A 57,671-nucleotide genomic window follows, 5' to 3' on the forward strand; every position below is an offset into this window, starting at 1 on the left:
AAACGAATACCTGCGAGCCGGAGGCAGCGACCTGGATCTGCATGTCGCCGTGGTCGGCCAGGGTGAGGTTGATGGCCGGCTCCAGCCCATCGATCAGCTCGACCTCGATCGGCTGGTCGCGGTAGCGCTCGGCCAGCAGGCCGTGCAATTCGACAGTGGTGTACTGCGTCATGGGATGTCCTGTCCTTCGGTCATGGGGCGATGTGATGCAGCAAGCGTCGTGCAATGGGCGGACATACTACAGACTGTCTGCGACCGGCAGAAAGGGCCGGAAGTCAGCGGGTCAGGCAAGCTGCAGGCGGAAGTAGACCACCCGTTCAGTTGGCTCGAAACCACACGACGCATGCGCGGCCTGGGCATTGCCGTCTTCCAGCTGCGCATCGGAGGCCAGCTCTGCACAGCCCTGATCGCGGGTCCATTCGGCTGCCGCTGCCACCAGCGCACGACCAAGCCCGCGGCCGCGCCAGGCCGGCACCACGTACCACCCTTCCAGAAAGCCCACCGGCGTGCTGTCGGTGCCATTGACGTAGTCGTGGCGCACCGACACCTCGGCAAACCCCAGCGCCGCATCCGCGTCGTCCACTACCACCAGGTGGCTGGTCGCTGATTGCGCCAGCGCGGCCTGCAGGTCGTCGAGGCCATCGTCGGCATCCGGCCACAACGCCAGGCGCAAGGCCAGCAAAGCCTGTGCATCGGCAGCGACCGCCGCGCGCACCCGCCACCCGGCCTGCGCGCTCATGGATACAGCATCCGCTTGGTCCAATGGCTCGCCGCATCGGCCTCGTACCGCCAGCGCTCGTGCAGCCGGAACTTGGCCCCATACCAGAACTCGAACGCTTGCGGCACCACCCGGAAGCCGCCCCAGCCGTCCGGACGTGGCACCTCGCGGCCGTCGAAGGTGGCTTCGACCTTGGCGATCGCCGCATCGAACTCGGCGCGCGAGCCCAGCGTCTGCGATTGCAGCGACGCCCACGCGCCGATCTGGCTCATGCGCGGGCGCGAGGCGAAATACGCATCCGATTCGTCCGCGCCGACCAGCTGCACGCCACCTTCGATACGCACCTGGATGCCGGCTTCGCGCAGGCTGCGCCACAAGAACAGCAGCGCCGCCTGCGGATGGGTCTGCAGGTCGCGGCCCTTCGCGCTGTCCAGATGCGTGTAGAACACGAATCCGCGCGCATCGAAGGCCTTGAGCAGCACGGTGCGCGCGCTCGGCCGCCCATCCACGTTGGCGGTGGCCACGGTCATTGCGCTGGCTTCCAGCTCCGCGCCGTTCTGCGCCTCGGCATACAACGCGGTAAAGGTGGCAAGCGCTTCTGCGTATAGATCGGGCATGACGGTAGGTGGCAGCAGGACAAGCCCCCATTGTGGGCGCATCGCACGCGCTTGTCGCATGGCCCGGCTGTCGCACCCGGCCGCATGCGCATCGTCATCGGCGCAAATTGCGCCAACCGGCCGGCGTGTGCGGGCCGCACCGATGTCGAGACTGCCTCGCGCGCCCGGTACGCGAGTGCGAAGGCGAATGCTACGATCCCTGCGCATGAACCCCGCACCCAATCTCGTGATGATCGGCCCGATGGGCGCCGGAAAAAGCTGCATCGGCCGCCGCCTGGCCGAGCGCTTCGGGCTGGAATTCGTGGATGTGGATCAGGCCATTGTCGAACGCGTGGGCAGCAGCATCCCGGCGATCTTCGAACAGCACGGCGAAGCGCGCTTTCGGCAGCATGAAGCCGAGACCTTGCAGGCGCTGCTGCAACAGGACAACAAACTCATTTCCACCGGTGGCGGCGCGGTGCTGGATCCGCTCAACCGCGCGCGTATCCAAGAGCGCGGGTTTGTGGTCTACCTGCACGTGAGCGTGCCGGCACAACTCACCCGGCTGGCGCGCGACCGCAATCGCCCGCTGCTGCAACGCGCCGACCGCGAGCAGGTGCTGCACGCGATGGCCGCGCATCGCACCCCGCTCTACCGGGAGGTCGCCGACCTCACCCTGGAAACCGACCACTTCTCCCCCGCCGAGGCCACCGCGCAGCTGGTGCTGCGCCTGGCCGCGCAATGGCGCATGTCGAGTACCCCCGCATGACACTTCCCCGTTCCTCGCGCAGCGTCGATGTCGACGGCGCGCAGCCGTACACCATCACCATTGCACCCGGCCTGCTGGCCGATGGCTCCCGCCTGGCCAGCCATGTCCGCGGCCGCCACGTGCTGCTGCTGAGCGACTCGCAAGTGGCCCCTCACTACGCCGCCGGCGTGCGCAGCGCGCTGCTGCAGGCACGCCCGGACCTGCAGCTGGGCGAGTTGGTGATTGCCGCCGGCGAGGCCTCCAAGACATTGGACAACTTCGGCGCGGCGATCACCGCGCTGGCCGAGCTGGGCGCCACCCGCGACGCCTGCGTATTCGCGCTCGGCGGCGGCGTGGTCGGCGATCTGGCCGGCTTCGCTGCCGCCTGCTGGATGCGCGGGGTGGACTGCGTACAACTGCCCACCAGCCTGCTGGCGATGGTGGATTCCTCGGTCGGCGGCAAGACTGCGGTGGATATCCCGCAGGGCAAGAACCTGGTCGGCGCCTTCCATCCGCCGCGCGCGGTGATCGCCGATACCGACACCTTGCGCACCCTGCCCGCCCGCGAACTGCGCGCCGGCCTGGCCGAGGTGATCAAGTACGGCGCCATCCGCGACCCGCTGTTCTTCCAGTGGCTGCACGCCGAGCGCCGCGCCTTGTTGGACGGCGATGCGACGGCATTGGCGCAGGCCATTGCCCGCAGCTGCGAACACAAGGCCGAGATCGTGGCGCGCGACCCGCTGGAAAAGGGCGAGCGCGCCCTGCTCAACCTTGGCCACACCTTCGGTCACGCCATCGAAACCGAGCAAGGCTACGGCGCGCCCGGCAACGACAACCTCAACCATGGCGAAGCGGTGGCGGTGGGCATGGTGCTGGCTGCGCGGCTGTCGGCCGCGCTGGGCATGAGCCAGGCACAGGACACCGATGCGCTGCGCAGCCTGCTGCAGGAGTTCGACCTGCCCACCGACATCCCGCCTGGCCTGTCGCCCGACGCCCTGCTGGGGCGCATGCGCCTGGACAAGAAAAATGTCGCCGGCCGCCTGCGCCTGGTGCTGTGGCGCGGCATCGGCAAGGCCGAAGTGGTACCCGATGTGGACGAGGCGGCGGTGCTGCAGATCCTGGCGGGCTGAGGTGGTGATGGTCAGTTGGACGGAGTTGGTCGGTTGAGCTCGGGTCGAGCGCTGCCGCGCCGGGATGACGTTGCACGATTGCGCTCGAACCTCGCCGGCCGGGCGTGAAGTCCGCCAGCCAGCCAATGCAAGCCCGGATTGCCAGCCAGTAACGCAACACCACGGTTGATGGCCGCCCCTGACGCCCACCGTCCCAGAACGCAAAGACACCGCCCTTGTAGAAGCGCACCTGGGCGCGATGGGTCTCGCCGGTAACCCCCGTCGCGCCCGGGTGCGCTCCTACATCACACCTGCGCCTCGATCGGCCGCCCCCATCCGGCCTGCCGTCTTCTCGGCAGCGCAACTGGTTGACAGTCACCAGCCACACTCATCCGACCGCGCGACGCCCGCCTTTGTAGGAGCGCACCTGGGCGCGATGGGGCATCACCGGTAACCCCCATCGCGCCCGGGTGCGCTCCTACGTAGGGCGTGCGTGTAGATCGACGCGCACCACTCGGCCTGCCACCGCTCTCAACAGTGCAAGTGACCACAGCCACGACACCCACTGATCTGACGACACGCCCTGCGTTCGTAGGAGCGCACCTGGGCGCGATGGGGCATCACCGGTAACCCCCGTCGCGCCCGGGTGCGCTCCTACCAAACGCCTGCACGCTGCTGCGCGGAGAACGCTCAGCGACGGTCGCGTAGGAGCGCGCCAGCGCGCGAGGGCCTTGCCGACAATCCCGCCGCGCCCGAGCCCCCCCTTCACCATCGCATCGGCCTTGCTCGAACAGCCCTGCTGCTGACCGCAGCGCGCCGCACCGACCTCCATGCATCTGCCGCCCACCTACCGGCTAGACCTTCGCTACCGGAGCAGCGCAGCGCGCCCACTGCCCCCAGCCTTCAGCACTGCCCGGCTACAATTGGCCGCATGCGCATCCTCCTGCAACACGATTCCGGCGGCAACGAGCCGCTTCGCTACGTCCAGCTGACCTTGCAACCGGACCTGTTCGGTGGCTGGGAACTGCTGCGCGAGAGCGGCCAGATCGGTGGGCGCACGCAACTGCGACGCGACCAGTACCTGCTGCAGGACGAGGCCGACCGGGCCTTCGAAAAGGCCCGCGACACCCAACTCAAACGCGGCTTCCAACTCATCACCGGCGGCGCCGACGCGCCGCGCTGAGGACACACCTCCCATGCTCAAGAACGATCGCCTGCTGCGCGCCCTCAACCGTCAGCCCGTGGACCGCACCCCCGTGTGGCTGATGCGCCAGGCCGGCCGCTACCTGCCGGAATACCGCGCCACCCGCGCGCGCGCCGGCAGCTTCCTGGGCATGGCCAAGAACCCGGACATCGCCTGCGAAGTGACCTTGCAGCCGCTGCAGCGGTTTCCGCTGGATGCGGCGATCCTGTTCTCCGACATCCTGACCATCCCCGATGCGATGGGCCTGGAGCTGTATTTCGTCGAAGGCGAAGGCCCCAAGTTCCGTCACCCGGTGCGCGATGCCGCCTCCATCCATCGCCTGGGCGTGCCGGACATGGAAACCGAGCTGCGCTACGTGATGGATGCGGTGCGCCTGATCCGCCGCGAGCTGGATGGCGCGGTGCCGCTGATCGGCTTCTCCGGCAGCCCGTGGACGCTGGCCTGCTACATGATCGAAGGCGGCGGCAGCAAGGAATACGCGCGCATCAAGGCGATGGCCTTCAACGCCCCGGAGGTGCTGCACCACCTGCTCGGCACAGTGACCGACGCGGTGATTGCCTACCTGTCGGCGCAACGCGCCGCCGGTGCGCAGGCGCTGCAGGTATTCGACACCTGGGGTGGCGTGTTGTCGCCGGCGATGTACCGCGAATTTTCGTTGCCCTACCTCACCCGCATCGCGCGCGAACTCGAACGCGGCGACGGTGCGCAGCGCACCCCGCTGGTGCTGTTCGGCAAGGGCAACGGCGCCTACGTGAGCGAGCTGGCCGCCAGCGGCGCCGAAGCGGTGGGCGTGGACTGGACCATCGCGCTGGCCGACGCCGCCCAGCGCGCCGGCGGCCGCGTCGCCCTGCAGGGCAACCTGGACCCAGCCACTCTATACGGCTCGCCCGAAGCGATCCGCGCCGAAGTCGGCAAGACCCTGGACAGCTACGCCCAGGGCAACGGCGGCTCGCGCGAAGGCCATGTCTTCAACCTCGGCCACGGCATGTCGCCGGACATGAACCCGGAGCATGTCGGCGTACTGGTGGAAGCGGTGCAGAGCCTGAGCAAGCGCTGATGCAGGCGCGACCGACAGCGCGCGGTCAGCGCTGTCCGTGGCTCGCGCAGACCGATCATTCAAGCAGCCGCAGCTTTTCTTTCAGCCACCGGCAATGATCGGCGGCGCCTGCACGCAGGCCGGCCTTGGACCTTCTGCGGCATGGATGCCGCGCAAGCGCCTACGAGGACATTCTCGCGACGTATCCGACGCCGGTACGCGTGCAAGCACCCGCGTCGCGAGTTGTTGACTGCGTGGCTTCGCCTCGTACCCTCTCCCGCAGGAGCGGTGCTTGAAGCACGGTCTCGGCCCCCGGATACGACATCGCGCTCCCACTCAGGACTGGCACGCGGCAGGCGCGCTCAGCGGCCGAAGCACACGCGCATGTTTTTCTGAGTTCGTGCACACCAGCGCGGGGATAATGCGCCGTCCCTTCGACGGCGCTCACCATGTCTCAGCCCGCTCCCGTCCTGCGCGCCTACGCCACCATCAAGCCGCTGCTGTGGCTGGTGTCGCTGGCGATCTTCATGCAGATGCTGGATGCGACCATCGTCAACACGGCATTGCCGTCGATGGCGCGCAGCCTGCACGAAAGCCCGCTGCAGATGCAGTCGGTGGTCTTCAGCTACGCGCTGGCGGTGGCGATGTTCATCCCGGCATCGGGCTGGATCGCCGATCGCTTCGGGACAAGGCGCACCTTTCTGGCTGCGATCATCGTGTTCACGCTGGGCTCGTTGCTGTGCGCGGCGGCGCAACAGCTGCCGCAGCTGGTCGGCGCGCGCATCGTGCAGGGCATTGGCGGTGCGATGTTGTTGCCGGTGGGTCGGCTGGCGGTGCTCAAGACGGTGGCGCGCGAGGACTTCCTGCGCGCCATGAGCTTTATCGCCATCCCTGCGTTGATCGGCCCGTTGATCGGCCCGACACTGGGCGGCTGGCTGGTGGAAGTGGCGTCCTGGCATTGGGTGTTCCTGATCAACCTGCCGATCGGCATCGTCGGCTTCATCGCCGCGCTGAAGATCATGCCGGACCATTACGGCGATGCACGCAGGCGCTTCGATCTGGTGGGCTATCTGATGCTCGCCTTCGGCATGGTGGCGTTGTCGCTGGCGCTCGATGGCATTTCCGAACTGGGGCTGCGACATGCGTTTGTGATGTTACTGGCGATCGGCGGGCTGGCTGCGCTGGCCGGCTACTGGCTGCATGCGGGCAATACCGGCAACGCGCTGTTTCCGTTGGCGCTGTTCAAGGTGGCGAGTTATCGCATCGGCATCCTGGGCAACCTGTTCGCGCGCGTCGGTAGCGGGTCGATGCCGTTTTTGATTCCGTTGTTGCTGCAGGTGGGCCTGGAGATGAGCCCGATGAACGCCGGGCTGATGATGGTGCCGGTGGCGCTGGCCGGGATGGCCGCAAAACGCGCCGCGGTGAAGCTGGTCGGCCGCTTCGGCTACCGCAACACCTTGATGGTCAATACCGTGCTGGTCGGGCTGGCGATGGCCAGCTTCGCACTGATCGATGTAGGGCAGCCGTTGTGGTTGCGGTTGCTGCAGCTGGCCTGCTTTGGCGGTGTCAATTCGTTGCAATTTACCGTCATGAATACCGTCACCCTGCGCGACCTGGATCGCGATCAGGCCAGTCCGGGCAACAGCCTGTTGTCGATGGTGATGATGTTGGCGACCGGTTTTGGCGCGGCGGCGGCCGGCAGCCTGCTGGCCGCCTTCAACACCCATCTGGGCGATACGCATGGCGCTACGGCGGCACTGCATGCCACCTTCCTGTGCGTGGGTGGCATCACCTTGTCGTCGACGCTGATCTTCTGGCAGCTGGCCGAGACGCGGCCGCACCCGAAAGAAGTGGAGGCGGTGGCCGAATAATCGGCGACATGCCTTCGATCAGGCGCTACGGCATGCATGGCAGCGGCGCCGTCAGTGGCGAACATCGCTAGATGTCCTCGCGCGGGCGGCCCCTGCGCAACGCATCGGCGATGGTGTCGGCCAGCATGTCGCCGGTCAGCGGCTTGCGCAGGAAACTGTCGAAGCCCGCCTCCTTGGCGGTGGGCTCGGCGGCTTCATCGGAACGTGCGGTTACCGCAATCAGCGGCATCTCGTAGCCGAACACGCGCAATTGCCGCGCCAGCGCGAACCCGTCCAGCCCAGGCAGATCCAGGTCCAGCAGCGCCAGGTCGAACGTATTGTCGGCAGCTTCGGTCAATGCGGCCAGACCATGCGGCGCATGCACCACCGAGTGCCCCTGCGCGCGCAGCAGGCCGACGATGACCTCGGCGATGGTCGGGTCGTCCTCCACCAGCAGGATGCGCTGCGGCGCGATGGCCGCGCCGGCACGCGTCACTTCACCGCTGAGCGCAGCGTTGGAGGTGACCCAGCGCAGCGGCAGGTCCACGACAAACCGCGTCCCGGCGCCGAGACGGCTGATCACTTCGATGTGCCCGCCCATCGCCAGGGCCAGTTCCTGGCAGATCGCAAGACCCAGGCCGCTGCCACCGTAGCGCGAGGTGGTCTTGGCGCCATCGCCCTGCTCGAAGCGCTGGAACAGCCGCGCCTTCTGGTCGGCATTGATGCCCGGGCCGGTGTCGGCGACTTCGAAACGCAACCCCTGATACGACCCCAAGGTGGTCAGCTTCAGACCGACCACGCCGCGCTCGGTGAACTTGATCGCATTGCTGAGCAGATTGAGCAGAATCTGGCGGATGCGGGTAGGGTCGCCGCTGGCGGTGATGTCCCCAAGCAGGGCGACTTCCAGGCTGAAACGCAGGCCGCGCTCCTGTGCCAGCGGCGCCATCAGGGCCTCCACCTCGGCCACCAACTGACGCACCGAGAACGGCTGCAGATCCAGCTCGAGGCGCCCGGACTCGATGCGTGCAAGATCCAGCGCGTCGTTGACCAATCGCAGCAGATGCGCGCCCGCGCGCCGGATCGATTCGGTGTAGCTGCGTTGCCTGTGATCGAGCTGGGTCTTGAGCAGCAGCTCGCTCATGCCCATCACGCCGGTCATCGGCGTGCGGACTTCATGTCCCAGCGTGGCCAAAAAGCGGGTCTTGGCCAACGATGCCTGCTCGGCCAACTCCTGCTTGTGCACGGCCAGCTGCCAGGCATTGAAGCGGCGCAGACGACGGCGATAGAGCAAGACCGCCGTGGCGAACAGACACACTGACAGCAGGCCGAGCGCTACCAGCCCCCACGGCGACAGCCACCATGGCGGCAACACCTGAAAACGCAAGGTCTGGCTCGCCGACCAGATGCCGTCTGCGGTGCGCCCCTGTACTTCCAACGTGTAATGTCCCGATGGCAGGCGCGAAAACAGGCGCTCGCCAGTGGCGCCGACATCAATCCAGTCCGGATCGTAACCGCTGAGGCGGAAGCGATAACTGGTGGACTCGGGATTGGTGAACGTGGGCATGCGCGCAACGATATGCAGGTCGCGATCGCCGTCCTGCACCTGTAGTGGCGCCTTGTTGGTGACATCCACTTCGCGTTCACCGCGTCGCAGGCTGACGCGTTCGATCAACAACTGCGGGCGGCGTAAATTCGGACGCATCATGGCCGGGTCGAACACCACGACGCCGTCGGATGTCCCTCCCAGGATCTGCCCCGTGCTGGCCTGCACCAGTGTCGCCACCTGCAGGGGCGAGCTCGGAAGTCCATCATGCACGTCGTACACGCGCACCAGCTTGCTGCCCGGATCGACCCGAATCAGCCCACGGTGACTGGAGACCCAGGCCACACCGCCGGCATCGACCACCAGGCCGGTCGGCGACACCCTTGGAAACTCCTGATCCTTTCCCACCGTATCCAGATGCGTGAGCTGGGTGCCGTCCCAGAGATAACGCCGCAATTCTCCCGCCAATCCAACCCAGACGATGCCGCCATCGCCCTGCCGAAACACATAGGTGGGCAGGGACGGCGCGCCGCGTACCGGAACGAACCGATCGGCCTGCGGGTCCCAGCGCCAGAGACCGGCATTGTTGCTCAGCCAGATCTGTCCATCCGGTCCGACACGCATGTCCAGGACGCTCAGCGCTTTCAGCCCGTGACTGGCATAGTCGATCGTCCTGAGCAGCTTGCCCTCGCTGCTCCACAGTTGCACCCCATACGTCAGCAATGCGACCCAGATGCGACCCTGCGCATCTTCGGCCATCCTGCCCGGTCTGCCCGCGATTTCGGGGTCGGCTGCGGGATCTTCCATGTGCTCGAGCAGCGGCCGACGCCTGACCTCGCGGGTTTGCGGGTCGTATCGAATCAGCGTCCCCTGTACACCAATCCAGACAATCCCCTGCCTGCTTTCAATGATGGTGTCGGGAACGCGTTCCGGATCGACCGGGACCAGATATGGCTTCACTTGGCCGGTGGCTGGATCGAAGTGCTCAAGAGCACCTCGCGTGCCGACCAGCCAGATTCCGCCCGTGATCGAAGGCGCTGTCGCAACCACCGAGGGATTGGCGAGGGACTGCGGGTCATCTGCACGATGCGAGAACAGCGCGAAGGTGTCCCAACGCGGGGGCAGATGCCACAGCCCGCCCTCCAGGCTGGCAAACCACAGCCCTCCTTCGCGGTCCTGGTAGGAAGTGATCCAGTTCCGGTTGACCAGACCGTGCGCTGAAAAACTGTAGACCGGCACTCGTTCGATCGCACCGCCGTCGACGCTCATCCCCAGGCCGGTCTTGGTATCCAGCCAGTAGCGCCCGAGTCGATCGCGCAGCAGAACGCCTTTGACCTTCGGCGTGGCCGTGACGCTGTGCCAGGGGCGCGGCGTGGACCGCCCCACGGTGTTGAACTGAACTGCATTGCCCTCAAAATCGGCAACCCACAGCACCTTGCCGTCGGGCTCCTGGTACAGCCGGTTGACTGCCTGGGATGGCCCCGGGAGCGGCACGCGTTCCATGCGTCGGCCATCCCAGTGCACAAGCCCGCCCCAGGTGCCGATCCACAAGGAACCGTCAGGCGCAACTTCGATACCGACGACGTTGTCGGACGGCAGACTATTGGGATCGTCCGGCCTGGCGGAAAAGTGCTGCATCCGCCCGTCGGGCCGATACCGATACACCCCTTGCTTCGCAGTGCCGATCCAGATCTCGCCGTCTGGCGTCTGTGCCAACGCCCACACCATCATGTCGCGCAGTTCCGGAAAATGCGGATCCTCCAGCCGCTTGAATGTGCGCGTATTCGCTTCCAGATAGCCAACGCCGCCATCCTCGAAGCCCATCCACACCCGGTCCTTGGTATCGACGCAGACGGTCCAGACCACGTTGCTGGCCAGGCCATCTTCCATTCGCCAGATACGATAGTTGCGGCCATCGAATCTGGCCAAGCCGTCATCGCTGGCAAGCCACAGATACCCCTGTCTGTCCTCGGCCAGTTCATTGATCGTGTCGGACGGCAGTCCGTCTGCGATCGTCAGCTGGATGGGTACCGGGGTCGCTGGCGTACGCGCCTTTACGGGAAGCACTGCCAGACACAGGCACACCCAGAGCACAGCGAGCAGCCAATGGGGCAAGCGGGATAGAGAGCGCACCGGATCAGTTTCACGACAAGTCGGCGCATAGTGCGGGCCACGCGCAATACGGGCAAGCCCGAATCTGCGCATACGGCTGCGCATGCACCCCGTCTCCAGGATGCGTGCGGTAGCGTCGTTGCAACACCCGCCCTGTGCCGCAGTGGTCGCGAACAGCGAGCGCAAGACCGACAGTGTGCCGCCAGGGCCTTCGTGCCCTGGCCAAATCATCACGGCCTTGAATGACGGTTCAAACAGACCGTTCCCTGGCGAACGCGCTGCATCGCAGCCAATCAGCGTTCGCTCAGTCAGGGGCATCCGCGCTGCCTGTCAGCGCTTGCTGCGCAACGCCTCGGCGATGGTGTCGGCCAGCATGTCGCCGGTCATCGGCTTGCGCAGGAAGCAGTCGAACCCGGCCTCCTGCGCACCTGGTTCGGCGGCTTCATCCGAACGCGCGGTCACCGCAATCAGCGGCATCTCGTAGCCGAACACGCGCAATTGCCGCGCCAATGCGAACCCGTCCAGCCCGGGCAGATCCAGATCCAGCAATGCCAGGTCGAACGTATTGTCGGCAGCCTCGGTCAATGCGGCCAGACCATGCGGCGCATGCACCACCGAGTGCCCCTGCGCGCGCAGCAGGCCCACGATGACCTCGGCGATGGTCGGGTCGTCCTCCACCAGCAGGATGCGCTGCGGCGCGACCGCAGCACCGGCACGCCCCGCTTCGCCGCCGAGCGTCGCGTTCGAAGCTACCCAGCGCAGCGGCAGATCCACCACGAACCTCGTCCCGGCGCCAAGCCGGCTGATCACCTCGATGTGCCCGCCCATCGCCAGGGCCAGTTCCTGGCAGATCGCCAAGCCCAGACCACTGCCGCCGTAGCGCGAACTGGTCTTGGCGCCATCGCCCTGCTCGAAGCGCTGAAACAGCCGCGCCTTCTGTTCGGCATTGATGCCCGGCCCCGTGTCGGCCACCTCAAACCGCAGGCCCTGATAGGAACCGAGCGTGGTCAACTTCAGGCCAACCACACCGCGCTCGGTGAACTTGATCGCATTGCTGAGCAGATTGAGCAGGATCTGCCGAATGCGGGTCGAATCGCCGCTGGCAGTGATATCGCCAAACAGGCCGATTTCCAGGCTGAAACGCAGGCCGCGCTCCTGAGCCAATGGCGCCATCAGCGCTTCGACCTCGGCCACGAGCTGGCGCACTGAAAATGGCTCCAGATCCAGTTCCAGCCGCCCGGATTCGATGCGCGCCAGATCCAGCGCATCGTTGACCAGCCGCAACAGATGCGCGCCCGCACGACGGATGGAATCGGTATAGCTGCGCTGCTTGGTATCCAGCGAGGTCTTGAGCAGCAACTCGCTCATGCCCAGCACGCCGGTCATCGGCGTGCGTACCTCGTGGCCGAGCGTTGCCAAAAACCGCGTCTTGGCCAGTGACGCCTGCTCGGCGACTTCTTGCTTGTGCACCGCCAACTGCCAGGCATTCAGGCGTCGTAGACGGCGGCGGTACAACAAAATGGCCGCAACGACGACGCACACGCTCAACAGGGCCAGCAGGCCCAAGCCCCACGGCGACAGCCACCATGGCGGCAATACTTGAAAACGTAAGGTCTGGCTCGCTGACCAGATGCCGTCTGCCGTCCTCCCCTGCACTTCCAGCGTGTAATGCCCGGAAGGCAGGCGCGAAAACAGGCGCTCGCCACCGGGCCCGACGTCGATCCAGTCCGGGTCGTAACCGCTTAAACGAAAGCGGTAGCTGGTTGACTCCGAATGCGTGAAGGTCGGCATGCGCGCGACGATATGCAGATCGCGATCGCCGTCCTGCAGTTGTAGCGGCTCCACACCGGTGACATCCAGTCCGCGCTCGCCACGGCGCAGACCTACGCGCTCGATCAGCAGCGGCGGCTGGCGTGTATTCGGACGCATCTGGGTTGGATCGAACAGCACGACACCATCAGGCGTTCCGCCCAGAATCTGCCCGCCAGTTGCGCGTACAAGTGTGTTCTCCTGAAACTGCTGATTGGGAAGTCCGTCATGAACCCCGTAAACCCGCACCATTTTGCTGGCGGGGTCCACTCTGATCAGACCTCGCGCGCTCGATACCCAGGCCACGCCGGCACCGTCCACCACAAGTCCATTAGGCGCCACCATGGGAAACTCTTGTGCCCTGTCGATCGTGTCCAAATGTTTGAGTTGCGTGCCATCCCAGAGGTAGCGCCGCAACTCACCCATCAACCCGATCCAGACAACGCCCGAGTCGGTGAAACGGAACACATAATTCGTTGAAGCAGGTGCACCTCGCACCATGACGAAAGTATCGGCTTTTGGATCCCAGCGCCTTAAACCAGTCGAGCTGGCAAGCCACATTTGCCCATCGGGACCGAGCCTGAGGTCATAGACGTTAGCGGTCTCAAGGCCATGACTTCCGTGCGCTATCTCCCGAATGAGCCGTCCCTCGCCGTCGCGAATCTGCAGTCCGGCATTGGTCAGATAAATCCACAACCGACCCTGCGCATCCAGCGCCAGGCGTTCCGGATTGCCGTAATTCATCGATGCCGACCCGGTAGAAAGCGGCCAGCGCTTCCGTTGTTTGGTGCGCGGATCATAGCGGACCAGCGATTCAGGAAGACCTATCCAAACGTAGCCGCTTCGACTTTCGACCAGGGACGTTGGCCAGCGCAATTCATAGATTGGTTGCAAATGACGTTCCACCACCCCGCTATTTGGATCTAAACGCTCAAGAACGCCACGCGTCCCGGCAATCCACACTCCGCCAGATGCGGAAACTGCCGAAGCCTTTACGAACGGATTGGAAATCGATTGACGATCGTCGGTGTGATAAGACAGTACCGCGAAAGTATTCCAATTAGGAGGCAAATGCCAAAGACCACCATTAAGGCTGGCAAACCATATGCCACCCTCACGATCCTCGTAGGCACTGGACCAACTCGGCTTTATCAGCCCATGGGCAGAAAGGCTGTAGATCGGTACGTTAACGACATCCTTACCATTCGATATCCCTAGACCGGCCATCGTATCCAGCCAATAGCGCCCGGCCCGATCACGCAGTAACACACCTATAACACGTTGATCTTTTTTATTTTCATACCAAGGCTGCGTTACAAATTGCCTTTTTGAATTCAGCCGATATAGCTGGTAATTTCCGTCAGTGACCCAAAGAGTTCCACGCGAATCCAGTCGCATCCCGTTAGAATATTGCATGTTTCCAGGCAGCTTTACACGCTCAAAGTTTTTACCTGTCCAGCGCGCCACGCCTGAGTTGCCTCCAATCCATAACGACCCGTCAGGCGTGACACGCAAGGCGGCGATGTTGTTTCCCGGCAAGCTCTTCGCATCGTCTGCCACAAACGTAAAGCGCTGCATACTGCCGTCCGAGCGCCGCCGATACAGGCCGTTTCTTGAAGTTCCAAACCATAGATCGCCGTCGGGCGTCTGCGCGATCGCCCACACGGTGCTGCGTCTGAGCTCAGGAAACTGTGCGCTCTCCAATGGTTTGAATAGGCGTCGTTTTGCGTCCAGAACACCCACGCCACCATTATCCAAACCGACCCACACCCCGTCGTCTGCATCGACTCCTAGGGCCCAGACAAAATTGTCTGTCAGCCCGTCTTCCATCCGCCAGATGCGGTAACTCCGCCCATCGAACCTGGCCAGACCATCGGCCGTTGCCAGCCACAGGTAGCCGTTTCTATCCTCGGCAAAGTCATTGACCGTGTTGGAAGGAAGTCCGTCGGCCACGGTGAGCTGGATCGGCACAGGAGTCGTCGGCACTGCCGCAGAGGCAAGCACGGGCACCGCTGTGATCAACAGGACCAACCACAGTGCAGCAAGGGTGCGACTGAAATTGGAACAAAAACGCAGACGTGGCATAAAAATTTCACCGCAGGTCGCAGCATAGTGCGGGCCACATCGAGCATGAGCAAGTAGGCATTGCCTCACTCGGAGACGCCCGATGCAGCGCCATCGGCGAGTGCCGCGCACGCACTCGCCACGTCGCGCGCAGCCGCGATCGCTTCCAGCAGCAAATCGGCGGTGACCGGCTTGCGCAGGAATCCGTCGAAGCCGGCACTGCGCGCCAGGCGTTCGGCATCGCCATCGGCGCGTGCGGTGACCGCCAGCAACGGGAAGCCGTGACCAAGCCGGCGCAGCTGCAAGGCAAGTGCAAAGCCGTCCAGGCCCGGCAGATCCAGGTCCAGCAGCGCGATATCGAAGCCGCCATCGACCGCTTCGGACAACGCCGCCAGACCGTGTGCGGCATGCACCACGCGATGGCCGCGCCCGATCAATAGCCCGCTGATCACCTCGGCCACGGTCGGGTCGTCTTCCACCAGCAGGATGCGCAGCGGCGCGCCGGCCGGGGTGCGTGTTTCGCCGGCAGCACTGCGCGGGGCCGATCGGTCGATCGGCAACGGCAGATCCACGGTGAACTGGGTGCCGACACCCAATCGGCTGCGGACACGGATCTGGCCCTTCATCGCCACCGTGAGTTCCTGGCAGATCGCCAGCCCCAACCCGCTGCCGCCATAGCGCGAGCTGGTGCGCGCACCCTCGCCCTGTTCAAAGCGCTGGAACAGACGCTTCTGTTGCTCGGGCCCGATCCCTGGACCGGAATCGCGGACCTTGAAGCGCAGGCAGTCGCCATGCCGACTGACGGTGAGCCCCACTTCACCGCGCTCGACGAACTTGATCGCATTGCCGAGCAGGTTGATCAGGATCTGCCGCACCCGCGTGGCGTCGCCCAACACTGACAGAGTGGCGGGCAGCTGATTGCGGTAATGAAACCGCAGCCCACGCGCCTCGACGATGGGCCGCATGAAATCGGCCAGTTCCTGAGTCAGCTGCGATGGATCGAAGGGCTGCGGCACCAATTCCAGCTTTCCCGCTTCGATCCGTGCCAGATCCAGCGCATCGTTGACCAGCCGCAGCAGATGCGCGCCGGCCTTGCGGATCGCATCGACGTGGCTGCGCTGTTTGGCATCCAGCGGCGTGGCCAGCAGCAGCTCGCTCATGCCCAGCACACCGGTCATTGGCGTGCGCACCTCATGCCCCAGCGTCGCCAGGAAGTGCGACTTGGCAATCGAGGCCTGCTCGGCAAGTTGCTGGCGCTGCTGCGCCAGCACCCACTCCTGCTGTCGGCGCACGCGTCGCCGCCATCCCCATACGCCCAGACAAAGCAGCAGCACGCCCAACAGCACCGCGACCAATTGCGCCGGCGTACTCAGCCACCACGGCGGACGCACCTGCAGGTGCAGGGACGGTGCGGCGATCCAGTCGCCGTCGCCGGTACGCGCCTGCACGTCGATGCGATAGTCGCCTGGCGGCAGCCGCGACATCACGCGTTCGCCGGTGGCGCCCTGCTCCACCCACCCCGCGTCGTAGCCCTCCACACGGTAGCGATAGCGCGCCGAGGCAGGATCGACGAACGACAACAACCGCGCGCTGATGCGCAGATCGCGATCGCGCGCCTGCAGCACGATCGTGCCCTTGTGCGGCAGCGGCTGCGGGTGCTCGGCATCGTTGCGGCGGACCTGCACCGATTCGATCACCAGCCGCGCCACCGGTGCCGGCGCAAAGGCCTGCGCGGGATCGAACAACACGATGCCGCTGGTGGTCAACGCCAGCACCTGCCCGCTCGGGCCGGTGACCGGGGGACGCATCGAGAATTCGCTGTCCGGCAGGCCGTCGCGCTGCCCGAACATGCGCACCTGCGGCTGACCGCGCCGGTAGGCGTACAGGCCACGCGACGTGGTCGCCCACACGGTGTCCGTGCCGCCCAGCGCCAGCCCACGGATCTCGGTGGAGGGCAAGCCCTGTGCATGCCCCACCCGCTCCAGCAGCCGCGCGTGGCTGCCATCCCAGCGGTAGCGCTCGATCGCGCCGTGCCGCCCGGCCCAGAATTCGTGCGGCGTTACGAACGCCAACGCATAGACTTCATGTACCGCGTCGGCGCCGCCGATCACCCTGCGAAAGCGCTCGCCCTGCCACACCCACAGCCCGTCGCCGGCGGCCACCCATGCCGAGCCATCCGGCCGAACCAGCAGTTGCTGCACCATGCCGCCCACCTCGCTGAGGTCGGTACCGAAGCGGAATGTGGCCAGCAGGCGACCATCTGCCGCACGCCGCTGCACGCCGCCTTCGACGATCGACAGCCAGAACTCGCCATCGATGCCCGGCGTCATCAGTTCCACGCGATGGATGTCGGAGGTGCCGAACTGCATCGCCAGCGCGTGTTTTTCGCCGGTCCTTAGTTGATAACGCAACACGCCGTCACTCAGCGCCACCCACAGGCTGCCATCGCCGGCCGGCAGCACCGACTGCACGCTGCGGCCCCCCAGCACATCGCTGTGCAGCACGGGAACGACCTCGCCCTGATCGCCGACGCGATACACCCCTTCGCCGGTCGTCACCAGGAAGCTGTCGCCGTCGGCGGCTGCGTTCATCAGGTACAGACTTTCCAGCGGCTTGCCCTGCGCCTGCAGGATCGTGGAGAAGCGCCGCCAATCCGGCGGCAGATAGGCCAGACCCTGCGAAATCAGCCCCAGCCATAAACCGCCCTGACCGTCCTGCATGACATCGAGCACGCCGCTATGGGCGGTCAGAAAGCCGCTGCCACGATCGCCCTCCATGACGCGCAGTTTGGTCTCGCCCGGCGCAACGCGGAAAAACCCATCGGCCGCACCCACCCAGTAACCGCCATGCACGTCGTGCACCACGGTGCCGGCACGCACGCCGGAGGCTCCTTCCCAGGGTGCGGGCTCGAGCACCCCGGCCGGTGTCACCCGATACAGGCCCTTTCCGCTTCCCACCCACAGCGTGCCATCGGGATCCTTGCTGAGCTTCAACACCATCGCGCCCAGTCTGTCCGGCGCGATGCGCACGAAGCGATCACCGTCGCGCATCACCAGCCCACCTGCGGTCCCGATCCACAACCGGCCGCGTGCATCGGTAAGCATGCTCATGATGGTGTCGCTGGGCAGTCCGTCCGCTGCATCGGGCGTGGCACGGAAGACGGTGATACGGCCATTTTCCTCGCGGCGGCACAGACCACCGCCGCTGCTTCCGATCCATAGCGCACCCTGCGCCTGCGCCAGCGCCCAGACCTGCCCGACGCAGGCGTGCGCAACGTCCGGAAAACTGGTGAATACCGCACGGTCTGCATCGAGCATGCTCAGTGGCGAGTCGTTGACGCCCAGCCACACCCGGTCGCGATCGTCGACCAGCAGCGTTTCCACCTCGTTGCCGGGAATCGAGCGCGCGTTGTGCGGGTCGTGCTGCCACACCTGCAGGCCGATACCGTCGTAGCGCGCCAGGCCGTCGCTGGTCGCCGCCCAGACATAGCCCTGCCGATCCTGCGCCAGTGCCAGCACCATGCGCGAAGGCAGGCCTTCGGCCGGGCCGAACCGACGCATCCGCGGCGTCTCGATCTGGTTTACCGCCGCTGCCTCCACGCCGATCAACAGCGCCATGACGGCAAGCACGAACAGCACTACCTGTTTCATCGTCGTCCTTGTCCCAGCCACCTGCGCGGTCGCGCGCACTCCCCGGCCGGACTGCACTGTACCTGCTACCGCACACTTGCCCCTAGTCGACAGCGCCCTCGCCCCTGTTCCGCAAGTCCGCAGCGTCGGCTAGCACCCGTGCCAGGGCGTTGGCCAGCAGCTCGCCGGTGACCGGCTTGCGCAGGAAACCATTGCAGCCAGCCGCCATCGCCTGCGGCTCGGCATCGGCGTCGGCCCGTGCCGTGACCGCCACGATCGGGAAGCGCACCCCGCGTGCGCGCAGTTGCGCCACCAGTGCAGCACCGTCGAGGCCGGGCAGATCCAGATCGCACAACCCCGCGTCGAAGCTGCGTGTGCTCACCTCGGCCAGGGCGGCCAACCCGTGCAGGACATGGGTGACCTGGTGCCCGCGTGTCTGCAGCAAGCCCACGATCACCTGTGCCACGGTCGGGTCATCTTCGATCAGCAGCAATTGCAGCGGCGCCTGATCCCGGGCAGCGGCCGCGTGTGCCGGAGTGGCTACCGCCGCGGGCAACGTCGCAACCCAACGCAACGGCAACTCCACCACGAAGCACGCGCCCTGCCCCAATTCGCTCTCGACCCTCACCACCCCGCCCATCGCCGCAGCAAGCTCGCGGCAGATCGCCAGGCCCAGCCCACTGCCGCCATGCCGGGCCAGGGTCAGTGCGCCTTCGGCCTGTTCGAAGCGCTGGAACAGGCGCCCACGTTGCTCGGCGCTCATGCCGGGACCGGTATCGCGCACCTCCAACCGAATGCCTTGTGCGGGGCTCTGCGACAACGCCGACACGCGCAATTGCACGCTGCCGCGTTCGGTGAACTTGACCGCATTGAACAGCAGATTTAGCAGAATCTGCTGCACCCGGCTGGCATCGCCATGCAGTGCCGGCGGTAGCGCGTCGTCCAGTTCGCATTCGAAGGCCAGCTGCTTCTGCTCGGCACTGGGACGGACCAGTTCGACCGCCTGCCCGATCAGCAGGCGCAAATCGAAATCGCGATTGTCCAGCGGCAGCTTGCCGGCTTCGATCCGCGCCAGATCCAGCGCATCGTTGACCAAGCGCAGCAAGTGCTTGCCGGCCGACTGGATCGCGCCGGCATAGCCTTGCTGGCGCGCATCCAGCGGTGTCTGCAGCAGCAACTCGCTCATTCCCAGCACACCGGTCATCGGCGTGCGCACCTCGTGCCCCAAGGTCGCCAGAAAACGCGTCTTGGCCAACGACGCCTGCTCGGCCAGCTCGCGCTTGTGCTGGGCCAGCTGCCACTGCGCCCGCATGCGCACGCGATGGCGGTAGGCCGCGGCGAGCAGTGCACTCAGCAGCAGACCGAGCATGCAGGTCAACGCAATACCGAGGTCGCTACGCCACCAGGGCGGCAGCACTGAAAACCGCAACGATTGCACCTGCGATGCATTGCCGAGCGGATCGACACCCTGCATTTCAAGCACATAATCGTCCGGCGGCAACGAGGAGAATTCGCGCATGCCCGCAGCGCCATGCTCCACCCAATCGGTGTCGAAGCCTTTCAATCGCGTGCGGTAGCGGTTGGCCATCGGGTCGATGAAAGACAGCAGGCGCATATTGACGCGCAACTGGCGATCGCTCGGCACCAGCGCAAAGCCACCGCCGATCGGCAATGCGCGACGTCGGTCGCCCTGCTGGACGCTCACCGCTTCCAACCGCATCTGCGGGGTAAACGAGGGAACATCCGGCGCATTGGTGTCGATCATCAAGGTGAATCCATCGGCGGTCCCGCCCACCAGCACACCGTTGTTGGACATCAGCAGACAGCTGCGACTGAACTCCTGGCTGGTCAAGCCGTCGCGCGCACTGAAACTGCGGATCTTGGCAGGCGTTGTCCGCGGGTCGATGCGCCACAGGCCACGTGCGCCGGACATCCACACACGACCAAGCGCGTCCAGCTCGAAGCCGTAGGCATCCATGGCGGGAAATCCTTCGGCAGCGCGAATGCGGCTTACCCGTTTCCAGACGCCATTACGTTGCGCCCAGTGCTCGATGCTACCGGGGCGGTAAAGCCAGATGCGATTGCGATCCTTGACCACAAAGCGCTGGATGAAGTCGACATCCAGCCCCGGCACCAGCATGAATCGATGCGTTTCGGCATGCCAGGCATACACGCCACCGGTAGCGCTGATCCACACGCGCCCATCCGGCCCCATGTTGATCTGGTAGTACGGCAATTCCTTCAGGCCATGCAGATCGTTCGAGGAGATCGTCTCCAGAACGCGCCCACTGACGAGGTCGCGTCGCTGGATCACTTGCTCGAACGCTGCCCACACGGTGCCATCGCCAGGCTCCCCGATCCAGAGCGCCGCCTCGGCGGGTCCATCCCCGATGAAATGCGTCAGCTCACCGGTCGCCAGATCCAGGCGCGACAGTGCATGCTGATTGTTACCGAGCCAGAGCTGCCCGCGACGGTCTTCCAGCGCAGAGGTGACTTCCATCTCACGCAGATCCGGATGCTGGACTCCGGTCTGCACCAAGGCGCCTGACGAGGTGTCGTAGCGCAACAACCTGCCACTGCCATCGAACTGCCACAGGCCGCCAGAGCGATTGGCCGGCGCAAGACTGCAGGAGATGCCTTTGCCCTGATCGTTCACCTGCCTGAAGGCTGCGGTCCGACGCCAGTCTTCGCGCAGGTAGGCGAGCCCACGTCCATGCAGGGGCACCCAGATTCCTCCGTGCGGACTTCGCCAGATCGTGGTGACATGCCGATTGGAAACCAATGGTTGGTCACCGTTGTTGACCGGCGCCGGTGGATGACCGGCACGGGTGTGCCATAGCCCCTGCTCGGTGCCAAGCCAGAATTCGCCATCTCCGGCATCGGCCACCGTCCAGACCCGATTTCCTGTCGCAAACATCGAGGCCCACGCGGGTGTATGCCACCCCCCGGAGGAATCCATGTAGCGCAAGCCGGTATCCGAGGAGGTCCATAGCCGTTGCCCTACCCACTGCAGCGCATTGATACCGCTGGCGTCGCCATCCGGTCGCACGCGATGCAGGGCCAGCCCGTCGTAGTACGCCAAACCGCCGAGCGTCCCGATCCACATGCGCTCCCGGTCGTCCAGGGCCAGGGCGTAGACCGGATTGGGGTCTAGCGGATCCTCCATCCTGGACAGATCCAGTGAGCTGAAATTCCCCTTGGCGTCCAGGCGCAAGACATTGCCGGTCGACATGCCGAGCCAGATCTCATCGCCCCGGCCGGCAATGGCATAGATATCTCCCGACCCCAGCGCGGGAACGTCGTCGGGCAGATATGCGGTGAATTTGCTGCGATCGGCGCTCAGCATCGCCAGCCCGGCGCCCGCCAGCGCCAGCCAGATGCGATCCTGGTCGTCGATATACATCGCCTGCAAGGCATTGCTGCGCAGCGAGTAGCGATCGGTCGGGTCGTTACGCCATACCTTGAACTCGGCACCGTCATACCGAACCAGGCCATCGGTGGTGGTCATCCACAGATAGCCCGCACGATCCTGTGCGATTGCGGTAATCATGGTCGAGGGCAGCCCTTCGGCCGCGCCCACGATGCGAAAGCGCGGGATCGCGGGCACCTCGGCCAGGGCCGGCACTGCCATCAGCGCAACCAGCAACCCCAGTAACAGACCACGCATGCGGGAATCCTTTCCACGTCCAGCCGGCATGCTCGCAATGGATCGTTGCAAGCGCAAGCCGCGCGCGCGGCACCGGGATGTGTCTAGAATCCGCCCATGACGCCCTTCGCCCGCCTGCTGCTGCTTCCCGCCCTGGCACTGACAAGCCTGGCCGCCTCCGCCGCACCGGTGCGCTATGCGCTGGATCCGGTGCACACCCGTGTGCTGTTCGCGATCGAACATGCCGGCTTTTCCAAGGCCCTGGGCACCGTGTCGGGCAGTAGCGGCACGCTGGTGTTCGACCCGGACGACTGGGCGTCCGCACGACTGGACGTGACGGTGCCGCTGCACCGCGCCGACCTGGGCGATGCCAAGTGGAACCAGGCCACCCTGGCACGCAACCTACTCGACGCCGAGCGTTTTCCCGACGCGCATTTCGTCTCCACGCGCGTGGAGGCCAGCGGCGAGAACCACGCCAAGGTCACCGGCAACCTGACCCTGCACGGCGTCACCCGCCCGGTGACCCTGGACGTCACCCTGAACGCGCTCAAGCGCCACCCGCTGCCGCCGTTTCGCCGCACTGCCGGGTTCTCGGCCACCGCCACGCTGAGCCGGGCGGAGTTCGGGATCGATGCATGGAAATCGATGATCGGCGACACCGTGGAACTGCGCATCGAAGCCGAAGCCGTGCGCGAAGGCCGTGCCGACGACGACACAGCGCCGCCGCAAGCCGAACCCACCAGCCCTGACGCAGCTGCCAGCCCGGAATCGCGAACATGACCCTGAAGAACATCGAGCGCTGGGGCGGTGTCAGCCAGGCCCTGCATTGGCTGATCGCCTTGCTGATTCTGGTGCTGGGCATCGTCGGCCTGACCATGGGCGAACTGCCCAAGACACCGAAATACTTCTGGGTCTACACCGCGCACAAATCGGTGGGGCTGACCGTGCTGGCGCTAGTGATCGCGCGGCTGGGTTGGCGCCTTTACGCCGGCGCGCCGCCACCGGTGGCCGGCACGCCGCGCTGGCAGGAGCGCATTGCCGGGCTCACCCACTGGCTGCTGTACGCCATGATCTTCGCCATGCCGCTGTCGGGCTGGTTGTACGACTCCAGCAGCGGCCTGCGCCCGTTCCGCTGGTTCGGCCTGTTCGCAGTGCCCAAGCTCAGTGGCCCGGACGAGCAGCTACGTGCCACCTCCCACGCCATCCACGAGTGGGGCTTCTGGTTGTTGATCGCCGTGGTGCTGGCACATGCCGGCGCGGCGCTGTATCACCACATTTTCCAGCGTGATGCCACATTGGCGCGGATGTTGCCGCGCGGCTGGCTGTCCTCCAAACCCTAAGGATTCCCCATGTCGTCCAAGTTGTTCGCCTCTCCCCTGCTGGTCGCCGCGTCGCTGGTCGCCACCTTCGCCACCGCGCCGGTGCTGGCCGCCGACTACGTCCAGGCCCCCGGCTCGACCCTGGTGTTTGCCAGCAAGTACGACGGCGAAGTGTTCACAGGCAAGTTCCCCGGCTTCGATACCACGCTGAGTTTCGATCCGGCCAATCTGGCCGCAGCCAAGCTCGATGTGCGCATTCCGCTGGCCAGCGCGATCAGCGGCAACAACGATCGCGATTCGACCTTGCAAGGCCCGGACTTTTTCAACGTCGCCAAGTTTGCCACCGCACGCTATCGCGCCGACAAATTCCGTGCGCTCGGCGGTAATCAATACGCGGCCGACGGCACCCTGGAACTGCGCGGCGTCAGCAAGCCGGTCACGCTGACCTTCACCTGGACGCCGGGCGCGCAGCCCGTCTTAGCAGGCAAGGCGGTGGTAAAGCGGCTTGACTTCGGCGTGGGCGGCGGCGACTGGGCCGACACCAAGACCATCCCCAACGAAACCGCGATCAGCACCAAGGTCGTGTTGAAGGCGAAGTAAGGCCACAGGCCGCAACCGGACGCGGCCACTGAGCGGCGGACTACCTCGTCGGGTCCGCCGCTTTTTTATGCCTGGTGATTGAATGACACCGCGCGACAGCTAGACTCGGCACTCGCCCAAAAGACGCCGACGATGCGCACACACGGCACGTTGACCCGCTGGAATGCCGATCGTGGCTTCGGCTTCATCACGCCTGCCCAGCCAGGCGATGACCTGTTCGTGCATGTTTCCGCGTTCCCACGCGGCCTCGAGGCGCCGCGCATCGGCGAAGTGATCTCCTTCGAAACCGAGCATGGTCCGGATGGTCGTCCGCGCGCGGTGCGCGTCGTGCGTGCCGGTGCGCACGCGCCCAGGCATGACGCCCCCGCGCGACGCAACACGGCACGCACGACGCCGGCAAAAGGACAACTCGGGCTTGGCAAGGTCTTGCTCATGATGCTGGTGCTCGGTGGCGGGGCGTTCGCCTACCAGCAGCGCGATTACCTGATCGATGCGTTTACTCCGGCACCGGCACCCGAGCAGACGTCGCCGCAGGAGCAGCACGTAGCGGCCGCTCCTGCATCTGCTCCCACCTCGCAATACAGCTGTGGCGGGCGCACGCATTGCTCACAGATGACCTCCTGCGAAGATGCCACGTACGTGTTGCAGCATTGCCCAAATACGGCAATGGACGGTGATCACGATGGAGTGCCCTGCGAGCAGCAGTGGTGCCATTGAATCAATGCGGCCGACACCTTGAACGGGCGGCCGACAAGAATAATTTGTCAGCCGCACCTTGTTGGATGTGGTCAAAAGCACAGGTCAAACGCTTAGTGAGTCGAGGGCGCGATGCCCTCACCGCACCAGACAGTTGCTGGCTGCTTTACTAAAACCCTGCACACCGACCATCTTGACTGGTCCTTGCCCGCTCACCGTCGCGGGACCTTATGCGGCATGGATGCCGCGTAAGGGCTTAAAGGGACGTACTTGCAGCGTGTACCGCGATGGTGGGTGGGCAAGGCAGCAAACTCCCGGCGTCGCGGGCGCGGTGCCCTCACCGCTCGCGGGACACGCCGTAAACCCGTCCATGGGGGCTCGGTGGCGGCATCCATGCCGCCAACGGTCCCGCAAGCGGCGAGGACACCGCACCAGACAGATTGCTGGCCGCTTTACTGAAAATCCTGCACACCGACTCTCTCGACGGGCCCTTGCCCGCCCACCGTCGCGGGACCTTACGCGGCATGGATGCCGCGTAAGAGCTTACAGGGACGTACTTGCAGCGTGTCCCGCGATGGTGGGCGGGCAAGGGCCCTGCAGCCAAGTGACAGATCGGCCGCCCTGCAGCGTCGGCCCAGATCATCCACTTCGCACCAGACCGGCGCGAAGTCGTTTTCAGCCACCCTGAATCCAAATCTGGCGGGTACCGAGTCCGCACACGACGCATCATCGCGTGCCGGCATTCAACCACTCGCGCAAACGCCGGCTGTCGAACGGCCAGTCCAGCTCGCGCCCATCCGCATCGCGCAGCACCGGCACGCGCTCCCCGTAAGCGGCCTCAAGCGCCGCATCGTCGTCGATGAAGACACTACTGAACTCGCCCGCGCGCGCCTGCGCCAACACCTCCACCGCCTGGTCGCAGAGGTGGCACTCGTCGCGCTGATAAAGAGTCAAGGCCATTGGAAGGTCCCATGCTGCGCTGCAGCCATGCTGCAATCGCCGACCGACTAGAATAGCCGCCTTTACGCTCACCTCTCCGGCAAGCATGGCTGTCAGCACGTTCGACCTGTTCAAGATCGGCATCGGTCCGAGTTCCTCCCACACCGTGGGGCCGATGCGCGCCGCAGAACGCTTCGTGCATCGCTGGCTGCTCGATGCCGGTCGCCTGCAGGACGTGGTGCGCATCCGCGCCGAAGTCTTTGGCTCGCTGGCCCTGACCGGCCGCGGCCATGGCACCGACAAGGCCGTGCTGCTCGGGCTGGAAGGCCACCGCCCCAACCTGATCGACCCGGACATCATCCCCGCCACGCTGGAGCGCATCCGCTCCAGCAAGCGCATCGCCCTGATGGGGCAGCACGAAATCGGCTTCGACGAGAAGCGCGACCTGCCGATGAACAAGCGGCAGAAGCTGCCTTACCACACCAACGGCATGCGCTTCACCGCGTACACCGCCGACGATAGCGTGATTGCCACGCGCGATTACTACTCCGTGGGCGGCGGTTTTGTGGTCAACCAGGACGACGCCGCCGACGACCGCATCGTGGCCGACGAGACACCGCTGCCGTATCCGTTCCTCAGTGGCGACGAACTGCTGGCGCAATGCGCGCGCAGCGGCCTGAGCATCGCCGCGCTGATGTTCGAAAACGAAAGGAGCTGGCGCAGCGAAGACGAGATTCGCAGCGGCCTGCGCGAACTGTGGGCAGCCATGCAGTCCTGCGTGGAGCGCGGTATCCGCCAGGAAGGCACCTTGCCGGGTGGCCTGAACGTGTCGCGTCGCGCACCGGCGCTGTACCGCGAACTGTCGTCCAAACCGGAAGCGGCCATGCGCGACCCGCTGACCACGCTGGACTGGGTCAATCTCTACGCGCTCGCCGTCAACGAAGAGAACGCGGCCGGTGGCCGCGTGGTCACCGCGCCCACCAACGGCGCGGCCGGCATCATCCCGGCGGTGCTGCATTACTTCGACCGCTTCTGCCCCGGCGCATCCGAACAGCGCATCTTCGATTTCCTGCTCACCGCTGCGGCCATCGGCATTCTCTACAAGGAGAACGCCTCCATTTCCGGTGCCGAAGTCGGCTGCCAGGGCGAAGTGGGCGTGGCCTGCTCGATGGCCGCCGGCGGCCTGGTCGCCGCGCTGGGCGGCAACCCGGGCCAGATCGAAAATGCTGCGGAAATCGGCATGGAACACAACCTGGGCCTGACCTGCGACCCGATCGGCGGGCTGGTGCAGATCCCATGCATCGAACGCAATGCGATGGGTGCAGTGAAAGCCATCAACGCCAGCCGCATGGCCATGCGCGGCGACGGCAAGCACAAGGTCTCGCTGGACAAGGTCATCAAGACCATGCGCGACACCGGCCGCGACATGCAGGACAAATACAAGGAAACCAGCCGCGGCGGCCTGGCGGTGAACGTCATCGAGTGCTGAGTCTGCCGGTGGCATGATGCGATCAGAACGCATCGCACCACGCCAGGTTGATCCAGCAATTGGTGCCACTGCAGCAGCGCCTAACCGGCCTGTGCCTGCGGCAGAAAACAAGCCCGCATCGCCATGCCATTCCGCAGAAGCCCCCCCTTCTCCCGCCTGCGGGAGAAGGTGCACGAAGGGCGGATGAGGGCAAGTCGGCCCACCACACCCCCTCGCCGCGGCACTGCCCGGATCCACGCCTCCACCACGGTGCGTCCTGTAGCCTTTCGGCACGGACCCCGGATGGAGAACACGATGCGACATCTCGCCTGTGCACTCGCACTGACCCTGGCCTGCGGCCCGCTGATGGCCCAACAGGCCAGCTACGGCCCGCGTCTTGAAGGCTTTGATTACCCCTACCCGGTCAAGACGTACGCGTTCACCTCGCAGCAGCAGCCGCTGGAAATGGCGTACCTGGATGTCGCACCCACCGGCAAGCCGAACGGACGCACCGCCGTGCTGCTGCATGGCAAGAATTTCTGCGCGGCCACCTGGGAATCCAGCATCGCGGCCCTGAGCAAGGCCGGCTACCGCGTGATCGCGCCGGACCAGGTGGGCTTCTGCAAATCCAGCAAACCGGCCGCCTATCAGTTCTCGTTCGCGCAGCTGGCCGACAACACCCACGCATTGCTGAAAACACTGGGGATCGACCGCGCAGTGGTCGTCGGCCACTCGATGGGCGGCATGCTCGCGATCCGCTACGCACTGATGCACCCGCAAGCCACCGAACACCTCGCCCTGGTCGACCCGATTGGTCTGGAAGACTGGAAGGCCGAAGGCATTCCATGGCGCAGCGTGGATGTCTGGTACGACAACGAGCTCAAGAGCAGTTTCGAGCGCATCAAAAAATATCAGATGGACGTGTACTACGCCGGTCAATGGAAGCCCGAATTCGAACGCTGGGCGCGCATGCAGGCCGGCATGTCGCTGGGCAACGGCAAGCAGGCCGTCGCCTGGAATCAGGCGCTGACTTACGACATGGTGTTCAACCAACCGGTCGTGTATGAGCTGCCCAAGCTGACGGTACCGACCACGCTGTTCATCGGCCTCAAGGACCGCACAGCGATCGGCAAGGACACCGCACCGCCGCAGGTCAAGGCGCGAGTCGGCGACTACACCAAGCTGGGCAAGCAGGCAGCTGCGGCCATTCCGAAGGCGACCCTGATCGAATTTGCCGACCTGGGGCACTCGCCGCAGGTACAGGACCCCGCGCGTTTCAATGCCGCACTGCTGAAGGCCATCGCGCAGTAATTGCAACAGCGCACGGCAATCGGCTGCCGTGCGTTACTTCCCCTGCCAACGCAGCCCGGGCACTGCCGGTTGCGGCCATCACGCAGCGTTTGAAGACGACCACGGCAGGCAACCGCAGCACAGGCCGCAGCCATCCAAGACGACCGCACCAATCAGCGCTAAGCCCGCGACAGAACCAACGCTTCTGCCGCGCAACGCAAACATCAACCCGCCACGATCCGCAGCACATCGTCCAGCAACGCGGCTGCCGTGACCTCCGCACCTGCACCCGGGCCCTGGATCAACAACGGCTGCTCGCGGTAACGGTCGCTGCTGATCGCGACACGGTTGTCGGTTCCGGCGCCGCCAGCCAAGGGATGCTCCAGCGCCAGCTCGCGCAGTCCCACGCTTGCGCCATGCGCGTCCACCCGGCCTACAAAACGCAGACACCGCCCCGCTGCGCGTGCCTGCTGCCAGCGCGCGCTTACGACCGCATCCAGTTCGTCCAGGCGTGCATCCAGTTGGCCGATCGGCACGCTGGTGAGCCCGGCAGGCACCAGCGACTCCACGTGTACCTGTTCGGCCTCCAGTTGCCATCCGGCCGCACGCGCCAGGATCAGCAGCTTGCGCCGCACATCCTCGCCGGACAGGTCGATCCGCGGATCCGGCTCGGTATAACCCGACGCCACCGCTTCGCGCACGCAGTGCGAAAACGCGCCGCTGCCGTCATAGCGATGAAACAGCCAGGCCAACGATCCCGACAGCACACCCTCGATCGAATGGATATGGTCGCCGCCTGCCACCAAGGCGCGCACGCTGCTCAGCACCGGCAACCCGGCGCCGACGGTGGCGCTGTCGCCATAATGCGCGCCAGTGGCATGGCGGGCGGCAAGCAGCGCCTGCGCACGCGACAACGCCGTGCCCTGGCCCAGCTTGTTGGCGGTCACCACATGCACGCCGCGGCCCAACCACTCCACGTGCCAATCGGCCACCACATCGCTGGCCGTGGCATCCACCAGCACATCGCCAGCACGCAACGCGACGGTTTCGGCCCAAGGCTGCAGCACGGCCTGCCCACGCGGCGCAGCGTTGGCCTGCAGCAATGCCTGCTCCGCGCTCACGCCGCAATCCTGGGCGATGCGCGAATTGGCCAACCAGTCGAAGCGCGGCAACTGCAACTGACGCTCCTGCAGCGCGGTGTAGCGCGCCACGAACGCGCGCCCTACCGTCCCGGTTCCCAGCAAGGCCAGCCGTGGTGTCGGCGTCACTGCTGCAACCGAAGCCCGGCGCGAAACAGGCAGCACAGTGCTCACGCGTCGACCTGCTTGCGATTGGTGGCGGTCAGGGTCGCTTCGGCACGCGCCAGACCGGCGCGCAGGTCGATCAGCAAGTCTTCGGCCGATTCGATCCCGATCGACAACCGCAGCAACCCGTCGGAAATCCCGGCCGCCGCACGTGCTTCGGCGGTCATTGCCGCATGCGTCATCGAGGCCGGATGCGCAATCAGGCTTTCCACGCCACCCAGCGACTCGGCCAGGGTGAAGTAGCGCAGCCCATCGACGAAGGCGCGTACCGCCGCTTCGCCACCGTTCAACTCGAAACTCATCATCGCGCCGAAGCCCTTCTGCTGACGCGCCGCCAGGGCATGGCCCGGATGCGTCGCCAGCCCGGGGAAATACACCTGATTGACCGCCGCGTGCCCGTCCAGCAGCGCAGCGATCGCGTCGGCATTTTCCTGGTGCACGCGCAGGCGCGCATCCAGCGTGCGCAGGCCGCGCAAGGTCAGGAAGGCATCGAACGGCGAACCGGTCAGGCCCAGCGCATTGGCCCACCACACCAGCTGCTGGTGCAGCTCGGCATCGCGCGCCACCACCGCACCACCCACCACATCGCTGTGGCCGTTGATGTATTTGGTGGTCGAATGCAGCACCAGGTCCGCACCGAATTCCAATGGCTTCTGCAGTGCCGGCGACAGGAAGGTGTTGTCCACCACGGTCAACGCACCCACCTTCTTCGCCGCTTCGATGACAAAGCGCAGATCGGTGATGCGCAGCAGCGGGTTGGATGGGGTTTCGATCAGCACCAGCTTGGGCGACTGCGCCAATGCATCGGCCAGCGAACGCGGGTCGGTGAGGTCGGCGGTGATCAGCGCGAAGTGGCCCTTCCTGGCCAGCGCATTGAACAGGCGCCAGCTGCCGCCGTACGCATCGTGCGGCACCACCAGCGTATCGCCGGGCTGCAACACCGCGTTGAGCACCAGGTTGATCGCGCCCATGCCGGTGGAGGTGATGACGCCGCCGGCGCCGCCTTCCAGTTCGGCCAGGGCCTCGCCGAGCAGATCGCGGGTAGGATTGCCGCTGCGGGTGTAGTCGTATTGGCGCTTGTTGCCGAACCCGTCGAAGGAGAAGTTCGACGACAGCACGATCGGCGGGGTCACCGCGCCGTAGGCGGTATCGCGGTCGATGCCTGCGCGCACGGCGGCAGTGGCGGCGGTACAAGGGGCGTCGGCGGGGTCACGATAGCTCATGCGATTTCTCCGGTAATGCGAAGGGCAGTAGTGAGGATCGCGTCGATGCGATCGATTTCTTTCAGGAAAGCGTCGTGGCCGTACGGCGAACGCAACACACGCAGGCTGCCGCGCGGGCCCAAGCCTTCGACCAGGCTGACCATGTCGGCCAGCGGCACCAGGCGATCGCCCTCCACCGCCACCACGACGGTGGGCACGCTGACCTGCGCCGGGTCGATGCGATGCAGGTCGATGGATTCGGACAGGCGCAAGTACGCGGTGACCGGCGTGCGGGCCACGTATTGCGCGCCGGCGGCATCCAGATAGTCTTCGGCGGCAACGCGCACGCGGCCATTGATCACTTCCGGCGGCGCATCGAAGCGCTCGCTGAATTCTTCCGGTGTGCGATAGCTGAGCATGGCGAATTGCCGCGCCAGCGCCAACCCGTGATTTTCCGCGCACTGCAGCTGGCCCAGCGCCACCGCACGGCGCTGCAGTGCGCGCCACGCGGCGGCATACGGATGCGCGCGATGCGCCCCGCTCACCGCAATCAAGGTGCCGACGCGGCCGGCATGACGGGTGGCGAATTGCAGCCCGACCAGCGCGCCATACGAGTAGCCGACAAAACCGTGCAGGCGCGCGATTCCCAGCGCGTCGAGCAGCGCGGCGATGGCATCTGCCTGGTCGGCGGTGTCGATCGGCGCATCCAGCGTGCCGTCGGCGCCGAGGAAGTCGAAGGCCAACAGACGACGCGATGACGGGTCCAACGCGCGGCCCGCACCGACCAGGCCATCCACCCAGCCCTTCTCGGGGAACACAGCACTGGCCGCCAGGTGCCGATGGGCCGAGATGCCGCCGGCGACGAACACCACCGGCGCATTGGCAGCGCCGATCAATTCGTAGCGCAGGCGCACCTCGCGCATGCCGGCATGGCGCATCGGCAACGACACGGCGATGTCGCCGCGCAACGCGATCACGCCGTCGATGTCGGCGGCAGGAGTGTCTAGGTCATCAGTGGTCGTTGGCGATGCTGTGGTCACGAGGCTCATGGCGATATCCGGGGTGGATCGGCCATCGAGCTTCGCGGGAGCTCGCGTTCGACGTGCGCAAGGCACGATTCGAACCATCTTTCGGCGGACGCGAAGGTCCCCGCAGGATTTGGCACCAAACGCGGGCGCTTGCGCGCTCCGCTGGCTGCCCCGGCATCAAAGGGCCTGTCCCTCCGCCGGTCTCGATGGTGACGCTAAGATGCCACCGCACTTTTGCGATGTCAATCGCTTCATGCGGATGGAGAGATATATTTTCATCCGATACCACCGGACACTGTGATGCACCGCATACTTGCGGCTCCGTTCGCTCAAGCCAATCGCGTGCATCACCGCGTCTTCCGCTCTCTTTCGCCCGTAATGCTTCCGGTGTTGGTCGCCGCCCTGCTGGCAGGTGCGCCGCCCGCCGCTGCGCAACAACGCTGGCATTGGAACGGCGGCGCGGCACCGTCTTCGTCGCGCACCCTATCGACGCCAGTCGCCTCTGCTACAACAGGCACCAGCCCGGCCCTGCAACTGGAATGGCAGGCACCGGTCTATCTGGCATGGGTGACCAACCCGCTGTCCGGGCCTGCGCAGGTCCGGCTGAGCGCTCCACCCAACGAGGATTACCGCGCCGTGCCGCAACTGCCGCTCACGGTGCTGATGGCTGCGCACGAGCGTCGCCTGCTGGCACGACTGTACCCGGCCAGCAACCAGCGCACCCTGGGTGGGCTGGGACTCAAGCTCGACATCGTGCCTGGCGATCCGCACGCGCAGCCGCAGCCGGCGGGCTATCAGTTGCCGTTCCGCGATGCGCCGGTGCAGGTGGATCAGGGCTTCGGCGGCCAGTTCAGCCATGCCGATCTGCCCAACTGGTATTCGGTGGACTTCGCCCTCCCCCAGGGCACGCCGGTGCTGGCCGCGCGCGGGGGCGTAGTCATGGAGATACGCAAAGACGTCGCTGAAAGCAGCGCCCACGACCCTGGCGCGGGCGGCGGCAACCTGGTGCGGGTGCTGCACGCCGACGGCAGCATGGCGCTGTACGCCCATCTGGCCCCGAACGGCGTGGCAGTGCACGCCGGCCAGCGGCTCGGCGCCGGCGAACGGCTCGGCGCCTCGGGCAATACCGGCTACAGCACCGCCGCGCACCTGCATTTCTCGGTGCAGCGCAACGCCGATCTGCAACTGGTGTCGGTGCCGTTCCGGATGTGGGGCCCGCAGGGCGAGCTGCACTTCCCCTCGCCGGCCCCTTAGCACTGACGTCCCGGCGCCCCGATGCCACCTGGCCGCCGGTCCGCAAAGGCCCGTTGCGCCGAAGCCGCTATAATCGTCGGCTTCCTCAGTTTCCGCAGGCGTCCGACCGGGCGCGCACCGCCCATGTCCGAAGTCTCCAACGAAGCCGCGCGCCGCCGCACCTTCGCCATCATTTCCCACCCCGACGCCGGCAAGACCACGCTGACCGAGAAGCTGCTGCTGTTCGGCGGTGCGATCCAGATGGCCGGCTCGGTGAAGGGCCGCAAGGCCGCCCGTCACGCCACCTCGGACTGGATGGCGCTGGAAAAGGAACGCGGCATCTCGGTCACCTCCTCGGTGATGCAGTTCCCGTACGAGGGCAAGATCGTCAACCTGCTCGACACTCCCGGCCACGCCGACTTCGGCGAGGACACCTATCGCGTGCTGACCGCAGTGGACTCGGCGCTGATGGTGATCGACGTGGCCAAGGGCGTGGAGGAACGCACCATCAAGCTGATGGAAGTCTGCCGCCTGCGCGACACCCCCATCATGACCTTCATCAACAAGCTCGATCGCGAAGGCAAGAACCCGATCGATCTGCTGGATGAAGTCGAAACCGTGCTGGGCATCCAGTGCGCGCCGGTGACCTGGCCGATCGGCATGGGCCAGCGCCTGAAGGGCGTGGTGCACCTGATCACCGGCGAGGTGCACCTGTACGAACAGGGCCGCAACTTCACCCGCCAGGATTCGACCATCTTCCCGTCCCTGGAGGCGCCCGGCCTGGCCGAAAAGATCGGCGAGCAGATGCTGGCCGAGCTGCGCGACGAACTGGAACTGGTGCAAGGCGCCAGCAATCCGTTTGACCTGCAGGCCTACCGCGCCGGCCAGCAGACACCGGTGTTTTTCGGCTCGGGCGTCAACAACTTCGGCGTGCAGCCGCTGCTGGACTTCTTCATCGAGCACGCACCGCCGCCGCAGGCGCGCGACACCACCGGACGCCGCGTCGAGGCGACCGAAGCAAAGCTCAGCGGCTTCGTGTTCAAGATCCAGGCCAACATGGACCCGCAGCATCGCGACCGCGTGGCCTTCATGCGCGTGTGCTCGGGCAAGTTCGCCGCCGGCATGAAAGCGCTGCACGTGCGCAGCGGCAAGGAACTCAAACTCGCCAACGCACTGACCTTCATGGCCAGCGACCGCGAAATCGCCGCCGAAGCGTGGCCGGGCGATGTCATCGGCATCCACAACCACGGCACCATTTCCATCGGCGACACCTTCACCGAAGGCGAATCGCTGTCTTTCACCGGCATCCCCAACTTCGCGCCGGAACTGTTCCGCCGCGCACGCCTGCGCGACCCGCTCAAGCTCAAGCAGCTGCAGAAGGGCCTGGCGCAGCTGTCCGAGGAAGGCGCCACGCAGTTCTTCCGCCCGTTGATGAGCAACGATCTGATCCTGGGCGCGGTGGGCGTGCTGCAGTTCGACGTGGTGGCCTACCGGCTCAAGGACGAATACGGCGTGGATGCGATCTTCGAACCGGTGAGCGTCACCACCGCGCGCTGGGTGCATTGCGACAACGCCAAGAAGCTGGAGGAATTCCGCGAGAAGAACGCCGGCAACCTGGGCGTGGATGCGGCCGGTCAGCTCGTTTATCTCGCACCGACGCGCGTCAACCTGCAGCTGGCGCAGGAACGTGCGCCGGATGTGCGCTTCTCGGCAACGCGCGAACACGCGCACGCCAAGGCCATCGACTGACATAGACCAGGATCGCTGAGGAAGCGCTACGGCTGGCGATGCGATTTGCGTGCAGTTACGGTACCTTTTTGGCATGAACGCAGACGCCTCCCCCTCGACCGACCTGCGCGACGAAATCGCCAGCGCCGTGACCCACGGCCTGGGTGCCATCGCCGCCCTGGCAGGCGGTTCGGTGCTGATCACACTGGCCGCCATCTATGGCGATGGCTGGCAATTGGCCACCTCCATCGTGTTCAGTGCCACGCTGGTGTTGCTCTACGTCGCCTCCACGCTATTCCACGCAATACCGCATCCGGGCGCCAAAGCGCGCCTGCAGGTGCTGGATCATTGCGCGATCTATCTGTTGATCGCCGGCACCTATACGCCCTTTACGCTGATCAATTTGCGTGGCACCTGGGGCTGGGGATTGTTCGCCGCCATCTGGACGATCGCCGCCGCCGGGGTGCTCTTCAAACTGTTCTTCACCGGCCGCTTTCGCTTGCTGTCGACGGTTCTCTACCTGGCCATGGGCTGGCTGATCATCGTGGCCATCAAGCCTCTGCTGGTTGCGGTGGACACGTGGTCACTGTGCTGGCTGCTCGCTGGCGGGCTTTTCTATACCTTGGGCACCTACTTCTATCAGCGCGACACACAACGCTACTTCCACGCGATCTGGCACCTGTTCGTGCTCGCCGGTAGCGCCTGCCACTTCGTTGCGGTGGTCGAACAGGTCATGTGATCGAATGGTGCCGGCCCGTTCGCACGCCGTGCACAAGTCATCGCCAACCATGCGCACGTGAACAACGTGACCCATGCTGCCGATTCCCACGCCTCCCGTACGCTGCGCCGTCGACGCTGGCTGATCGGGCTTGGCGGTGTTGCCGCCGTCCTGGCGATCTTCGTGTTGCTGTTCGACTGGAACTGGCTACGCGGCCCGGTCGAACGCATCGTCAGCGCCAAGACCGGCCGCGAGTTCCGGCTGGGACATCTGGATGTGGGCCTGGGCCGCACCACCACGGTTCGCGGCGAGCGGCTGCAGCTGGCGAATGCCGCGTGGTCCAAGCGTGGTGCGATGGCAGAAATGAACGCCGCCGAGATCGACGTCGAACTATGGCCCCTGCTGCGCGGCAAGGTACGGCTGCCGGAAATCCGCCTCGATCAGCCCACCGTCCTGCTGGAGGCCGGCAACGACACGCACCCGGGCAACTGGGTGTTCGACGATCAGGATGGCAATGGCAGCATGCCGCGGCTGGGCCGGTTGCTGGTGACCAAGGGACGGCTGCGCTACATCGACGACGACGCGCGTTCGGATATCGATGTGGCCATCAATAGTCTGGCGCCTGCGCGCAGCGATCAACGTGCAGCACCAATCGGCATCGACGGAAAGGGCCGCTGGAAGGCTTACCCGTTCACGCTGAAAGGCAATACTGCCTCGCCGCTGGAACTGAGCCAGAGCGAGCACCCGTTCCGCATCGATCTGCGCGGCAGCGCCGGCGCCACCCGCACGCACGTGCGCGGCACCTTGACCAACCCGTTCCAGTTCCAGGTGTTCGATCTGCAAATGGCGCTCAGCGGCCAGGACATGCAGGACCTGTATCCGCTGACCGGCGTGGCCATGCCGTCGACGCCGCCATACAAGCTAGATGGTCATTTGCGCCGCAACGGCCAGCTCTGGCGCTACGAGAAGTTCACCGGCACCGCCGGCGACAGCGATCTGTCCGGCACGGCCGAGGTGGACCTGCGCAACAAACGCCCGTTGCTGCGCGCCGACCTGGCATCCAGGCGGCTGGATTTCGACGACCTGGCCGGTTTTGTCGGTGCACCGCCCAAAACAGGCGGCGACGAATCGGCCAACGCACAACAGAAGAAACAGGCAGCGCAACTTGCCGCCAGCGCGCGGATCCTGCCGACCACGCCCTACGACCTGACCAAACTGCGCGCGATGGATGCACAGGTGCGCTGGCGCGCGCAGCGCATCAATGCGCCGTCGTGGCCACTGGACGACATGGATGCGTCGCTGACGTTGAAGGACGGTCTGCTGCAGCTGGACCCGCTGAATTTTGGCGTGGCCGGTGGCGACATCCGCTCGACCATCCGCATGGACGCGCGCAACCCCGTCATCGTCACGCAGCTGAAGGCAGGCATTCGCGGTATCCGGCTGGATCGGCTGTTTCCGGATGCCGCGCTCGCCAAGCAGGCTTCAGGCGCAATCGGCGGCGCGCTGGATCTGCGTGGCCGCGGCAATTCAATCGCCGCCATGCTCGGCAGCGCGGACGGCTCGATCGGCGTCGGCATGGGCCGCGGTCATGTCGGCAACCTGATCATGGAACTGGCCGGCCTGGACATCGCCGAATCGCTGAAATACCTGTTCACCGCCGACCGGCAGATTCCGGTGCGTTGCATGTTCGGGGATTTCGCCGTCAAGGACGGACTCATGCAATCGCGCGCCCTGGCCTTCGACAGCACCGACACCATCATCGTCGGCGAGGGCAACATCAGCCTGAAGGACGAAACCCTGGATCTGCTGCTGCGCCCGCGCCCGAAGGACCGCAGCATCCTCAGCCTGCGCTCGCCGCTGCGCGTGGGCGGAACCTTCAAGGATCCGTCGTTTCATCCCGACTACAAGGCGCTCGGCCTGCGTGGCGCAATCGCGATCGGCCTGGGCATGATCGCCCCGCCCGCCGCCCTGCTGGCCACCTTCGAACCGGGGCCGGGCAAGGACAGCAACTGCGGCGGCAAGTACGCCAAATAACTGCTCGCGCCGCCCTCAGCTGGCGATATAGCGCTGCAGTTGATCGATGTCGCGCTGCTGCATCTCGATCACCGCCTTGACCAGGTCGCCGATCGAGATCACGCCCTGCACGCGGCCGCCTTCGACCACCGGCAGATGCCGGAAGCGGCCATCGGTCATCAACTGCATGCAGCGCTCCACGGTCTCCGACGGCGACACCGTCACCACCTGCGTACTCATGATCTCCGCCACGCTGGTGGTGGCCGACGAGCGATCGTGCAACACCACCTTGCGCGCGTAATCGCGTTCGGACACGATGCCGACGAGCCGCTCCCCGTCCATCACCAACACCGCACCGATGCCCTTTTCGGCCATCAGCCGAATCGCCTCGATCACTGCGGCATCGGCGGCAACCGCGAACACCTCAACCTGTTTGGTCCCCAACAGCTGTCGTACGGTCTGCATGGCCCGCTCCGCGCTTGGTCTGGTCGTCGCAGACTACTCCCACCGCGCCGCGGTGGGTATCGACCAGGTACAGCGGGCGCTGCTTGGCCTCGTCGTACAACCGGCCCAGGTATTCGCCGATCAACCCCAATGCAATCAACTGGATACCGCCCAGAAACAGGATCACCGACATCATGGTCGGCCAGCCGGCCACCGGGTCGCCGATCAGCGCCGCCTTGACCACCACCCAGGCCCCGAACAGAAATGCCACCAGCGCGGTCATCAGCCCCAGGTAGGTCGCCGCGCGCAGCGGCACCGTGGAAAAACTGGTGATGCCGTCGAGCGCGAAATTCCATAGCCGCCAGACCGTGAACTTGCTGTTCCCGGACAAGCGCGGCTCGCGTCGGTACGGCAATGCCACCTGACGGAATCCCACCCAGCCGAACAAGCCCTTCATGAAGCGGTGCCGTTCGCGCAACTGCTGCAGGGCCTGCACCACACGTGGCGAAAGCAGCCGGAAATCGCCGGTATCGGCCGGGATCGGCGTGCGCGACAAACGCCCAATGACGCGATAGAACGCGTGTGCGGCGCCGCGCTTGAGCCAGCCCTCGCCCTCGCGAAAGATGCGCGTCCCGAAGATATTGTCGTAGCCGGCGCGCCAGAGAGCGACGAATTCGGGAATCAGTTCCGGCGGATCCTGCCCGTCTGCGTCGAGCAGCACCACCGCGCCCGGCAGCACATGATCCAGGCCCGCGGATACCGCCACTTCCTTGCCGAAATTACGCGATAGCCGAAGCGCGCTGACCTGCGCATCTTCCTGCGCAAGTGCCTGCAGGACGTTCCAGGTGTCGTCGGTGCTGCCGTCATCGACATACAACACACGCGTCTGCAAGCCATGCAAGCCCGCCAGCACCGCACACAGGCGCGGATGTAGCAGCGGAATGCTGGTTTCTTCGTTGAAGGCCGCGATCACGACCGTGAGGCGTTCGGTGACGGCCGGCAGTTGGGCGGCGTCGATGGTCCTCACCTCACTGCGCCTGCAGATACGCAGCGCCGCCCAGCTGGCGCGCCTGCCGCTGGATCCAGGCTGTGCGTCGCTGCACGTAGGCGCCAGGCCGGCGCGCATCGTAGCGGCGCGGAGAAGGCAATACCGCGGCCAGACGCGCCGACTCGGTGGGCGACAGGCCTGCCGCATCCTTGCCCCAGAACTGGCGCGCCGCCGCCTGCGCGCCATAGACCCCGTCGCCGAATTCGGCCACGTTGAGGTACATCTCCAGAATGCGCTGCTTGGGCCACAACAGCTCGATCAACACGGTGTACCAGGCCTCCAGGCCCTTGCGCACCCAGCTGCGCCCCTGCCAGAGAAAGACATTCTTGGCGACCTGCTGACTGATCGTGCTGGCCCCGCGCACGCGCCCGCCACGCGCATTGTGATCGCGTGCCTTCTCGATCGCCTGCAGATCGAAGCCGTGGTGCGTCGGAAACTGCTGATCCTCGGCAGCGACCACAGAAATCGGCAGGCTGGCGGCGATCTGATCGTAATCGCGCCACTGCTGATGCAGGGAAAAGCTCCCATCCCCCTCGCCCCAGGCCTCCAGGTAGCGCCCGACCATCATGCTGCTGATCGGCGGGTCGACCACCCGCAGCACCAGCACCTGCAGCACGCTCGCCGCAGCAAACAGCAGCGGCGCCGCCAGGATCCAGCGCAGCCAGCGCCTCCGCCGCGGTGGTGTCACCTGCTTGCCATCCAATGCATCCGTCCCCATTAGTTCGCTTCGACCTTCAATCACGATGCCTGCCGCATTATCCGGCAACCAGCGTCCCTTACGTCCGATGTCTCCATGACCGATCACGACCAGCTTTCCCGTTTCCTGCTGCCTGCCGCCGGCGTGCGTGGCGTCCATGTGCGTCTGACCAAGGCCTGGCACGATGTCCAGGGCGCGGCCGAGTACCCGCCTGCCGCGCGCCAGCTGCTGGGCGAAGCGGCAGTGGCGGCTGCCCTGTTCACCGGCCACACCAAGGTCGACGGGCGCCTGTCGGTGCAGCTGCGCGGTAACGACACCCTGCGCACACTGTTTGCCGAATGCACCGCTGCGGGGACCTTGCGCGGCATCGTGCAACTGGCCGAGGGTGCCGACGCGCCCACCGACCTGCGCGAGCTGGGCGAGGCCGCGCTGCTGGCGATCACCATCGAAAACCCCGGCCTGGACCCCCGCGAACCGCAGCGCTACCAGAGCTTGGTGGGCATGCAGGCCCCGGATCTGGCCGAAGCCTTCGAAACCTATTTCCAACAGTCCGAGCAGTTGCCGACCCGCCTGCTGCTGGCCGCCGGCCCGGATCAGGCCGCCGGCCTGCTGCTGCAGAAACTGCCTGGCGATGAAGGCGACAACGACGGCTGGACCCGCATCGGCGCCCTGTTCGACACCCTCGGCGCGCCCGAGCTGTTGTCGGTGGCCGGCGAAGACCTGTTGCACCGCCTGTTCCACGAAGAAGACCCGCAGTTGCTGGGCGGCAAACCGCTGAGCTTCGGCTGCTCCTGCTCTCGCGAGCGGGTTGCGTCGATGCTGGAATCGCTGGGTGAGGAAGAGGCGCGCGCAGCCGCCGAGGAGACCGGCGAAGTGGAGGTCCGCTGCGAGTTCTGTGGCCGCGAGTATCACTTTGCGTTGACCGAGTTGACCGTACTTTTCAGCAAGGCGCAGCCCTCTCAGCAGGCGCCGGAACGGTTGCAATAGATAGCATTGGCGGTGCGTTGTGGGGAACGCGACCACTTGTTAAATAATCATAAACGCCCTAGCATTCCCATTGCCCGCTCTCGGGAACTTAACAACTGCCCCTGGGTCTGAACTCTGGTATGCGACACCTTCTGCGCCTTCCGCTCGCTTTGCTGGTTGCCCTTGCGGCAGCCACGGGTGTGCATGCGCAGTCGACGTCCCAGCAGTTGCGCGAGAGCACCATCCTGCCGGTGTGGAACAAGGGCAGCGGCAAGGTGGAGGCCTTTCTGTATCTGGAACCCACCGGCGAGCAGAAGGCCGGCGCGCGTTGGCACTTCGGCCGCAATTCGCTGGATGCCGCGTTCGGCCTCACCTCTGGAGATTCGCTGGGCCTGCTCTGCAATAGCAGCCGCGGCACCAACATCAGCGGTCTCGCCAGTCACTGCCTGCTCGCCGGCATTGGCGACGATGAAGAAGACAGCGCCGCCGCATCGCGCCGGGTTTCCGGAACGCTGGGCTTCAATCGCGCCGGGGGCCGTGTAGGCGTCACCGCCGGCACCGGTCGCGACACCCTGCCGGCCTGGCTGATCGGCGCCGGCAAGGCACCACTGACCCGCGTCGAGCAGAACGATCTGACCGTGTTCGGCCAGAAGAACATCGGTCGCGAAGGCTTTGTTTCGATCGGTGGCACTTACGCCCGTGCGCGCCTGGTCCCGCTGGCCGACGTCTCTCCGGCCATCGCCGACCAGTGGGACAGCAAGACCCTGAGCGTCGGCGGCGGCTACGGCGCCTTTAGCGCCAATGTCATCGGCCGGGTCGTCGATGTTCCCGGCCAGCCGGAAAAATGGGAAGGCCTGGGCCTGGGCCTGACCTGGCGCACCCCGTGGAGCGGACAGTTGACGGTCGGCGCGGAGAACGTCATCTCGCGCGGCAAGAACCCGTTTGCGCCGAATAACGAGAGCAACAGTGACGGCACCATCCCTTATGTTAGGTATGAGCAAGACCTGTAAGCCACTGACCCGAAACGAATTTCAAGAACGCCACCGATCACACAATCGGTGGCGTTTTTCGTTCAGGAACCCCCGAAACGGCACTTTTTCACGACTTCCTTCTTTTTCGTTAACGGGACTTTAATTCCTGGCGCAACGCATATACCATCGGTTCACCCTGACGTTTTGGATCCGCTTCTTCGGAACCGCCGACAGGCAAACAACCCTTGGCAGTACCCAAGATCACTTGGAGAGAGAGCTAATGAATTGCAAGTCCAACAAGCTGCGCGATGCAGTTGTCCTCGCGCTTGTCGTGGGTGTGGCCGGTACCGGTACCGCCATCGCTCAGGAAGCAGGCACCACCAACCTCGACAAGATCGAAGTGACCGGTTCGCGCATCAAGCGCGCCGACGTGGAAACATCGCAGCCGGTCTTCAGCATGAGCCGTCAGCAGATCGAATCGCAGGGTCTGACCTCGATCGGCGACGTGATCCAGAACATCAGCTCGGGTGGTTCGGCGCTTAACAGCAACGTCAACAATGGCGGCAACGGCGAGACGCGCGTCAACCTGCGCAACCTCGGCTCCAACCGCACCCTGGTGCTGGTCAATGGTCGTCGCTGGGTCGGCGGTACGGGCCTGGGCGGCGCAGTCGACCTCAACACGATTCCGACTGCCGCCGTCGAGCGCATCGAAGTCCTGAAGGACGGCGCCTCCACGATCTACGGCTCCGACGCCATCTCCGGCGTGGTCAACATCATTCTGCGCCAGAACTTCGATGGCGCCGAAGCAAATGCGTACTTCGGTCAGTACGACAAGGGCGACGGCAGCCGCGAGTCCTACGACTTCACCATCGGCTCGACCGGCGACCGTTGGCACGCCACCTTGGGCGTCGGCTACGTCAAGGAAGAGCCGGTGTGGGCGGGCGATCGTGAGATCTCCGCAGTGCCGGTCTTCGGAGCCGTTGCCGGCACCGGCAACAGCACCACGATTCCAGGTGGCCGTTTCGGCATCTTCGGACAGACCGGAACCAACCCAACCACCGGCGCCCCTACATTCGGCGCAACGCGCTTCAATGGAACGCCCGGGTTCTCCATCACCAATAATGGTGGTACGACCTCGCGCAACTACACGGCTGCCGATAGCTACAACTTCGCACCCGCTAACTACCTGGTGACCCCGCAGGAGCGTAAGTCGGTATTCGCGGACGCCGGCCTGTCGATCACCGACAACGTGCGTTTCAAGACCACGGTGACCTACAACGAGCGTGAGTCGAGCCAGATCCTCGCACCGATGCCGGTCGTGCTGGGTCGCTCCGCGCCCGGCACCAACGGCGCAGACATTGTCATCTCTGCCAGCAACATCTATAACAACACCGGCCGCGACATCGATTACATCCAGTACCGCGCCGAAGAGACCGGCGGCCGTATTTTCACTCAGAACGTCAAGACGTTCGGCTTCAGTGGCGCATTCGAAGGCGACTTCGAAGTTGGTCAGCGCTTCTTCAACTGGGAAGCCGGTATGTTCTACGGCAAGAACGACCAGACCGACCGCACCACTGGCCTGTTCAACATCTCCGCATTGCGCAACGCACTTGGGCCGTCGTTCGTCGACGCAAGTGGCGTCGCACGTTGCGGCACCGCTGCCAGCACCATCGACGGCTGCGTTCCGATGAACATGCTGAGCGGCCCGGGTTCGTTGACTCCGGAAATGCTGGGCTATGCCGGCTTCAATGCGCATGACCTGTACGGTTATGAGCAGAAGACCTACTTCGGCAATATCGGCGGCGAATTGTTCGATCTGCAGGGGGGCGCGTTTGCATTCTCCTTCGGCGCCGAACACCGCGAAGAGTCGGGCTTTGACGATCCGGACGCACTGATCAACTCTGGCGACACCACCGGCAACGCGCGTACCGCCACCAACGGCGGCTACAAGCTGGACGAAGCCTACCTCGAACTCGCCGTGCCGCTGCTGGCCGACCTGCCGGGCGCACAGTTGCTCGACTTCAGCCTGGCGACGCGTTATTCGGATTACAGCAACTTCGGCGATACCACCAACAGCAAGTTCGGTTTCCGCTGGAAGCCGATCACCGACCTGATGATTCGTGGTAACTGGTCGCAGGGCTTCCGTGCACCGTCGATCAACGAACTGTTCCAGGGCGTGAGCGACACCTTCGAAGACGTGCGCGATCCGTGCGCAGGCTCCTTCAGCGATGGCTCGGTCAACGGGACCCGCCCGGGCTCGTGCGGCGCAGTGCCGGCGTACGCTCAGGCTAACCCGCAGGTGCGTACCGCCACTGGTGGCAATCCGAACCTGCAGCCGGAAACGTCCACGTCCAAGACGTTGGGCTTCGTCTACAGCCCAGGCTGGGTGACCGGTCTGGATATCTCGCTCGACTGGTGGAACATCGAGATCGAAGACGCGATCGACACGCAGACCGTGCAGGAGACCCTGGACAGCTGCTATCTCGCAGGGATCGCCAATGCCTGCTCGCTGATTCAGCGCGAGCCGACCGGCGAAGTCTCCAACCTGCTGGCCGTGCCCAACAACATCGCCAGGATCGAAGCCGAAGGCTACGACCTGACCGTGGGCTACCGCCTGCCGGATACCGCATGGGGCAGCTTCAGCGTGGTGTGGGATTCGACCTACATGAGCAAGTTCGTGGTCGAAAAGCCGCTGCAGGATCCGGAAACCCGCGTTGGTCTGTACCGTGGCGGTTCGGCACGTGACAACAACTGGCGTATCCGCTCCAACCTGATGCTCAACTGGGAATTGGGCGATATCGGCGGCTCGGCCTCGATGCGTTACTACAGCTCGCAGGTTGAGAACTGCACCGGCGCCAATGTGGCGACCCCGGCAAACGTTGCACTGCTGTGCTCGGATCCGAATCGCGTGACCAGCGCTGGCGCCGCTCCCCGCAACCATGTTCCGAGCGTGACCTACACCGATCTGGCCGCTTACTGGAAGGCTCCGTGGAATGCTCGTGTCACCGTTGGCGTGAACAACGCTTTCGACCGCGATCCGCCGCAAGCTGCGACCGCGTTTGCCAATAGCTTCGACTCGCAGTACGAAATTCCGGGTCGTTTCTATTACATGCGCTACACCCAGAAGTTCTGATAGGCAGTTCGGTTAAACCGTAAAACCGTAAACAAAAAGCCGCGATTCGAAAGAATCGCGGCTTTTTTAGTGGCGGTTGCTTTTATTGACTATCGTCTTGATACGTCTGGCGATAGTGCGGCTCTAGCCAGGAATCAGCGTTTGGATCACATGCTCGACGTAGGACTCGAAGTCTTCGCGGGCCTGCTTGGGTTGTTGCAGCTGCAGCGAGAGCTGCAGGAAACCGACATAGGCCGCGTAGGCCAGGCGCGCGCGGTGCTGGGCGTCGGTACGGGACAGGCCGGCCTGGCGGAACGAGGCGATCAGGTAATCGAGGCGGCGCTGCGAGACGCGGTCGATGACCGGGCGCACCGCCGGATGGTCGAGTGCCTTGAGCAACTCGCTGTAGATCACGTGCGGCGTGACTTCGTGGGCGACCAGTTGGAACAGCGCGCGCAGGCGTGCGCTGGGGTCGGGAACGTCTTCCAGGCTGCCGAACACTTCCTTCTGTTCGAAGATTTCCCAGCGCTCCAGGGCCGCCTGCAACAGCGCGTCGCGCGAGGGGAAATGCCAGTAGAAGCTTCCCTTGGTAACGCCTAGCCGACGCGCCAACGGCTCGACGGCGACGGCTCCCACACCCTGTTCGGCGATCAGGTCCAGCGCGGCCTGCGCCCAGTCGTCCGCGCTGAGGCGGTTGCCGCGACCGGAACTGGCACGGGGTGTGGTCGGGCTGGATTCGGTAGTGTCGTTCATGGCGCGATTTAACCATACGCCTGAGTCAGTTGCAGTATGTATCACAAAAATGACAGACAACTGCCACGATTCAACGGCTTAACCATCCATACCAGAGAGTATTGACAGCGGGCCGGCAGCCTCCATACCATTAGGTATGGTCACCTCTCCTTCTACGCTTGCCCCTCTTGCGGCCATGTCGCGCATCAGCGCTGGCGATGTGGAGTTGGCTGTGTCGGTACGGGGCCAGCAGCACGCACCAACCGTGGTGCTGGCGCATGGGTTTGGGCAGACGCGGCACGCCTGGGAAGCGACGGCAACCGCGCTGGCGCAGGCCGGCTACCGCGCACTTTCCTACGATGCGCGCGGCCACGGCGACTCGAGCGTCAATGCGGTCGACCTGCCCTATTCGCCAACACAGTTCACCGACGACCTGATCGTGTTGGCAGGCGAGCAGCCGCAGCCGCCGGTGCTGGTGGCGGCCTCGATGGGCGGCCTGTTCGGGCTGCTTGCCGAGGCGCGTTGGCCGGGGCTGTTTCGCGCGATCGTGCTGGTCGACATCACGCCGCGATGGGATACCACGGGCGTTGAGCGCATCCTGCGCTTCATGACCGCGCATCCGGATGGATTCGCTTCGCTGGATGCGGCCGCCGATGCGATCGCCGCGCATCTGCCGCATCGCCCGCGCAAGACTGCACATCAATTGCAGGCATTGCTGCGTCAGCGCGCAGACGGCTGTTGGCACTGGCACTGGGACCCGCGCCTGGTCGACGAACTGGCTGGTCAGGATGCGCAACTGCAGCAGCACGCCCTGGTGGAAGCCGCAGCGCAGGTGCGCTGCCCGATGCTGTTGATCAGCGGCGGGCGCAGCGATCTGGTCACCCCGGACAACATCAGCGAATTCCTGTCGATCGCCCCGCACGCGCAGCACGTGCAGCTGGCCGACGCCACGCACATGCTGGCCGGCGACGACAACACCACCTTTACCGCCACCGTGTTGCATTATCTGGACGCACTGCCCTCGGTTGGCACCATTGCAGCGTCCAACATCACCGAGCATGTCACTGGAGCAAGACCATGAGCATCGTTGCACCGTTCCTCCTCGTCATCCTGGCGGCGGGCATCGCTGCCTATCACCGCATGCGCCTTGCCACCTGGGTTGCGATCAGCGCCTGTGTGCTGGTGGCCTGCTGGCTGCTGGATGCCAATCTCACCGCGACCATCGTCGCTGCGGTACTGGTGGTGCTGGTCTCCGCGCCGGTGCTGCTGCCATTCCTGCGCAAGCCACTGCTGACCACGCCGCTGATGGCGTTCTTCCGCAAGGTGCTCCCGCCGCTGTCGCAGACCGAGCGCATTGCGCTGGAAACCGGCTCGGTCGGCTTCGAGGGCGAGCTGTTCACCGGCGACCCGGATTGGCAGAAGCTGCTCAACTATCCCAAGCCGCAGTTGACCGCCGAAGAGCAGGCGTTTCTGGATGGGCCGGTGGAAGAACTGTGCAAGATGGTCAACGACTGGGAAATCACCCACGTCCACGCCGACCTTCCGCCGGAGCTGTGGGACTTCATCAAGAAGAACAAGTTCTTCGGCATGATCATTCCCAAGCAGTACGGCGGCCTAGGCTTCAGCGCGCTGGCGCACCACAAGGTGATCCAGAAGCTGTCCTCGATTTCCAGCGTGGTCAGCTCCACCGTCGGTGTGCCGAACTCGCTCGGACCGGGTGAGCTGCTGCTGCATTACGGCACCCCGGAACAGAAGGACTATTACCTGCCGCGTCTGGCGGTGGGTGCCGAGGTGCCGTGCTTCGGCCTGACCGGCCCGTTCGCCGGCTCGGATGCGACCTCGATCCCGGACTACGGCATCGTCTGCAAGGGCGAGTGGAACGGCGCCAACGTGCTCGGCGTCAAGCTCACCTTCGACAAGCGTTACATCACCCTTGCACCGGTGGCCTCGTTGATCGGCCTGGCGTTCCGCGCCTACGATCCGGATGGCCTGATCGGCGACAAGAAGGACATCGGCATCACCCTGGCGCTGCTGCCGCGCGAAACCCCCGGCGTGGAAATCGGCCGTCGCCACTTCCCGTTGAACTCGCCGTTCCAGAACGGCCCGATCCATGGCGAAGAAGTGTTCATCCCGCTGAGCCAGCTGATCGGCGGCGTGGAGATGGTGGGCAAGGGCTGGAACATGCTCAACGAGTGTCTGGCGGTGGGGCGTTCGATCACCCTGCCCTCCACCGCCAGCGGTGGCGGCAAGTACGCAGCGGTGGTCACCGGCGCGTATGCGCGCATCCGCAAGCAGTTCGGCCTGTCGGTCGGTCGCTTCGAGGGCGTGGAAGAGGCGCTGGCGCGCATTGGAGGCAAGGCGTATGCGATCAGTGCGCTGGCACAGGCCACTGCCGCAGCGGTCGACCGTGGCGACGTGCCGTCGGTGCCGTCGGCGATTGCCAAGTACCACTGCACCACCATGGGCCGCGAAGTGGTCAGCGACATGATGGACGTGATCGGCGGCAAGGGCATCATCCTGGGGCCGCGCAACTTCGCCGGCCGCGCCTGGCAGGCCGCGCCGATCGGCGTGACCGTGGAAGGCGCCAACATCATGACCCGCAGCCTGCTGATCTTCGGCCAGGGCGCGATCCTGTGCCATCCGTGGGTGATGAAGGAAATGAAGGCGGCGCAGGATCCGGATACGCGCCGCGGCCTGGAAGAGTTCGACCAGAGCCTGTTCGGACATATCCGCTTCGGCATTTCCAATGCCGTGCGTTCGTTCTGGTTCGGCCTGACCGGTGCGCGCATCGGCGCAGCGCCAGGCGATGCATACACGCGTCGCTTCTTCCGCAAGCTGGATCGCTACTCGGCCAACCTGGCTTTGATGGCCGATGTGTCGATGCTGATGCTGGGCGGCAAGTTGAAGTTCAAGGAATCGTTGTCGGGTCGACTGGGCGATGTGCTGAGCCATATCTACATGACCAGCGCGATGCTCAAGCGCTACCACGACGAAGGCGCACCGGCCACCGACCAGCCGCTGCTGGCCTGGGCGTTCCACGACAGCGTCCACAAGATCGAAACCGCGCTGTCGGCAGCGCTGCGCAACTTCCCGATCCGCCCGGTAGGCTGGCTGATGTGGGTTTTGATCTTCCCGCTGGGCCGTCGCGCCGAAGCGCCGGGCGATCGCCTGGGCCATCGCGTGGCATCGATCCTGATGGCGCCCAACGAAGCGCGCGACCGTCTGGCTCAGGGCGTATTCCTGACCCCGTGCGCCAACAATCCGGGCGGACGTATCGCCAGCTATCTGACCAAGGCGGTGATGGCCGAGCCGGTGGAGCGCAAGTTCCTCAAGGCGCTCAAGACCAAGGGCATCGAGGCGCTGGATTTTCCGGCGCAGTTGGACGAAGCGGTGGCCGAGGGCGTGCTCACCCTGGACGAGCGCAAGCTGCTGGAAGAGCTGCGCGAGATCATGATGGACACCATCACCGTGGACGACTTCGATCCGCATGAGCTGCGTGCGGCCAGCTTCTACGACAAGCCGCAGGCTCAGCAGCCGCGCGAAGCGGCGTAAGACTCCGGTCGAGGTGATGTGCTAAGACGGCGGGCTTGCAGCCCGCCGTCGTCGTTTGTGGAGCCTGGTATCGTGGAGACCGACCATCTAGCGACTGCGCTGTTTTCCGGCGTCGTCCTCGACCCGTTCACAGCCACTGCACTTAGGCACGCTGTAGGAGCGGGCTTGCCCGCGATGAGGCGTTGCCGGTAACGCCTCATCGCGGGCAAGCCCGCTCCTACGGGAAGCGAACAGGCCGTCTTAGCGCGGCAGCCACACCAGGCCGAGTGCGATCAACGCGGGCAAGGCCTGCACGAAGAAGATGCGGCGGTTGACGCTGTAGGCGCCGTAGCAGCCCGCCACCACCACGCACCCAAGGAAGAAGCTCAGCACATCGACCCGTGCTGCCAGCGCGCCCCAGAGCAGGCCTGCGGCCAGAAAGCCGTTGTAGAGGCCCTGGTTGGCCGCCAGCACGCGGGTGGCCTGTGCCTTCTCCAGTGTGTTGCGGAAGGTCTTCAGACCCAATGGGTGCGTCCACAGCGCCATCTCCAGCACCAGAATGTAGACATGCAGCAGACCGACAAGGATGCCGGCGATGATCGCGAACAGGGACATGGCGAGAAAGGCATGTGGAGGTGGCGGCAAGCATAGCCGCGATGCGGCGCCATCTGCCTGGCAAGACACACAGCGTGCGACCGGTGCATCGCGACGCGCTGGCGTCACCGGCGCAGCACTGGACGATGCAGGGTGAGCGGCGGCGCATGCGGGCCGTCATCCACGGGCCGCCGATGGCGCGCATCGCATCGGGATGGATGCCGCGTGCAAGCGACATCACGCAGCAGCGATTGGCCGCAGGCGCTGTGTGCGTCATCGCTGCATGGATCTCCAGCGCGCAGCCACCACGCACCCGCACAGCAAGGGCGCTAGCGGCCCTGCGACTCCGCTGCCTGCGCTTCCGCCACACCGTCGCGCTCTGCAGGCAGCTTGCGTGCTTCGCGCAGCAGGCCGAACGTGCCCAGCGTCATGCCCGCTGCCGCCAATAGCCCGACCCCGAACACCGCAGTGGACCCCAGGCCCGACACCAGCTTGTGGATCCACACAAAGCTCAGGTCGCCGCCGCGATAAACCACCGTATCGATCGCCGCACCGGCCTTGTAGCGCCATTCGCGACTGACCCGCGTGTACAGGGTTTCGCGCGCCGGTTTGGCCAGTGCGAACTCGCTCGAGCGCGTGATCACCTGCACGATGGCGATCATCAGCGGCAACGGCGAGGCCGCCAGCACCGCATACCCCAAGGTGATGGCGACCCCTGGAATCAGCAATGCCGGTGCAATGCCGAAGCGCGACAGCAGCGCACGTGTCACCAGCAATTGCAGCAGCAGGGCGAGCGCGTTGACCGCCAGGTCGATGCTGGCGTAATACGCGGTGCTGGCCGCCGCATCGGTATACAGCCTGCGCACCAGCGCCGCCTGCTCGTTGTAGAGCAAGGTGCCCACGCCCACGCCGAACAAGGTCATCAGCGCCAGCCAACGCAGCAACGGCTCGCGCACGATCAGCTTGAGGCCGCCGAGCACGTCGCCACCGATCGGTACTTCGCCGGAGTCCAGTTGGCGCTCCTGCTCGCGCGCCACCGCCCACAAGCGCAGGCGCAGCACGCACACCACGCAGACCGTCAGGAACCCGGCCGACACCAGCATCAGATGCGCAATGCCGATGCGCTCGACCAGGGTGCGGGTGAGGATCGGCCCGAGAAACGCGCCCAGGGTGCCGGCCGCGCCGATATAGCCGTAGTAGTTGCGCGCTTCGGCATTGCTGAAGACATCGGCCATGAAGCTCCAAAATACGGCCACGGCAAACAGGTTGAAGACCGTGAGCCACAAAAAGAACGCCATCCCGCGCCCTGGCACGCCGGTGTCGAACAGCACGTAGAACAGCAGCAGGGTCGCAATGAAGAAACCGTAGACCGCCGGCAGGAACACGCGCCGCGGATAGCGGCTGACCAGCGCGCCATACACCGGCTGCAGCAGCAGCATGATCAGAAAGGTGCAGGTAAACAGCACCTGCAAGGTGAAATCCTTGAGCGGCATGCCGTGCGCGGTGAAGAAGCCGATCATGCCGGCCGGAAACAGCGCGGCCACATCCGACGATGCACCCATCGCCTCGCGCACCGGACGCAGCACGTAATAGCCGCTGAGCAGGCAGAAGAAATACAGGAACGACCACGCCAGCGGTGGCGAACTGCGCAGCGCAGCGCCCAGACGGCCAACCGCCGAGCGCGGTGCAGAGGGACTGGTCATGGCGTCAATATCGCCCGTGCGAACGAGCCCGACAGCAAGAACATGGCAGCGGCAGCACCTGGCGAAGGAGCGCGCAAGTTAGCCGATGCGGCGCAGCACCACCAGCGGCGGAGGCAGGACGCTGCGACGCGCGCGTGGGGCCGCCCGGCACGGCGCTTGCAACCCACTTCGCATGCACCGTCAGAGCGTGCACCTTCGGAGCGTCGCCACGGCCGTGACCGGCCCGATTTCTGAACCCAAATCGTCAATAGGATCAATATGATGCCCATTCATCTTCCGGCAGTTTGTGCTATTGCGAAGCGCGGCGCTAGAATCGCTCCAAGCAGTGGACCAGGCGGGACAACCATGACAGTAATGCGCAGGCGCCGACGGTTCCGTCCGTTGGCCATCGGGCTGCTCGGGGCGTTATTGCCTCTGGCCCTTTCTTCCACGGCACAGACGCCCGCGCCCACCGCTTCTGCGCTGCAGCCGGCGACCATTGCGCAGTCGCCCACCGCCCCGCTTCCGTATCGCAGTGCGTTGCCGGCCAGCAGCGTGTTGGCGCCGGCCGCCGGCTTCGACGTGGCGGCATTCGAATCGATGGCCGATCAGTTGACCTACGGCAACCGCGTACCCGGCATGGCGATGGCGATCGTGCAGGGCGGCAAGGTGCTCAGCGCGCGTGGCTATGGCGTCACCGACGTCAATCACCCGCAACCGGTCGATGCGCATACCGTCTTCCGCCTGGCGTCGCTGTCCAAGGCCTTTGCCGGCACCATGGCCGGCCTGCTGGTCAACGATGGCGTGTTGCGCTGGGACAGCAAGGTGGTCGACTACGTGCCCGGCTTCCAGCTGAGCGACAACCTGGCCACCCGCCAGCTCACCGTCGCCGAGGTGCTCAGCCACCGCGTCGGCCTGACCCGCAATGCCTACGACCGCGATATCGAATCCAACGTCGACTACTACTCGCTGAGCCACAAGCTGGCTGCCGCGCCGCTGCGGTGTGCGCCGGGCGACTGCTACGCGTATCAGAACGTCGCCTTCAGCCTGGTTGGCGATGTGGTCTTTGCCGCCTCCGGCAGTTTCTACGAGCAGTCGGTGGAGCGCCGCATCTTCAAGCCGCTCGGCATGAACGATGCCAGCATGGGTCTGGCCGGCATCCAGGCCAGCCCGCATTGGGCGCGCCCGCACGTGCGTAGCCGCAACGGTTGGGTGTCGCTGACGCCCAAGCCTACCTACTACCGTCTCGCTCCTGCGGCCGGCGTCAATGCCAGCGCCAGCGACATGGCGCAGTGGCTGCTCGCCCATACCGGCCATCGCACCGACGTGTTGCCTGCGCCGCTGCTGGCGACCTTGCATGCGCCGTTGATCTCCACGCCAGGCGAAATGCGTTCGGGCTGGCGCCATGAGCGCGTGGACGCGGCCAGCTACGCGCTGGGCTGGCGCGTGTTCGACTACGCAGGCCATCAAGTGATCTTCCATGCAGGTGCGGTGCAGGGCTACCGTGGCCTGGTCGCGTTGCTGCCCGAACGCGACGTCGGCATCGCCATCATGTGGAACGGCGAAAGCGGCCTGCCTTCCGGCATGCTGCCGACCATCCTGGATCGCGCACTCGGCTTGCCGGCCAAGCGTTGGCTGGATATCGATGTGGACGGCGATTTCGGCAGCGAGAACATGCTGGCGGAGAAGGCCGACCCGGCTGGCAAGGGTGCATCGTCCGGCAAGTCTGTGGCGTCGCCGCGTTGAGTTGAAGCCTCGGAACCGACGCGGTGCATGCATGACCACAGGCGGCCTTGGCCGCCTGTGTCGTTTCTGGCTGTCGGGACATGCAGGTGGATGCGTGCGTGGCGATAGCCAGGTGCCGCCGAACAGAGCGCCTAGTGCAAGCGCTACAAGCTCATCCGTCACCCGGGGAGGACGGCGGGACTTCGCTCGTCGTCATTGCGACGACAGGGGCGGCTGCAGGGACCGGACAGCAGATCGATGCGAGATGCGTGCGCTGTACCGCGGCCGCTGCCGGTTTCATCGCTGGACCGACGACAGCCTACGCGTCGCCACGACGCATCGAAGCCACTCGCCTGGCAGTTGCTTGGTCGGAATGCAGGTACGGGCAGTGCGAGCGCGACGACCGGTCGTTGCATCCGGGAGAGCGGTGGTTCGAGCAATCACACCGCCGGGCGACGACGGGAAGATCCTGCATGAGTTCTGCCAGCGGCACCGCTATCGGCACAGTCTGGAATCATCGCCGCCTCTAAGGCGGTGAGCGGGTGAGCGGCGCGTCCGACGCACAGGACCCATCGATTCGCCGCAACATCCCTTTAAGCCATCGCCGGCCTGGCACTGCTGTTGTCGCTGCCAGCACGGCGCCAGACCCACAGCGCGCCGTCTCGCAGGCGACGTCGCCTCAAGGGCGGCTGGCAGTCGCGTGCTGCATCGGGCCTGGCCACGGTACGGTGTCGCCCAATAAAAAAGCTCCCTCCCCGCTGGGCGTCGGGGAGAGAGCTCGATGTTTACGGCGATCGGGTGTTACAAATCAGATCAGCGGTGCCGGAGTTGCGGGCAGCGCGACCGGAGCGGCCTTCTTCTTGCGAGCGGCCGGCTTCTTCTTGGCGACCTTCTTCACAGCAGGCTTCTTGGTGGCGGACTTTTTGGTCGCCTTCTTCGCTACTGCCTTTTTGGCGACTTTCTTGGCGGTCTTCTTGACGGCCTTTTTGGCGGCAGTCTTCTTGGTCGCCTTCTTCGCGGTCTTCTTCACTGCCTTCTTGGCGGCAGTCTTCTTGGTTGCCTTCTTGGCAGTCTTCTTCACTGCCTTCTTGGCGGTCGCCTTCTTTGCAGTCTTCTTGACGGCCTTCTTGGCAGCAGTCTTCTTCACTGCCTTCTTGGCGGTTGCCTTCTTAGCGACCTTCTTGGTCGCCTTCTTGGCAGCGGTCTTCTTCACTGCCTTTTTGGCGGTGGGTTTCTTTTTCGCAGCTTTTTTAGTGGCCATGTAATTGGCTCCTCGTCAGTGAACTATGGAGTTGAAACGCCCAGTTGAACCAAACCCCGCGCCGGCATGCCGTCGTCGGGTACCGTCCGCAGGTAATGCGCGACGGGACGGATACAGAAACACCCGCATCGAACGGCGACACGGGTGCGTGGTCGAAACGACAACTGCTTTTCTTGAGAGAAGCGGACCCGACTCCACCTTTGAGCGTGCTTCGGTGGACGTCTTGAACAAGCGTGTCGGCTCGATGTCGATTCTGCTCACTCTCTTTCGCAGCAATGTCTGCTGGGCGAAACCTAATCACGCTTTTTTTTACTGTCAACACTCTTTTGCAATTTTTTTTCAGCAGACCATCGCCACCTTCGCCATCGAGGTCCGGCAAGTACACCGCGCGCAGCCCGCCGCGCGGGCTCGCAGCACGCGCCCACGCCACAGCGCCTTCAAAAAAGCGCTTCTTTTCCGCTGTTTTTCTCAACCGCTCCAAATCTGCAAGCCATCGCCGACGGCAACGCTGCGGCGACACGCTGCACGTTGCGGCATCGTCCGCCGCCTGTCCGCCAGCTGAAAATTTTTTATCCGGCAACTCCACTTCCGGCGTCGCACAAGCAGAAATGCGCAAACTTATTGCGCTGTTCGATCGCCATGCACGCGCGCTTGCGCATCGCCGGCAGCATGTCGCACGACATCGATCCGTCGTCGGCGCGCGTTGCACGCGTCGATTTTTTTCACCGAGCACACGCCGGATCCTCACGAACGACTCACGTCAGAAATCCGACGCGCCGGCATGCAGGTGGTGGTGCGTCGATACGTCGGGCATGGATGCCACCGCACGCATCGCATCAAGTCATCACCAACCGCCTTGCGGGCATCCGGTCGTCAGCGCATGCAGGCGACCGTGCAATCGCCCATCCGATCACGCTCGCGTGCGCACATCACAACCGCGTCGGCGGCAGCGCACCCAAAAAAATGGCCGCTCTGCGAGCGGCCATCGGTGTGCAGCAAGGACGACGGACTCAGTGGTCGTCGTCTTCCAGCAGCTCGGCGTAGTCGTCCGGCGACAGCAGGTCGTTGAGCTCTTCCTTGTCGTCGAGTTCGACCACGAAGATCCAGCCTTCGCCGTAGGCGTCTTCGTTGATGGTCTCAGGCTTGTCGCTCAGCGCGCTGTTGACCTCGACGACGGTGCCGCTGACCGGGCTGTAGACGTCGGAAGCGGCCTTGACCGACTCCACCACCGCCGCGCCGTTGCCGGCCTGCACGGTATCGCCGACGCCGGGCAGTTCGACGTAGACCAGGTCGCCCAGCAAGCCCTGCGCGTGGTCGGAGATACCGACGGTTACGCGGCCGCTGCTTTCGACGCGGGCCCACTCGTGGGATTTGAGGAACTTGAGGTCGCCAGGGATCTCGCTCATGGGTGTGCTCCGGGGAAACTGGGGTTGGGGACAGGTGGTTAGTTTAGACCGCGCGACAAGGCAGGTGCACGCGCGTCGGCAGGGCCAGGTTGCATGCGGTAGCAGGATGCCGGCCGACTGCGGCCGGCATCAGCCGACTCATTGGCCAAGGACGCCGGGCTGCGCCTGACCATCGCGCACGAACGGAAACTTCACCGCGCGCAACGGTACCTGCTTGCCGCGGATGTCCACGCGCAGATCGTCGATGCTGCCGGCCGGCACGCGTGCGAATGCGATCGCCTTGCCCAGCGTGGGCGAGAACGTGCCGGACAGAATCTCGCCCTGGCCGGCAGCGGTGAGCACGCTCTGGCCGTGGCGCAGCACTCCCTTCTCATCCATCACCACGCCGATCATCTGCCGCGGTGCGCCTTGCGCCTTTTGCGCTTCGAGCACGGCGCGGCCGATGAAGTCGCGGCCTTCGTCGAGCGCGATGGTCCAGGCCAGCGCGGCTTCGTACGGGCTCACTGCATCGTCCATGTCCTGCCCGTAAAGATTCATGCCCGCTTCCAGACGCAGCGTGTCACGCGCGCCCAGACCGGCCGGCTTGACGCCCTGTGCGAGCAACGCATTCCAGAATGCGACTGCCGCGTCCTGCAGCAACACGATTTCAAAACCGTCTTCGCCGGTGTAACCGGTGCGCGCAAGAAACAGATCGATGCCATCGCGCGAGCGCGTCTGCAAGGCAGCGAAACGGCCGAGCTTGCTCGCTGCCGTGGCGTCGGCCGGATCGAGCAGATCGATGACCTTGGCGCGCGCATTGGGGCCCTGCACTGCGATCATCGCAAAGTCGCCGCGCTCTTGAACGCGCACCTCGAAGCGTGCGGCCTGTTCGCCGATCCACTGCAGATCCTTTTCGCGGGTGGCGGCGTTGACCACCAGACGGAAGAAGTCTTCAGCCATGAAATAGACGATGAGGTCGTCGATCACCCCGCCCTGCGGATTGAGCATGCAGGTGTACAGCGCCTTGCCCGACACCTTGAGCTTGTCCACCGAGTTGGCGAGCAGATAGCGCAGGAATTCGCGCACGCGTGCGCCGTGCAGGTCGACCACGGTCATGTGGCTGACATCGAACATGCCGGCATCGCGACGCACCTGATGGTGTTCGTCCAGCTGCGAGCCGTAGTGGATCGGCATGTCCCAACCGCCGAAGTCGACCATCTTGGCGCCGAGCGCACGATGGGTGTCGTTGAGGATGGTCTTCTGGGTCATGGGCGCCGGTCCAAGGGAAAGATGCCCATTATCGCTGCCCTGCCGTCGTTGCGGGTAACCGTGTCTGCGCGCAGGCGCGGCGATCACCGAACGACGCAGGCCGGCAAACGCACGCCGCGCTGCAGCAATGGGCGACCGGGTGGCACGCCCTGTCCCGGCGATCAGCTGCTGGATTGCACCAGCAAGGTCATGCCATCGACGCCGACGATGCGCACCGGTGCGCCGGCGGGCAGGTCCGGACCGCTGACCACCCAGAACGCATCGTCGACCTTGGCACGACCTCGGCCATGGTGGATGGCTTGATCGAGCAGCACGCGGCGGCCGATCAATTGCTCGGCACGCTTGTTGAGCAGGGGGCGATCGCTCTGCCGCCCCTTGCCGCGAAACCAGGTGCGATAGACCTGCACCGACACGAAGCTGAGCACCACGAACGCCACGATCTGCCCCAGCAGCGACATGCCCGGCAACGCAAGCACGAGGGCGCAGACGGCGGCGGCGGCGATCCCCATCCACAGCAGGAACGCCCCCGGCACCAGGGTCTCTGCAGCGATCAACAGCAGCGCCAGCACTCCCCAGATCACAACGTCCCAGCGCATGGCTCAGCCTCCGGCGCGCGGCGGCATCGGCGGCACGCGCACGGTTGGTGCGTCGG

General features: G+C 65.1%; 44 protein-coding genes, 1 pseudogene and 1 riboswitch (2 of these 46 only partly in view). Of the genes and pseudogenes, 22 read left to right on the top strand and 23 right to left on the bottom strand.

All coding sequences use genetic code 11. From position 1 onward, the window contains the following. The 3 genes from FHY19_RS03125 to pdxH all read right to left on the bottom strand — a co-directional run. Window positions 1-172 carry the 5' end (the start) of a YjfI family protein gene (locus FHY19_RS03125; RefSeq protein WP_006449074.1) on the bottom strand. It extends 245 nt beyond the left edge of the window, so the window shows 172 of its 417 coding nt (coding positions 1-172); its start codon is at window positions 170-172; its stop codon lies beyond the left edge, outside the window. Window positions 173-283: 111 nt separating this feature from the next. Then, a complete protein-coding gene (gene aac(6'), locus FHY19_RS03130; protein WP_259161484.1) occupies window positions 284-739 on the bottom strand; it encodes an aminoglycoside 6'-N-acetyltransferase in 456 nt (151 codons plus the stop codon). Continuing rightward, window positions 736-1,335: a pyridoxamine 5'-phosphate oxidase gene (pdxH, locus tag FHY19_RS03135; RefSeq protein ID WP_259151932.1), complete on the bottom strand. Its 600-nt coding sequence runs from the start codon at window positions 1,333-1,335 to the stop codon at window positions 736-738. Before pdxH ends, aac(6') begins: the two co-directional genes overlap by 4 nt. Before the next feature lie 205 nt (window positions 1,336-1,540). Here pdxH and FHY19_RS03140 point away from each other — a divergent pair, with 205 nt between their 5' ends. The 5 genes from FHY19_RS03140 to mdtD all read left to right on the top strand — a co-directional run bounded on the left by FHY19_RS03140 (window position 1,541) and on the right by mdtD (window position 7,282). Beyond that, entirely contained in the window at window positions 1,541-2,083 is a 543-nt protein-coding gene (locus tag FHY19_RS03140) for a shikimate kinase (RefSeq protein WP_259161487.1), read from the top strand. Beyond that, the gene (aroB, locus tag FHY19_RS03145) at window positions 2,080-3,192 is read left to right on the top strand and encodes a 3-dehydroquinate synthase (RefSeq protein ID WP_259161495.1); all 1,113 of its coding nucleotides are present in this window, start codon (window positions 2,080-2,082) and stop codon (window positions 3,190-3,192) included. The genes FHY19_RS03140 and aroB overlap by 4 nt, the downstream gene beginning before the upstream one ends. Before the next feature lie 910 nt (window positions 3,193-4,102). Continuing rightward, complete coding sequence (locus tag FHY19_RS03150) at window positions 4,103-4,354, top strand: WGR domain-containing protein (protein ID WP_039414382.1); 252 nt, start codon at window positions 4,103-4,105, stop codon at window positions 4,352-4,354. A gap of 13 nt (window positions 4,355-4,367) precedes the next feature. Then, window positions 4,368-5,432: a uroporphyrinogen decarboxylase gene (gene hemE / locus FHY19_RS03155; protein WP_259151940.1), complete on the top strand. Its 1,065-nt coding sequence runs from the start codon at window positions 4,368-4,370 to the stop codon at window positions 5,430-5,432. A 428-nt stretch (window positions 5,433-5,860) separates the two neighbouring features. Further along, window positions 5,861-7,282, top strand: coding sequence for a multidrug transporter subunit MdtD (gene mdtD, locus FHY19_RS03160; RefSeq protein ID WP_259161504.1), 1,422 nt, complete (start codon window positions 5,861-5,863; stop codon window positions 7,280-7,282). A gap of 67 nt (window positions 7,283-7,349) precedes the next feature. Here the strand turns inward: mdtD and FHY19_RS03165 are convergent, their stop codons facing one another. From FHY19_RS03165 to FHY19_RS03180, 4 genes are all read right to left on the bottom strand, one after another. Beyond that, entirely contained in the window at window positions 7,350-10,898 is a 3,549-nt protein-coding gene (locus FHY19_RS03165; protein ID WP_259163891.1) for a two-component regulator propeller domain-containing protein, read from the bottom strand. 348 nt (window positions 10,899-11,246) lie between these two features. Next, window positions 11,247-14,810, bottom strand: a complete 3,564-nt coding sequence (locus tag FHY19_RS03170) for a two-component regulator propeller domain-containing protein (protein ID WP_259161525.1) — start codon at window positions 14,808-14,810, stop codon at window positions 11,247-11,249. 65 nt (window positions 14,811-14,875) lie between these two features. Continuing rightward, the gene (locus FHY19_RS03175) at window positions 14,876-18,439 is read right to left on the bottom strand and encodes an ATP-binding protein (protein WP_259161534.1); all 3,564 of its coding nucleotides are present in this window, start codon (window positions 18,437-18,439) and stop codon (window positions 14,876-14,878) included. An 82-nt stretch (window positions 18,440-18,521) separates the two neighbouring features. Further along, a complete protein-coding gene (locus FHY19_RS03180) occupies window positions 18,522-22,085 on the bottom strand; it encodes a hybrid sensor histidine kinase/response regulator (RefSeq protein WP_259161544.1) in 3,564 nt (1,187 codons plus the stop codon). A gap of 96 nt (window positions 22,086-22,181) precedes the next feature. On the opposite strand from FHY19_RS03180, the gene FHY19_RS03185 reads away from it, so the two are divergent. The 4 genes from FHY19_RS03185 (at window position 22,182) to FHY19_RS03200 (ending at window position 24,700) form a co-directional block, all read left to right on the top strand. After that, entirely contained in the window at window positions 22,182-22,844 is a 663-nt protein-coding gene (locus FHY19_RS03185) for a YceI family protein (RefSeq protein ID WP_259161547.1), read from the top strand. Further along, window positions 22,841-23,404 carry a cytochrome b gene (locus FHY19_RS03190; protein ID WP_259151948.1) on the top strand — a complete coding sequence of 188 codons (564 nt, stop codon included), beginning with the start codon at window positions 22,841-22,843 and terminating at the stop codon, window positions 23,402-23,404. Before FHY19_RS03185 ends, FHY19_RS03190 begins: the two co-directional genes overlap by 4 nt. Window positions 23,405-23,413: 9 nt before the next feature. Continuing rightward, window positions 23,414-23,983 (top strand): YceI family protein, encoded by a 570-nt coding sequence (locus FHY19_RS03195; RefSeq protein ID WP_259151949.1) that lies wholly within the window; start codon window positions 23,414-23,416, stop codon window positions 23,981-23,983. Window positions 23,984-24,115: 132 nt separating this feature from the next. Next, window positions 24,116-24,700, top strand: a complete 585-nt coding sequence (locus FHY19_RS03200) for a cold shock domain-containing protein (protein WP_259161556.1) — start codon at window positions 24,116-24,118, stop codon at window positions 24,698-24,700. Between the two features lie 316 nt (window positions 24,701-25,016). Here the strand turns inward: FHY19_RS03200 and FHY19_RS22360 are convergent. Both FHY19_RS22360 and FHY19_RS03205 read right to left on the bottom strand, forming a co-directional pair. Beyond that, window positions 25,017-25,242, bottom strand: a pseudogene (locus FHY19_RS22360) (hypothetical protein). Between the two features lie 163 nt (window positions 25,243-25,405). Next, complete coding sequence (locus FHY19_RS03205) at window positions 25,406-25,639, bottom strand: glutaredoxin family protein (protein WP_259151951.1); 234 nt, start codon at window positions 25,637-25,639, stop codon at window positions 25,406-25,408. A gap of 85 nt (window positions 25,640-25,724) precedes the next feature. Here FHY19_RS03205 and FHY19_RS03210 point away from each other — a divergent pair, with 85 nt between their 5' ends. Next, window positions 25,725-27,107 carry an L-serine ammonia-lyase gene (locus FHY19_RS03210; protein ID WP_259161562.1) on the top strand — a complete coding sequence of 461 codons (1,383 nt, stop codon included), beginning with the start codon at window positions 25,725-25,727 and terminating at the stop codon, window positions 27,105-27,107. Between the two features lie 294 nt (window positions 27,108-27,401). Further along, window positions 27,402-28,397: an alpha/beta hydrolase gene (locus tag FHY19_RS03215; protein WP_259161563.1), complete on the top strand. Its 996-nt coding sequence runs from the start codon at window positions 27,402-27,404 to the stop codon at window positions 28,395-28,397. 203 nt (window positions 28,398-28,600) lie between these two features. On the opposite strand, the gene FHY19_RS03220 is transcribed toward FHY19_RS03215, so the two are convergent. From FHY19_RS03220 to FHY19_RS03230, 3 genes are read right to left on the bottom strand one after another with little or no spacing between them, the layout of a single operon-like run. Next, a complete protein-coding gene (locus FHY19_RS03220; RefSeq protein ID WP_259161565.1) occupies window positions 28,601-29,689 on the bottom strand; it encodes a homoserine dehydrogenase in 1,089 nt (362 codons plus the stop codon). Continuing rightward, window positions 29,686-30,903, bottom strand: a complete 1,218-nt coding sequence (locus tag FHY19_RS03225; protein ID WP_259161567.1) for an O-succinylhomoserine (thiol)-lyase — start codon at window positions 30,901-30,903, stop codon at window positions 29,686-29,688. Before FHY19_RS03225 ends, FHY19_RS03220 begins: the two co-directional genes overlap by 4 nt. Next, window positions 30,900-31,931 carry a homoserine O-succinyltransferase gene (locus FHY19_RS03230; RefSeq protein WP_259151955.1) on the bottom strand — a complete coding sequence of 344 codons (1,032 nt, stop codon included), beginning with the start codon at window positions 31,929-31,931 and terminating at the stop codon, window positions 30,900-30,902. Before FHY19_RS03230 ends, FHY19_RS03225 begins: the two co-directional genes overlap by 4 nt. 71 nt (window positions 31,932-32,002) lie before the next feature. Then, window positions 32,003-32,123: riboswitch (SAM riboswitch) on the bottom strand. A gap of 165 nt (window positions 32,124-32,288) precedes the next feature. Here FHY19_RS03230 and FHY19_RS03235 point away from each other — a divergent pair. The 4 genes from FHY19_RS03235 to FHY19_RS03250 all read left to right on the top strand — a co-directional run bounded on the left by FHY19_RS03235 (window position 32,289) and on the right by FHY19_RS03250 (window position 37,623). Then, a complete protein-coding gene (locus tag FHY19_RS03235) occupies window positions 32,289-33,164 on the top strand; it encodes a M23 family metallopeptidase (RefSeq protein ID WP_259163893.1) in 876 nt (291 codons plus the stop codon). Between the two features lie 123 nt (window positions 33,165-33,287). After that, on the top strand, window positions 33,288-34,892 hold the full coding sequence (locus FHY19_RS03240; RefSeq protein ID WP_259161574.1) for a peptide chain release factor 3: 1,605 nt from the start codon (window positions 33,288-33,290) through the stop codon (window positions 34,890-34,892). Between the two features lie 73 nt (window positions 34,893-34,965). Then, window positions 34,966-35,610: a hemolysin III family protein gene (locus tag FHY19_RS03245; protein ID WP_259151960.1), complete on the top strand. Its 645-nt coding sequence runs from the start codon at window positions 34,966-34,968 to the stop codon at window positions 35,608-35,610. A 66-nt stretch (window positions 35,611-35,676) separates the two neighbouring features. Next, a complete protein-coding gene (locus tag FHY19_RS03250) occupies window positions 35,677-37,623 on the top strand; it encodes an AsmA family protein (protein WP_259163894.1) in 1,947 nt (648 codons plus the stop codon). A 15-nt stretch (window positions 37,624-37,638) separates the two neighbouring features. Here FHY19_RS03250 and FHY19_RS03255 read toward each other — a convergent pair whose 3' ends face one another. The 3 genes from FHY19_RS03255 to mtgA are packed head-to-tail and all read right to left on the bottom strand — an operon-like array spanning window position 37,639 to window position 39,812. Next, window positions 37,639-38,067 carry a CBS domain-containing protein gene (locus FHY19_RS03255; protein ID WP_259161576.1) on the bottom strand — a complete coding sequence of 143 codons (429 nt, stop codon included), beginning with the start codon at window positions 38,065-38,067 and terminating at the stop codon, window positions 37,639-37,641. Beyond that, window positions 38,027-39,073 carry a glycosyltransferase family 2 protein gene (locus FHY19_RS03260; protein ID WP_259161577.1) on the bottom strand — a complete coding sequence of 349 codons (1,047 nt, stop codon included), beginning with the start codon at window positions 39,071-39,073 and terminating at the stop codon, window positions 38,027-38,029. The genes FHY19_RS03255 and FHY19_RS03260 overlap by 41 nt, the downstream gene beginning before the upstream one ends. Window position 39,074: 1 nt before the next feature. Beyond that, on the bottom strand, window positions 39,075-39,812 hold the full coding sequence (gene mtgA, locus FHY19_RS03265) for a monofunctional biosynthetic peptidoglycan transglycosylase (RefSeq protein WP_259161583.1): 738 nt from the start codon (window positions 39,810-39,812) through the stop codon (window positions 39,075-39,077). Window positions 39,813-39,887: 75 nt separating this feature from the next. Between mtgA and FHY19_RS03270 the strand changes: the two genes are divergently transcribed. The 3 genes from FHY19_RS03270 to FHY19_RS03280 all read left to right on the top strand — a co-directional run bounded on the left by FHY19_RS03270 (window position 39,888) and on the right by FHY19_RS03280 (window position 44,861). Continuing rightward, on the top strand, window positions 39,888-40,778 hold the full coding sequence (locus FHY19_RS03270; protein WP_259151965.1) for an Hsp33 family molecular chaperone HslO: 891 nt from the start codon (window positions 39,888-39,890) through the stop codon (window positions 40,776-40,778). Window positions 40,779-40,930: 152 nt separating this feature from the next. After that, window positions 40,931-41,767 (top strand): hypothetical protein, encoded by an 837-nt coding sequence (locus FHY19_RS03275; RefSeq protein ID WP_259152506.1) that lies wholly within the window; start codon window positions 40,931-40,933, stop codon window positions 41,765-41,767. Window positions 41,768-42,008: 241 nt separating this feature from the next. Further along, complete coding sequence (locus FHY19_RS03280; RefSeq protein ID WP_259161588.1) at window positions 42,009-44,861, top strand: TonB-dependent receptor; 2,853 nt, start codon at window positions 42,009-42,011, stop codon at window positions 44,859-44,861. Between the two features lie 123 nt (window positions 44,862-44,984). On the opposite strand, the gene FHY19_RS03285 is transcribed toward FHY19_RS03280, so the two are convergent. Then, complete coding sequence (locus FHY19_RS03285; RefSeq protein WP_259161590.1) at window positions 44,985-45,593, bottom strand: TetR/AcrR family transcriptional regulator; 609 nt, start codon at window positions 45,591-45,593, stop codon at window positions 44,985-44,987. A gap of 136 nt (window positions 45,594-45,729) precedes the next feature. Here FHY19_RS03285 and FHY19_RS03290 point away from each other — a divergent pair, with 136 nt between their 5' ends. Together FHY19_RS03290 and FHY19_RS03295 are read left to right on the top strand one after the other, a co-directional pair. After that, window positions 45,730-46,653: an alpha/beta hydrolase gene (locus FHY19_RS03290; RefSeq protein WP_259161591.1), complete on the top strand. Its 924-nt coding sequence runs from the start codon at window positions 45,730-45,732 to the stop codon at window positions 46,651-46,653. Then, window positions 46,650-49,124: an acyl-CoA dehydrogenase gene (locus FHY19_RS03295; protein ID WP_259161593.1), complete on the top strand. Its 2,475-nt coding sequence runs from the start codon at window positions 46,650-46,652 to the stop codon at window positions 49,122-49,124. Before FHY19_RS03290 ends, FHY19_RS03295 begins: the two co-directional genes overlap by 4 nt. Window positions 49,125-49,364: 240 nt before the next feature. Here FHY19_RS03295 and FHY19_RS03300 read toward each other — a convergent pair whose 3' ends face one another. Both FHY19_RS03300 and FHY19_RS03305 read right to left on the bottom strand, forming a co-directional pair. After that, a complete protein-coding gene (locus tag FHY19_RS03300; RefSeq protein WP_259161595.1) occupies window positions 49,365-49,718 on the bottom strand; it encodes a DUF1304 domain-containing protein in 354 nt (117 codons plus the stop codon). Window positions 49,719-50,026: 308 nt separating this feature from the next. Beyond that, entirely contained in the window at window positions 50,027-51,400 is a 1,374-nt protein-coding gene (locus FHY19_RS03305; RefSeq protein WP_259161601.1) for an MFS transporter, read from the bottom strand. 381 nt (window positions 51,401-51,781) lie between these two features. Here FHY19_RS03305 and FHY19_RS03310 point away from each other — a divergent pair, with 381 nt between their 5' ends. Beyond that, window positions 51,782-53,125: a serine hydrolase domain-containing protein gene (locus tag FHY19_RS03310; protein WP_259152507.1), complete on the top strand. Its 1,344-nt coding sequence runs from the start codon at window positions 51,782-51,784 to the stop codon at window positions 53,123-53,125. Between the two features lie 787 nt (window positions 53,126-53,912). On the opposite strand, the gene FHY19_RS03315 is transcribed toward FHY19_RS03310, so the two are convergent. Then, window positions 53,913-54,365, bottom strand: coding sequence for a hypothetical protein (locus FHY19_RS03315; RefSeq protein ID WP_259151974.1), 453 nt, complete (start codon window positions 54,363-54,365; stop codon window positions 53,913-53,915). A 223-nt stretch (window positions 54,366-54,588) separates the two neighbouring features. Between FHY19_RS03315 and FHY19_RS03320 the strand changes: the two genes are divergently transcribed. Further along, entirely contained in the window at window positions 54,589-54,927 is a 339-nt protein-coding gene (locus tag FHY19_RS03320) for a hypothetical protein (protein WP_259161609.1), read from the top strand. A 448-nt stretch (window positions 54,928-55,375) separates the two neighbouring features. Here FHY19_RS03320 and gcvH read toward each other — a convergent pair whose 3' ends face one another. The 4 genes from gcvH to FHY19_RS03340 form a co-directional block, all read right to left on the bottom strand. Next, complete coding sequence (gcvH, locus tag FHY19_RS03325; protein ID WP_046964845.1) at window positions 55,376-55,771, bottom strand: glycine cleavage system protein GcvH; 396 nt, start codon at window positions 55,769-55,771, stop codon at window positions 55,376-55,378. A gap of 138 nt (window positions 55,772-55,909) precedes the next feature. Continuing rightward, window positions 55,910-57,019 (bottom strand): glycine cleavage system aminomethyltransferase GcvT, encoded by a 1,110-nt coding sequence (gcvT, locus tag FHY19_RS03330; RefSeq protein WP_259161615.1) that lies wholly within the window; start codon window positions 57,017-57,019, stop codon window positions 55,910-55,912. Between the two features lie 161 nt (window positions 57,020-57,180). Continuing rightward, window positions 57,181-57,615 (bottom strand): NfeD family protein, encoded by a 435-nt coding sequence (locus FHY19_RS03335; RefSeq protein ID WP_259151977.1) that lies wholly within the window; start codon window positions 57,613-57,615, stop codon window positions 57,181-57,183. A gap of 3 nt (window positions 57,616-57,618) precedes the next feature. Beyond that, on the bottom strand, window positions 57,619-57,671 hold the end of the coding sequence (locus FHY19_RS03340; protein WP_259151979.1) for an SPFH domain-containing protein. 913 nt of this gene lie beyond the right edge of the window; only the last 53 of its 966 coding nucleotides appear in the window; the start codon falls outside the window, past its right edge — the gene reads right to left on this strand; it ends in the stop codon at window positions 57,619-57,621.

Source organism: Xanthomonas sp. 4461, from assembly GCF_024806475.1.
Taxonomy (GTDB): Bacteria; Pseudomonadota; Gammaproteobacteria; order Xanthomonadales; family Xanthomonadaceae; genus Xanthomonas; species Xanthomonas arboricola_F.

Excerpts from the sequence above, each read along its gene's own strand:
- pdxH (WP_259151932.1), bottom strand. The coding sequence starts at position 1,335 with ATGCCCGATCTATACGCAGAAGCGCTTGCCACCTTTACCGCGTTGTAT.
- FHY19_RS03140 (WP_259161487.1), top strand. The coding sequence starts at position 1,541 with ATGAACCCCGCACCCAATCTCGTGATGATCGGCCCGATGGGCGCCGGA.
- aroB (WP_259161495.1), top strand. The coding sequence starts at position 2,080 with ATGACACTTCCCCGTTCCTCGCGCAGCGTCGATGTCGACGGCGCGCAG.
- FHY19_RS03150 (WP_039414382.1), top strand. The coding sequence starts at position 4,103 with ATGCGCATCCTCCTGCAACACGATTCCGGCGGCAACGAGCCGCTTCGC.
- hemE (WP_259151940.1), top strand. The coding sequence starts at position 4,368 with ATGCTCAAGAACGATCGCCTGCTGCGCGCCCTCAACCGTCAGCCCGTG.
- mdtD (WP_259161504.1), top strand. The coding sequence starts at position 5,861 with ATGTCTCAGCCCGCTCCCGTCCTGCGCGCCTACGCCACCATCAAGCCG.
- FHY19_RS03170 (WP_259161525.1), bottom strand. The coding sequence starts at position 14,810 with ATGCCACGTCTGCGTTTTTGTTCCAATTTCAGTCGCACCCTTGCTGCA.
- FHY19_RS03175 (WP_259161534.1), bottom strand. The coding sequence starts at position 18,439 with ATGAAACAGGTAGTGCTGTTCGTGCTTGCCGTCATGGCGCTGTTGATC.
- FHY19_RS03180 (WP_259161544.1), bottom strand. The coding sequence starts at position 22,085 with ATGCGTGGTCTGTTACTGGGGTTGCTGGTTGCGCTGATGGCAGTGCCG.
- FHY19_RS03185 (WP_259161547.1), top strand. The coding sequence starts at position 22,182 with ATGACGCCCTTCGCCCGCCTGCTGCTGCTTCCCGCCCTGGCACTGACA.
- FHY19_RS03190 (WP_259151948.1), top strand. The coding sequence starts at position 22,841 with ATGACCCTGAAGAACATCGAGCGCTGGGGCGGTGTCAGCCAGGCCCTG.
- FHY19_RS03195 (WP_259151949.1), top strand. The coding sequence starts at position 23,414 with ATGTCGTCCAAGTTGTTCGCCTCTCCCCTGCTGGTCGCCGCGTCGCTG.
- FHY19_RS03200 (WP_259161556.1), top strand. The coding sequence starts at position 24,116 with ATGCGCACACACGGCACGTTGACCCGCTGGAATGCCGATCGTGGCTTC.
- FHY19_RS03205 (WP_259151951.1), bottom strand. The coding sequence starts at position 25,639 with ATGGCCTTGACTCTTTATCAGCGCGACGAGTGCCACCTCTGCGACCAG.
- FHY19_RS03210 (WP_259161562.1), top strand. The coding sequence starts at position 25,725 with ATGGCTGTCAGCACGTTCGACCTGTTCAAGATCGGCATCGGTCCGAGT.
- FHY19_RS03215 (WP_259161563.1), top strand. The coding sequence starts at position 27,402 with ATGCGACATCTCGCCTGTGCACTCGCACTGACCCTGGCCTGCGGCCCG.
- FHY19_RS03225 (WP_259161567.1), bottom strand. The coding sequence starts at position 30,903 with ATGAGCTATCGTGACCCCGCCGACGCCCCTTGTACCGCCGCCACTGCC.
- FHY19_RS03230 (WP_259151955.1), bottom strand. The coding sequence starts at position 31,931 with ATGAGCCTCGTGACCACAGCATCGCCAACGACCACTGATGACCTAGAC.
- FHY19_RS03235 (WP_259163893.1), top strand. The coding sequence starts at position 32,289 with ATGCTTCCGGTGTTGGTCGCCGCCCTGCTGGCAGGTGCGCCGCCCGCC.
- FHY19_RS03240 (WP_259161574.1), top strand. The coding sequence starts at position 33,288 with ATGTCCGAAGTCTCCAACGAAGCCGCGCGCCGCCGCACCTTCGCCATC.
- FHY19_RS03245 (WP_259151960.1), top strand. The coding sequence starts at position 34,966 with ATGAACGCAGACGCCTCCCCCTCGACCGACCTGCGCGACGAAATCGCC.
- FHY19_RS03255 (WP_259161576.1), bottom strand. The coding sequence starts at position 38,067 with ATGCAGACCGTACGACAGCTGTTGGGGACCAAACAGGTTGAGGTGTTC.
- mtgA (WP_259161583.1), bottom strand. The coding sequence starts at position 39,812 with ATGGGGACGGATGCATTGGATGGCAAGCAGGTGACACCACCGCGGCGG.
- FHY19_RS03270 (WP_259151965.1), top strand. The coding sequence starts at position 39,888 with ATGACCGATCACGACCAGCTTTCCCGTTTCCTGCTGCCTGCCGCCGGC.
- FHY19_RS03280 (WP_259161588.1), top strand. The coding sequence starts at position 42,009 with ATGAATTGCAAGTCCAACAAGCTGCGCGATGCAGTTGTCCTCGCGCTT.
- FHY19_RS03285 (WP_259161590.1), bottom strand. The coding sequence starts at position 45,593 with ATGAACGACACTACCGAATCCAGCCCGACCACACCCCGTGCCAGTTCC.
- FHY19_RS03290 (WP_259161591.1), top strand. The coding sequence starts at position 45,730 with ATGGTCACCTCTCCTTCTACGCTTGCCCCTCTTGCGGCCATGTCGCGC.
- FHY19_RS03295 (WP_259161593.1), top strand. The coding sequence starts at position 46,650 with ATGAGCATCGTTGCACCGTTCCTCCTCGTCATCCTGGCGGCGGGCATC.
- FHY19_RS03300 (WP_259161595.1), bottom strand. The coding sequence starts at position 49,718 with ATGTCCCTGTTCGCGATCATCGCCGGCATCCTTGTCGGTCTGCTGCAT.
- FHY19_RS03305 (WP_259161601.1), bottom strand. The coding sequence starts at position 51,400 with ATGACCAGTCCCTCTGCACCGCGCTCGGCGGTTGGCCGTCTGGGCGCT.
- FHY19_RS03315 (WP_259151974.1), bottom strand. The coding sequence starts at position 54,365 with ATGGCCACTAAAAAAGCTGCGAAAAAGAAACCCACCGCCAAAAAGGCA.
- gcvH (WP_046964845.1), bottom strand. The coding sequence starts at position 55,771 with ATGAGCGAGATCCCTGGCGACCTCAAGTTCCTCAAATCCCACGAGTGG.
- gcvT (WP_259161615.1), bottom strand. The coding sequence starts at position 57,019 with ATGACCCAGAAGACCATCCTCAACGACACCCATCGTGCGCTCGGCGCC.
- FHY19_RS03335 (WP_259151977.1), bottom strand. The coding sequence starts at position 57,615 with ATGCGCTGGGACGTTGTGATCTGGGGAGTGCTGGCGCTGCTGTTGATC.